At 39.2% G+C, this 56,075-nt stretch carries 46 protein-coding genes, 2 tRNA genes, 2 rRNA genes and 3 pseudogenes; 27 read left to right on the forward strand and 26 right to left on the reverse strand.

Annotated elements, in window-relative coordinates; all coding sequences use genetic code 11:
* Positions 1–5: 5 nt before the first annotated feature.
* The 6 genes from J576_RS16540 to J576_RS16565 form a co-directional block, all read right to left on the reverse strand.
* Positions 6–2,896 (reverse strand): 23S ribosomal RNA (locus tag J576_RS16540).
* Positions 2,897–3,236: 340 nt separating this feature from the next.
* Positions 3,237–3,312, reverse strand: a tRNA-Ala gene (locus tag J576_RS16545).
* A 55-nt stretch (positions 3,313–3,367) separates the two neighbouring features.
* A tRNA-Ile gene (locus J576_RS16550) sits at positions 3,368–3,444 on the reverse strand.
* 59 nt (positions 3,445–3,503) lie between these two features.
* A 16S ribosomal RNA gene (locus J576_RS16555) occupies positions 3,504–5,041 on the reverse strand.
* The 16S and 23S rRNA genes sit together here with 2 tRNA genes alongside, the layout of an rRNA operon.
* A gap of 390 nt (positions 5,042–5,431) precedes the next feature.
* Complete coding sequence (locus J576_RS16560; RefSeq protein ID WP_002051931.1) at positions 5,432–5,989, reverse strand: peptidylprolyl isomerase; 558 nt, start codon at positions 5,987–5,989, stop codon at positions 5,432–5,434.
* A 147-nt stretch (positions 5,990–6,136) separates the two neighbouring features.
* On the reverse strand, positions 6,137–7,207 hold the full coding sequence (locus J576_RS16565; protein WP_002051867.1) for an alpha/beta hydrolase: 1,071 nt from the start codon (positions 7,205–7,207) through the stop codon (positions 6,137–6,139).
* Positions 7,208–7,417: 210 nt separating this feature from the next.
* On the opposite strand from J576_RS16565, the gene J576_RS16570 reads away from it, so the two are divergent.
* Positions 7,418–7,744, forward strand: coding sequence for a hypothetical protein (locus tag J576_RS16570; RefSeq protein WP_002051871.1), 327 nt, complete (start codon positions 7,418–7,420; stop codon positions 7,742–7,744).
* Positions 7,745–7,914: 170 nt separating this feature from the next.
* On the opposite strand, the gene J576_RS16575 is transcribed toward J576_RS16570, so the two are convergent.
* Positions 7,915–8,145 carry a hypothetical protein gene (locus J576_RS16575; RefSeq protein WP_002051903.1) on the reverse strand — a complete coding sequence of 77 codons (231 nt, stop codon included), beginning with the start codon at positions 8,143–8,145 and terminating at the stop codon, positions 7,915–7,917.
* A gap of 391 nt (positions 8,146–8,536) precedes the next feature.
* Complete coding sequence (locus tag J576_RS16580; RefSeq protein ID WP_002051930.1) at positions 8,537–9,403, reverse strand: MBL fold metallo-hydrolase; 867 nt, start codon at positions 9,401–9,403, stop codon at positions 8,537–8,539.
* A 107-nt stretch (positions 9,404–9,510) separates the two neighbouring features.
* Between J576_RS16580 and J576_RS16585 the strand changes: the two are divergent.
* The 6 genes and pseudogenes from J576_RS16585 to J576_RS16610 all read left to right on the forward strand — a co-directional run bounded on the left by J576_RS16585 (position 9,511) and on the right by J576_RS16610 (position 16,041).
* Positions 9,511–10,438 (forward strand): annotated as a pseudogene (locus J576_RS16585) (LysR family transcriptional regulator).
* A 128-nt stretch (positions 10,439–10,566) separates the two neighbouring features.
* Positions 10,567–11,121 (forward strand): nucleotide exchange factor GrpE, encoded by a 555-nt coding sequence (grpE, locus tag J576_RS16590; protein WP_002051954.1) that lies wholly within the window; start codon positions 10,567–10,569, stop codon positions 11,119–11,121.
* A gap of 152 nt (positions 11,122–11,273) precedes the next feature.
* Positions 11,274–13,214, forward strand: coding sequence for a molecular chaperone DnaK (dnaK, locus tag J576_RS16595; protein WP_002051967.1), 1,941 nt, complete (start codon positions 11,274–11,276; stop codon positions 13,212–13,214).
* Between the two features lie 329 nt (positions 13,215–13,543).
* Positions 13,544–14,461 carry a matrixin family metalloprotease gene (locus J576_RS16600; protein WP_025467935.1) on the forward strand — a complete coding sequence of 306 codons (918 nt, stop codon included), beginning with the start codon at positions 13,544–13,546 and terminating at the stop codon, positions 14,459–14,461.
* An 81-nt stretch (positions 14,462–14,542) separates the two neighbouring features.
* Positions 14,543–15,554 (forward strand): annotated as a pseudogene (locus J576_RS16605) (M57 family metalloprotease).
* Positions 15,555–15,654: 100 nt separating this feature from the next.
* Positions 15,655–16,041 (forward strand): hypothetical protein, encoded by a 387-nt coding sequence (locus J576_RS16610; RefSeq protein ID WP_081400989.1) that lies wholly within the window; start codon positions 15,655–15,657, stop codon positions 16,039–16,041.
* A gap of 49 nt (positions 16,042–16,090) precedes the next feature.
* On the opposite strand, the gene J576_RS16615 is transcribed toward J576_RS16610, so the two are convergent.
* The 4 genes from J576_RS16615 to J576_RS16630 form a co-directional block, all read right to left on the reverse strand.
* Positions 16,091–17,389 carry a lytic murein transglycosylase gene (locus J576_RS16615; RefSeq protein ID WP_004711242.1) on the reverse strand — a complete coding sequence of 433 codons (1,299 nt, stop codon included), beginning with the start codon at positions 17,387–17,389 and terminating at the stop codon, positions 16,091–16,093.
* A 687-nt stretch (positions 17,390–18,076) separates the two neighbouring features.
* Positions 18,077–19,198: a 5-(carboxyamino)imidazole ribonucleotide synthase gene (locus tag J576_RS16620; protein ID WP_002051942.1), complete on the reverse strand. Its 1,122-nt coding sequence runs from the start codon at positions 19,196–19,198 to the stop codon at positions 18,077–18,079.
* Positions 19,199–19,207: 9 nt separating this feature from the next.
* Entirely contained in the window at positions 19,208–19,720 is a 513-nt protein-coding gene (gene purE / locus J576_RS16625) for a 5-(carboxyamino)imidazole ribonucleotide mutase (RefSeq protein ID WP_000994663.1), read from the reverse strand.
* Positions 19,721–19,903: 183 nt separating this feature from the next.
* On the reverse strand, positions 19,904–20,266 hold the full coding sequence (locus tag J576_RS16630; protein WP_004711246.1) for a DMT family protein: 363 nt from the start codon (positions 20,264–20,266) through the stop codon (positions 19,904–19,906).
* A 241-nt stretch (positions 20,267–20,507) separates the two neighbouring features.
* On the opposite strand from J576_RS16630, the gene mpl reads away from it, so the two are divergent.
* Positions 20,508–21,881 (forward strand): UDP-N-acetylmuramate:L-alanyl-gamma-D-glutamyl-meso-diaminopimelate ligase, encoded by a 1,374-nt coding sequence (gene mpl / locus J576_RS16635; RefSeq protein WP_002051957.1) that lies wholly within the window; start codon positions 20,508–20,510, stop codon positions 21,879–21,881.
* 70 nt (positions 21,882–21,951) lie between these two features.
* Here the strand turns inward: mpl and J576_RS16640 are convergent.
* Positions 21,952–23,203: pseudogene (locus J576_RS16640) on the reverse strand (low temperature requirement protein A).
* A gap of 136 nt (positions 23,204–23,339) precedes the next feature.
* Here J576_RS16640 and J576_RS16645 point away from each other — a divergent pair.
* Together J576_RS16645 and J576_RS16650 are read left to right on the forward strand one after the other, a co-directional pair.
* Complete coding sequence (locus J576_RS16645; protein WP_002051940.1) at positions 23,340–23,936, forward strand: undecaprenyl-diphosphatase; 597 nt, start codon at positions 23,340–23,342, stop codon at positions 23,934–23,936.
* Positions 23,937–24,253: 317 nt separating this feature from the next.
* The gene (locus J576_RS16650; RefSeq protein ID WP_002051912.1) at positions 24,254–25,207 is read left to right on the forward strand and encodes a TerC family protein; all 954 of its coding nucleotides are present in this window, start codon (positions 24,254–24,256) and stop codon (positions 25,205–25,207) included.
* Between the two features lie 51 nt (positions 25,208–25,258).
* Here J576_RS16650 and J576_RS16655 read toward each other — a convergent pair whose 3' ends face one another.
* Entirely contained in the window at positions 25,259–25,882 is a 624-nt protein-coding gene (locus tag J576_RS16655; RefSeq protein ID WP_004884249.1) for a nucleotidyltransferase family protein, read from the reverse strand.
* A 136-nt stretch (positions 25,883–26,018) separates the two neighbouring features.
* On the opposite strand from J576_RS16655, the gene J576_RS16660 reads away from it, so the two are divergent.
* The 6 genes from J576_RS16660 to J576_RS16690 all read left to right on the forward strand — a co-directional run bounded on the left by J576_RS16660 (position 26,019) and on the right by J576_RS16690 (position 31,461).
* Positions 26,019–26,384 (forward strand): hypothetical protein, encoded by a 366-nt coding sequence (locus tag J576_RS16660; RefSeq protein ID WP_002051864.1) that lies wholly within the window; start codon positions 26,019–26,021, stop codon positions 26,382–26,384.
* Positions 26,385–26,405: 21 nt separating this feature from the next.
* On the forward strand, positions 26,406–27,566 hold the full coding sequence (locus tag J576_RS16665; RefSeq protein ID WP_002051921.1) for a glutathionylspermidine synthase family protein: 1,161 nt from the start codon (positions 26,406–26,408) through the stop codon (positions 27,564–27,566).
* A gap of 291 nt (positions 27,567–27,857) precedes the next feature.
* Positions 27,858–28,913 (forward strand): Rieske 2Fe-2S domain-containing protein, encoded by a 1,056-nt coding sequence (locus tag J576_RS16670; RefSeq protein ID WP_002051914.1) that lies wholly within the window; start codon positions 27,858–27,860, stop codon positions 28,911–28,913.
* 56 nt (positions 28,914–28,969) lie between these two features.
* Complete coding sequence (gene guaD, locus J576_RS16675; RefSeq protein WP_002051896.1) at positions 28,970–30,295, forward strand: guanine deaminase; 1,326 nt, start codon at positions 28,970–28,972, stop codon at positions 30,293–30,295.
* Between the two features lie 214 nt (positions 30,296–30,509).
* Complete coding sequence (hpt, locus tag J576_RS16685) at positions 30,510–31,037, forward strand: hypoxanthine phosphoribosyltransferase (protein ID WP_002051884.1); 528 nt, start codon at positions 30,510–30,512, stop codon at positions 31,035–31,037.
* A 172-nt stretch (positions 31,038–31,209) separates the two neighbouring features.
* Positions 31,210–31,461: a GlsB/YeaQ/YmgE family stress response membrane protein gene (locus tag J576_RS16690; protein ID WP_000269732.1), complete on the forward strand. Its 252-nt coding sequence runs from the start codon at positions 31,210–31,212 to the stop codon at positions 31,459–31,461.
* 46 nt (positions 31,462–31,507) lie between these two features.
* On the opposite strand, the gene J576_RS16695 is transcribed toward J576_RS16690, so the two are convergent.
* Both J576_RS16695 and dmeF read right to left on the reverse strand, forming a co-directional pair.
* A complete protein-coding gene (locus J576_RS16695; RefSeq protein WP_002051929.1) occupies positions 31,508–32,206 on the reverse strand; it encodes a DsbC family protein in 699 nt (232 codons plus the stop codon).
* Between the two features lie 94 nt (positions 32,207–32,300).
* A complete protein-coding gene (dmeF, locus tag J576_RS16700) occupies positions 32,301–33,281 on the reverse strand; it encodes a CDF family Co(II)/Ni(II) efflux transporter DmeF (RefSeq protein WP_002051857.1) in 981 nt (326 codons plus the stop codon).
* Positions 33,282–33,323: 42 nt separating this feature from the next.
* Here dmeF and J576_RS16705 point away from each other — a divergent pair, with 42 nt between their 5' ends.
* A complete protein-coding gene (locus J576_RS16705; RefSeq protein ID WP_002051959.1) occupies positions 33,324–33,587 on the forward strand; it encodes a metal/formaldehyde-sensitive transcriptional repressor in 264 nt (87 codons plus the stop codon).
* A 50-nt stretch (positions 33,588–33,637) separates the two neighbouring features.
* Here the strand turns inward: J576_RS16705 and mnmE are convergent, their stop codons facing one another.
* From mnmE to rpmH, 5 genes are all read right to left on the reverse strand, one after another.
* Entirely contained in the window at positions 33,638–34,993 is a 1,356-nt protein-coding gene (gene mnmE / locus J576_RS16710) for a tRNA uridine-5-carboxymethylaminomethyl(34) synthesis GTPase MnmE (protein ID WP_002051891.1), read from the reverse strand.
* A gap of 91 nt (positions 34,994–35,084) precedes the next feature.
* Entirely contained in the window at positions 35,085–36,845 is a 1,761-nt protein-coding gene (gene yidC, locus J576_RS16715) for a membrane protein insertase YidC (protein WP_002051882.1), read from the reverse strand.
* Between the two features lie 5 nt (positions 36,846–36,850).
* Positions 36,851–37,171, reverse strand: coding sequence for a membrane protein insertion efficiency factor YidD (gene yidD, locus J576_RS16720; RefSeq protein ID WP_002051924.1), 321 nt, complete (start codon positions 37,169–37,171; stop codon positions 36,851–36,853).
* Between the two features lie 10 nt (positions 37,172–37,181).
* On the reverse strand, positions 37,182–37,574 hold the full coding sequence (gene rnpA / locus J576_RS16725) for a ribonuclease P protein component (RefSeq protein WP_002051908.1): 393 nt from the start codon (positions 37,572–37,574) through the stop codon (positions 37,182–37,184).
* 30 nt (positions 37,575–37,604) lie between these two features.
* Positions 37,605–37,739, reverse strand: a complete 135-nt coding sequence (gene rpmH, locus J576_RS16730; protein WP_000831329.1) for a 50S ribosomal protein L34 — start codon at positions 37,737–37,739, stop codon at positions 37,605–37,607.
* 670 nt (positions 37,740–38,409) lie between these two features.
* Here rpmH and dnaA point away from each other — a divergent pair.
* From dnaA to cybC, 5 genes are all read left to right on the forward strand, one after another.
* Positions 38,410–39,807: a chromosomal replication initiator protein DnaA gene (dnaA, locus tag J576_RS16735; protein ID WP_002051932.1), complete on the forward strand. Its 1,398-nt coding sequence runs from the start codon at positions 38,410–38,412 to the stop codon at positions 39,805–39,807.
* 97 nt (positions 39,808–39,904) lie between these two features.
* On the forward strand, positions 39,905–41,053 hold the full coding sequence (gene dnaN / locus J576_RS16740; protein WP_002051938.1) for a DNA polymerase III subunit beta: 1,149 nt from the start codon (positions 39,905–39,907) through the stop codon (positions 41,051–41,053).
* A gap of 14 nt (positions 41,054–41,067) precedes the next feature.
* Positions 41,068–42,150 (forward strand): DNA replication/repair protein RecF, encoded by a 1,083-nt coding sequence (gene recF / locus J576_RS16745; RefSeq protein ID WP_002051877.1) that lies wholly within the window; start codon positions 41,068–41,070, stop codon positions 42,148–42,150.
* A gap of 52 nt (positions 42,151–42,202) precedes the next feature.
* The gene (gyrB, locus tag J576_RS16750) at positions 42,203–44,671 is read left to right on the forward strand and encodes a DNA topoisomerase (ATP-hydrolyzing) subunit B (RefSeq protein WP_002051923.1); all 2,469 of its coding nucleotides are present in this window, start codon (positions 42,203–42,205) and stop codon (positions 44,669–44,671) included.
* A 37-nt stretch (positions 44,672–44,708) separates the two neighbouring features.
* Positions 44,709–45,101: a cytochrome b562 gene (cybC, locus tag J576_RS16755; protein ID WP_002051901.1), complete on the forward strand. Its 393-nt coding sequence runs from the start codon at positions 44,709–44,711 to the stop codon at positions 45,099–45,101.
* Between the two features lie 86 nt (positions 45,102–45,187).
* Here cybC and J576_RS16760 read toward each other — a convergent pair whose 3' ends face one another.
* Positions 45,188–45,745: a VTT domain-containing protein gene (locus tag J576_RS16760; protein WP_002051888.1), complete on the reverse strand. Its 558-nt coding sequence runs from the start codon at positions 45,743–45,745 to the stop codon at positions 45,188–45,190.
* Between the two features lie 266 nt (positions 45,746–46,011).
* Positions 46,012–47,943, reverse strand: a complete 1,932-nt coding sequence (locus J576_RS16765; protein ID WP_002051876.1) for an ATP-binding cassette domain-containing protein — start codon at positions 47,941–47,943, stop codon at positions 46,012–46,014.
* 252 nt (positions 47,944–48,195) lie between these two features.
* Here J576_RS16765 and J576_RS16770 point away from each other — a divergent pair, with 252 nt between their 5' ends.
* The 4 genes from J576_RS16770 (at position 48,196) to erpA (ending at position 52,275) form a co-directional block, all read left to right on the forward strand.
* Positions 48,196–49,200, forward strand: a complete 1,005-nt coding sequence (locus tag J576_RS16770; RefSeq protein WP_002051946.1) for a putative solute-binding protein — start codon at positions 48,196–48,198, stop codon at positions 49,198–49,200.
* Positions 49,201–49,455: 255 nt separating this feature from the next.
* On the forward strand, positions 49,456–50,463 hold the full coding sequence (locus J576_RS16775) for a putative solute-binding protein (protein WP_002051905.1): 1,008 nt from the start codon (positions 49,456–49,458) through the stop codon (positions 50,461–50,463).
* 347 nt (positions 50,464–50,810) lie between these two features.
* Complete coding sequence (locus J576_RS16780; protein ID WP_002051879.1) at positions 50,811–51,815, forward strand: putative solute-binding protein; 1,005 nt, start codon at positions 50,811–50,813, stop codon at positions 51,813–51,815.
* A gap of 124 nt (positions 51,816–51,939) precedes the next feature.
* Complete coding sequence (gene erpA / locus J576_RS16785) at positions 51,940–52,275, forward strand: iron-sulfur cluster insertion protein ErpA (protein WP_000993572.1); 336 nt, start codon at positions 51,940–51,942, stop codon at positions 52,273–52,275.
* A 59-nt stretch (positions 52,276–52,334) separates the two neighbouring features.
* Here the strand turns inward: erpA and J576_RS16790 are convergent, their stop codons facing one another.
* Positions 52,335–53,177 carry an alpha/beta fold hydrolase gene (locus J576_RS16790; protein WP_002051920.1) on the reverse strand — a complete coding sequence of 281 codons (843 nt, stop codon included), beginning with the start codon at positions 53,175–53,177 and terminating at the stop codon, positions 52,335–52,337.
* Between the two features lie 126 nt (positions 53,178–53,303).
* Complete coding sequence (locus tag J576_RS16795; RefSeq protein WP_004711281.1) at positions 53,304–54,431, reverse strand: anhydro-N-acetylmuramic acid kinase; 1,128 nt, start codon at positions 54,429–54,431, stop codon at positions 53,304–53,306.
* Positions 54,432–54,492: 61 nt separating this feature from the next.
* Between J576_RS16795 and tyrS the strand changes: the two genes are divergently transcribed.
* On the forward strand, positions 54,493–55,725 hold the full coding sequence (tyrS, locus tag J576_RS16800) for a tyrosine--tRNA ligase (RefSeq protein ID WP_002051927.1): 1,233 nt from the start codon (positions 54,493–54,495) through the stop codon (positions 55,723–55,725).
* Between the two features lie 115 nt (positions 55,726–55,840).
* Here tyrS and J576_RS20240 read toward each other — a convergent pair.
* On the reverse strand, positions 55,841–56,075 hold a 235-nt coding region (locus J576_RS20240; protein WP_033855698.1), incomplete at its 5' end, for a hypothetical protein.

The following is a 56,075-nucleotide window of genomic DNA, read 5'->3' on the forward strand; positions in this document are numbered from 1 at the left end:
GTTGTATAGTCAAGCCTCACGAGCAATTAGTATTGGTCAGCTTCACATATCACTATGCTTCCACATCCAACCTATCAACGTCCTAGTCTCGAACGGCTCTTTAGAGGAATAAATTCCTAGGGAAATCTTATCTTGAGGTAGGCTTCCCGCTTAGATGCTTTCAGCGGTTATCCCTTCCGAACATAGCTACCCGGCGATGCGACTGGCGTCACAACCGGTACACCAGAGGTTCGTCCACTCTGGTCCTCTCGTACTAGGAGCAGATCCTCTCAAATTTCCAGCGCCCACGGTAGATAGGGACCGAACTGTCTCACGACGTTCTAAACCCAGCTCGCGTACCTCTTTAAATGGCGAACAGCCATACCCTTGGGACCTGCTTCAGCCCCAGGATGAGATGAGCCGACATCGAGGTGCCAAACACCGCCGTCGATATGAACTCTTGGGCGGTATCAGCCTGTTATCCCCAGAGTACCTTTTATCCGTTGAGCGATGGCCCTTCCATACAGAACCACCGGATCACTAAGACCTACTTTCGTACCTGCTCGACTTGTGGGTCTCGCAGTTAAGCGCGCTTTTGCCTTTATACTCTACGCGTGATTTCCGACCACGCTGAGCGCACCTTCGTACTCCTCCGTTACTCTTTAGGAGGAGACCGCCCCAGTCAAACTACCCACCAGACACGGTCCTCGTCCCGGATAACGGGACAGAGTTAGAACCTCAACATTACCAGGGTGGTATTTCAAGGACGGCTCCATTGGAACTAGCGTTCCAACTTCAAAGCCTCCCACCTATCCTACACAAGTAAGGTCAAAGTTCAGTGTCAAGCTGCAGTAAAGGTTCACGGGGTCTTTCCGTCTAGCCGCGGGTACACTGCATCTTCACAGCGATTTCGATTTCACTGAGCCTCTGCTGGAGACAGCGCCGCCATCATTATGCCATTCGTGCAGGTCGGAACTTACCCGACAAGGAATTTCGCTACCTTAGGACCGTTATAGTTACGGCCGCCGTTTACTGGGGCTTCGATCAAGAGCTTCGCTTACGCTAACCCCATCAATTAACCTTCCAGCACCGGGCAGGCATCACACCCTATACGTCCACTTTCGTGTTTGCAGAGTGCTATGTTTTTAATAAACAGTTGCAGCGGCCTGGTTTCTGCGGCTGTCATCAGCTCAGGAAGCAAGTTCCATCACCAACAACAGCGTACCTTCTCCCGAAGTTACGGTACCATTTTGCCTAGTTCCTTCAGCAGAGTTCTCTCAAGCGCCTTGGTCTACTCGACCTGACCACCTGTGTCGGTTTCGGGTACGATTCCTGTGTAACTGAAGCTTAGAGACTTTTCCTGGAAGCATGGTATCAGCCACTTCGCTGTACAAGTACAGCTTGCTATCGGATCTCAGTATAGAGTACCCCGGATTTGCCTAAGATACATACCTACATCCTTCCACCTGGACAACCAACGCCAGGCTGACTTAACCTTCTCCGTCCTCTCATCGCATTACACAGAAGTATTGGAATATTAACCAATTTCCCATCGACTACGCCTTTCGGCCTCGCCTTAGGGGTCGACTCACCCAGCCCCGATTAACGTTGGACTGGAACCCTTGGTCTTTCGGCGAACGGGTTTTTCACCCGTTTTGTCGTTACTCACGTCAGCATTCGCACTTCTGATACCTCCAGCATACTTCTCAATACACCTTCATCGGCTTACAGAACGCTCCCCTACCACTTGACTAATGTCAAATCCGCAGCTTCGGCACATAGTTTTAGCCCCGTTACATCTTCCGCGCAGGCCGACTCGACTAGTGAGCTATTACGCTTTCTTTAAAGGGTGGCTGCTTCTAAGCCAACCTCCTAGCTGTCTATGCCTTCCCACATCGTTTCCCACTTAACTATGATTTTGGGGCCTTAGCTGGCGGTCTGGATTGTTTTCCTCTTGACTACGGACGTTAGCACCCGCAGTCTGTCTCCCGGATAGTACTCATAGGTATTCGGAGTTTGCATCGGTTTGGTAAGTCGGGATGACCCCCTAGCCGAAACAGTGCTCTACCCCCTATGGTATTCGTCCGAGGCGCTACCTAAATAGCTTTCGGGGAGAACCAGCTATCACCAGGCTTGATTAGCCTTTCACCCCTATCCACAAGTCATCCCCTGGCTTTTCAACGACAGTGGGTTCGGTCCTCCAGTTAGTGTTACCCAACCTTCAACCTGCTCATGGATAGATCGCCTGGTTTCGGGTCTATACCCAGCAACTAAACGCCCTATTAAGACTCGATTTCTCTACGGCTCCCCTATACGGTTAACCTCGCTACTGAATATAAGTCGCTGACCCATTATACAAAAGGTACGCAGTCACACCACGAAGGTGCTCCCACTGCTTGTATGCATGCGGTTTCAGGATCTATTTCACTCCCCTCACAGGGGTTCTTTTCGCCTTTCCCTCACGGTACTGGTTCACTATCGGTCAGTCAGGAGTATTTAGCCTTGGAGGATGGTCCCCCCATATTCAGACAAGGTTTCACGTGCCTCGCCCTACTCGTCATCATTATGTGTGCCCTTTCGTGTACGGGAATATCACCCTCTACGTTCGCACTTCCCAGAGCGTTCCACTAAAACACACATAACTTAATGGGCTGATCCCCGTTCGCTCGCCGCTACTGAGGGAATCTCAATTGATTTCTTTTCCTAAGGGTACTGAGATGTTTCACTTCCCCTCGTTCGCCTTGCAACACTATGTATTCATGTTGCAATACCTACCTTAAAGTAGGTGGGTTCCCCCATTCAGACATCTCCGGATCAAAGGATATTTGCCGCCTCCCCGGAGCTTTTCGCAGGCTATCACGTCTTTCATCGCCTCTGACTGCCAAGGCATCCACCACATGCACTTAATTACTTGACTATACAACCCCAAACAGTCGACGTTACCTACAAGTTAGTAACTTCAACATTTCAGTTTAGAGCACTGTGTATTTAAACACTGTACAGCTTCAATCTAAATTCATATACCAAAACGCTTGATTCAGTTAATTTGCTAGTTCTCAATTCATTCAGATTAATTGCTTAATCTAAACTCTTGAGTGAACAATTTATTTCAGACTCAATTTTGCCAATCTGTTAATGAATAAACACGCCTTCGTCAGGTCATGCTTAATACCGTGATACTTAAATCACAGAAGTTAATAAACCAAGACCGAAATCTCTATTTACTAATTTCTGTAATCCGAACTTATCTTAAGTTCTGGTGGAGACTAGGAGAGTCGAACTCCTGACCTCCTGCGTGCAAAGCAGGCGCTCTACCAACTAAGCTAAGTCCCCAGCTTACATCATCAGTCATGTATCTTTTATCTATAACTTTAACCAGTCAAAGTCATGGTGGGTCTGACAAGACTTGAACTTGTGACCCCACGCTTATCAAGCGTGTGCTCTAACCAACTGAGCTACAGACCCTCAGATACATCTATGAAGAACAACTTGTTGTGGATTCTTACCAATCGTCAATCTTTCGTTAAGGAGGTGATCCAGCCGCAGGTTCCCCTACGGCTACCTTGTTACGACTTCACCCCAGTCATCGGCCACACCGTGGTAACCGCCCTCTTTGCAGTTAGGCTAGCTACTTCTGGTGCAACAAACTCCCATGGTGTGACGGGCGGTGTGTACAAGGCCCGGGAACGTATTCACCGCGGCATTCTGATCCGCGATTACTAGCGATTCCGACTTCATGGAGTCGAGTTGCAGACTCCAATCCGGACTACGATCGGCTTTTTGAGATTAGCATCACATCGCTGTGTAGCAACCCTTTGTACCGACCATTGTAGCACGTGTGTAGCCCTGGCCGTAAGGGCCATGATGACTTGACGTCGTCCCCGCCTTCCTCCAGTTTGTCACTGGCAGTATCCTTAAAGTTCCCGACATTACTCGCTGGCAAATAAGGAAAAGGGTTGCGCTCGTTGCGGGACTTAACCCAACATCTCACGACACGAGCTGACGACAGCCATGCAGCACCTGTATGTAAGTTCCCGAAGGCACCAATCCATCTCTGGAAAGTTCTTACTATGTCAAGGCCAGGTAAGGTTCTTCGCGTTGCATCGAATTAAACCACATGCTCCACCGCTTGTGCGGGCCCCCGTCAATTCATTTGAGTTTTAGTCTTGCGACCGTACTCCCCAGGCGGTCTACTTATCGCGTTAGCTGCGCCACTAAAGCCTCAAAGGCCCCAACGGCTAGTAGACATCGTTTACGGCATGGACTACCAGGGTATCTAATCCTGTTTGCTCCCCATGCTTTCGCACCTCAGCGTCAGTGTTAGGCCAGATGGCTGCCTTCGCCATCGGTATTCCTCCAGATCTCTACGCATTTCACCGCTACACCTGGAATTCTACCATCCTCTCCCACACTCTAGCTAACCAGTATCGAATGCAATTCCCAAGTTAAGCTCGGGGATTTCACATTTGACTTAATTAGCCGCCTACGCGCGCTTTACGCCCAGTAAATCCGATTAACGCTTGCACCCTCTGTATTACCGCGGCTGCTGGCACAGAGTTAGCCGGTGCTTATTCTGCGAGTAACGTCCACTATCTCTAGGTATTATCTAAAGTAGCCTCCTCCTCGCTTAAAGTGCTTTACAACCATAAGGCCTTCTTCACACACGCGGCATGGCTGGATCAGGCTTGCGCCCATTGTCCAATATTCCCCACTGCTGCCTCCCGTAGGAGTCTGGGCCGTGTCTCAGTCCCAGTGTGGCGGATCATCCTCTCAGACCCGCTACAGATCGTCGCCTTGGTAGGCCTTTACCCCACCAACTAGCTAATCCGACTTAGGCTCATCTATTAGCGCAAGGTCCGAAGATCCCCTGCTTTCTCCCGTAGGACGTATGCGGTATTAGCATCCCTTTCGAGATGTTGTCCCCCACTAATAGGCAGATTCCTAAGCATTACTCACCCGTCCGCCGCTAGGTCCAGTAGCAAGCTACCTTCCCCCGCTCGACTTGCATGTGTTAAGCCTGCCGCCAGCGTTCAATCTGAGCCATGATCAAACTCTTCAGTTAAAATCATTTTGCACCTTATTTATAGACAAGGTGCCAATTCTGGCTCATCAATTACTGACTTAAATTTCGCTCAAATAAACTTCGAGTAATTTAAACCAATCAATCAATGAAAATTATTTCGATTAATCAATCAGTAAAAATCCACACAAGTTGTTCTTCAATTCTCTTAATGATTTTTCTGCTCCTCGTCAGAGACAGATCCAACACAATACTAAGCTTTTATCTTAACCCTGTAAGCTAAGATATTCTTGTGTATCGCGTCGGGATGAGTGCATTATAGGGAAAAAAAACCGGTACGCAAGCACTTTTATAAATATCCATGCTCGACCGGTTCTTTTTCAGTCAGATAAATTTAAAAAATAATTTAAATTATTGATTTATATATTTAATTTATTTTCCCGTTGTTTTGATCTTTATATCTACAATCTTTATAGGCTGTTTTGGTACGTTTTGATGCATGCCATAGTTTGATGTAGGAACCTGAACAATACGGTCTACTACATCCATTCCTTTTACGACTTTACCAAAAACGGCATATCCCGGATTTCCCGGTGAACGGTTAAGAAATTTATTATCTGCGACGTTTATAAAAAATTGGCTAGTAGCTGAATCTGGATCTGATGTACGAGCCATCGCTAAAGTACCACGTGTATTTGCAATACCATTTCCTGCTTCGTTCTTAATAGGTGCTCGTGTTGTCTTTTCCTGCATATTTGCAGTCATGCCACCCCCTTGTGCCATGAAACCTGGGATCACACGATGAAAGATTGTCTCTTTATAAAAACCAGACTTTATATAGCTTTTAAAGTTATTCACACTAATCGGTGCTTTATCGTCATACAACTCTATTTCGATGTTGCCTAAATTTGTTTGCATCTCAACTAAGCTGTTAGCCCATACTGAGTGACTACTTAGACCTAGACAAAACAACATCAATAACTTTTTCATATTTTCCTACAATAAGCTTTATAAAAAGATAATTATTAAATCTAATCGCCTACAGCGAAGAATTCTAGTGACTATTTATTAAGAATTTTTAAGTCTATTTGTTTATTTAATCCATGTTCCACGTGAAACATGGATTATTGAATTTACTTAACTATTTTTATCCCAAAATTTTCTGAAGTTTTTACTAATTTCGATAGTATGACGTTTGGCTTTTCTAGAAATTGGAGTCAGGTTAATAAAACCATGAGTCTGTTCCGGAAACTCTTCGTAATACATTTTTACGCCATTTTGTCTTAATTTATGACTATATATTTTCGCTTCATCATGTAAGACATCGTGTCCAGCTGTAATCACAAAAGCTGGTGGATTTTTCTTTAGGTTGCCATAGGTGGGTGAAATAATTGGATCATCAAGTTCTACATTATGCTGAGTTGCATAATATTGTGTGACGTAATCAATATCGGTATTTGTTAAAACCAATCCTTCGTTATAGGCATAAAAAGAAGGATGTCTGCTTTTAAAATCTACTGTTGGATAGATAAGTAATTGTGCTTGCGGTGCATAAGCTTTATTTACTGATCTTTGCGCTACAACAGTACTAATATTTCCTCCTGCACTGTCCCCTGCAACCGCAATTCTATTTTTTAATATTTTTAATTGTCTGCGATTTTGATAAACCCATGCTAATGCATCTTCACATGACTGAATTAAATGTTGTGGTGAAACTTCCGGAGCAAGAGGATAGTCGATACTGAGGACCTGTACTTTTGCATATTTTGCTAATAAACGACAAACTTCATCATGAGTATCTAAACCACCTACAACAAAACCACCCCCGTGATAAAACACGATTAATGGCAGTTTCTTATTATTAGCCGGATGATAATGTCTGGCAAAGATTGTGCCGCTTTGTAGTGGAAGACGAATATCTTCTACTAATTCAATATAAGTTGGTTTTTGACGTATGGCCTGCATTTGTGCATCAAACATTCTTCTTGATTGAATCGGATCAGAGCCAATGAAACCCACTCTTCCCTGTTTGATTTGCACAGCCATCATGCATTTCGTAAATGAATCGAGATCTGGGTATTGATAAGAATATCCTAAAATTTTAGCGAGAGACTCTTGGGCTAGTCGGGGTAACCTATCAAGTGCTCGAGCAGCAGGGCCTTGTCCCTTATCTAGCAATGTTTGAATTTTTTGATTAAATGCTGTCATGCCTGTCTCCTTGAATCCCTCTTATCCTTCATATTTTCTACAGAATTCTTTGTTGTTTGACTATATTCGCATACAACTCATGCAATCAAGATACAAAGGTAAAAACCAATCTACGCTAATCTGATTTATAGCAAATGTCATTAACAAATCTGTCGATTAAAACAGGACTTTTTTGCCAATTATTGTTAACAGACAAAAAGAGGGACTGCTATGTCAGCAAAACTAGTTGTTACTATGTTAGCAACCAGTCTTTTAACTGTAGGCTGTGTTGCTTATCCAGATGATCCTTATTATCGTGGTGGCGGATATGGTTACCATGATCATGATCGTCGCTATGATCGTGATGATCAACGTCGATATAATGATTGGGAACGAAAACGTTGGGAAGAGCGTCAACGAGTATATGAACAACAACGTAAAGACATTCGTGAACAAGAAAAAAATCGTCGTGAATGGGAAAAAAGGCACCGTGATTGGGATAAAAAACGGGTAGAAAATCGAGATCATGATCGCCGGGATTATCGTCACGACGATTAAGCTCACTAAGATATAAAAAGCCCCAAAGAGATAAGTCTTCTGGGGCTTTTTTGAGGAATATAAATTCTCTCTAATTTATAGAAAAATGAGTAGCAGCTCATTTCATATATGTATCGGCATCATGAACATATATGTTCTATAAACTCATATCTCTTATTTTTAGCAGTGTATTACTGAGCAGTTGCAGAACCTGAAACTGAACCAGAAGCACCAGCGTCTACTTGACCAGGTTGTGCTTGACCAGAAACACCTGCGTCGATACCAGCACCAGCATGTACGCCAGATGGGCTAGCACTTGTTTGAGCAGAACCAGAAGCGTTTAAACCAGCTTCTGATGCACAACCAACAGCTGTAAGAGCAACACCAGCAAGTACTACAGAGATAAGACCTAATTTTTTCATGATTGCTTTCCTTTCATTACGACAAACGTTTAAATGCAAAGTTCATCTTCGCGCTGCCTATAATTCACAATTTTTTTTTCTGACGTGCGTATCATTGGTTGTCTTTTGTAGTAATAGAAGTACAAATTCTGCAATTTTTTATTAAATTCAATTTTTTTATATGACCAACCTAATTTATAAATTAAACCATAGATAAACATTTGTTTAATTTTATCAATTTTTTCTTTTCATTCTGCTTGGCCGTTATATTTAAAATTTTTCCATTCATAGAAACGCTATATAAGGTACGTAGATTGTTACAGAGCTTTTTGGCCCTTAAAAGTGGTTTTTTATAAAAAAAGCCGCGAATGATCACGGCTCTTTTAAAAGTGAATACGGCTTAAATATTAAATTATGGCCACTGCATTTCACCTTTTACGACCTTAGCCCCTAACTCTAAGCTATCCACGCTTTGAAGTGTTGGATATTGCTTTTGCATGAGTTTGCTCAACTCAGTAGCATTTTTAGTTGCTTTAGCTACTTTTTCATAGCTATTTAAATAATTAATTGAAAAGTTAACAGCATCTAGGCCTTGTGGTGCGCCTTCTACCATATGAGCAGGTACAACAATTTTAGGTTGAAGGGCTTTAATGCTTTCTAAAGATTGAATGACTTCCACACGATCTTTGGTTTTAGGGGTATCGGCCATCCATAAATGAATGCCTGAAGATACCGGAATACCACCCACGACTGCTTTTGCAGAAGGAACCCATAAATAAGTAAGCTCTTTTTTACCTTTAATCTCGATTGATTCATTCTCAAGTTTTAAAGTTTTAGCAGTGTAAGCTTGAGGCACAATAATTTGGCTAGGTGCATTTGCACCCATTTGTGGCCCCCAATATTTAACTTTAAGCGCTTGAGTATCCTGAATATGCTTTACTGTTTCCGGCGTAGCAATGATCTGTACATTCGGGAAATACTGTTTAAATACGTCTAAGCCGAAATAATAGTCCGGGTCACCATAGCTTACAAAAATAGTTTTTAATGTTTTACCGCTATCGAGAATATTTGCGGCAAGGCGCAATGCTTCAGATTTTGAAAATTGTGCATTAACCAATAAAACTTCCTTATCTCCTTCTATTAAGGTTGAAGTCACACCGAAGTGTTCTGGTTTAGCAAGAAAACTCTGAATTTTCAGTTCTTGAGCAAAAGCTGACTGAGCCATGGTTAATGCTGTAGCAGTAGCAAGTGCGGAAGCGGTTAATTTAAATAATTTCATTAGGTATTCTCCTGTTTCATGAAGAATACTTTAAATTGCAATTTATGTAAGATAAACGCACTAATTTAAGATAAACTGTTGCATATATTGTAATAATAGCTAGACATATGGATACTTTAAAAGCGATTCAGGTCTTTGTTTCTATTGCACAACATGGCAATTTGACCAAAGCAGCCGAGCATCTTAATTATTCTCGTGCCATGGTTTCGCGTTATCTTGAACACCTTGAGCATACGTTCTCAACTCGACTTTTCCAAAGAAATACCCGAAAAATATCTCTTACTCCAGCAGGTGAGAAAGCTCTACTCTACTGTGAAAATATTTTACAACAGCAGTTACTCTTACAAGAACTCGCTGCACCTGAGCAGCATAATGGAACAATTCGTTTTACGTGCGGTTTATTTTTGTTTGAACTAGGGGTAGCAGAATGTATTCGACAGTTTAAACGTCAGCATCCACATATTGATTTTGATGTTTACTTAACTGAAAACACCATGGATCTTATTGATGCACAAGTAGACTTGGCGTTACGTATCACTCAAAAGGTGGCCGATGGTTTAATTGCACGACCCGTTTGTCAAATCGAGTCTGTGTTCTGTGCTCATCCTGATTATTTGAAACAGCACAGTCCCCTGCTCCATCCTCGTCAACTTATTCAACATGAATGTATTGCTCATCACAGCCAACATCAATACTGGACACTTTTTGATAATGAACAACAGCCTCAGAACTATCCTTTAAATGTCACTTTTAAAAGTAATGATGTGAATGCGCTTTACGATATGTGCTTACACGCACAGGGAGTCGCAATGTTACCTACTTTATTAGTGGAGAAGGATTTAAAAGAAAAACGTCTAACTCCTTTATTTAAAAACTTTACGGCCCCTGAGTTAAGTTTGTCGGTCGTGTATGCTTCTAGACAGCATTTACCTCGAATTACTCAAGAATTTATAGCTTTTATGATTGAAAAGCTGGATTTTTACTTAAAACCGCAAAATTAAAGCTTTAAATTGCCGTGTACGCTTGAATTTTTAGGCAATGCCCATACTTCATCCCTATTAATGAATTACAGCATATGCATGGCAGTTCAGGTTTTACGCAGTAAATACTGATGCCAAAAAGGACTGTACATGTTTAAAAACCCATTTAAACGGAGATCATCAATGGCTAATGAGCAAAATGAGCAAGCTCAAGACATTCAAAATGAGCAAGCTGAGCAATCTAACGAGCAAACTCAGGCTGAAAGTGTAGAGCAAGCAAACGACGTTACCGTTGAATCTTTACAAGCGCAAATCACCAAACTAGAAGAAAATCTTAAGCTTGAAAAAGCTCGTACTGCTAATGCAGTTTACGAAGCACAAAAAAGCGTAGAGCGTATTCAACGTGAGTCTGAGAAACATAAAGAGACTGTACTTGAAAAATTTGCCAAAGAATTGTTGGACTCTGTCGACAATTTAGAACGTGCAATTCAGGCAGCTGGTGGTGAAGAAACACCTGTACTTGAAGGTGTTAAGTTAACCTTAAAGTCACTGTTAACGACTCTTGAGAAATTTGGTGTTGTAGAAGCTGATACTCAAAATGGTTTCAATGCAGATTTACACCAAGCTGTTGGTATTGATCCAAATGCCAAAGCCAATGAAATCGGCACCGTTTTACAAAAAGGCTATACCTTAAATGGTCGCTTGTTGCGCCCTGCTATGGTTATGGTTGGTCAATAAAATGAGCAAAAGCGAAGCATCGCTTCGCTAAAAGCACAAAATTTGAGAGTTTTTTGATTTTTTTTCATAAAAATGCTTGAAAAAAACCGATTGACTCTCATATCGAATAACAAGCAAAAACATTGCAACAGAATTTTAGAGGAACACACCAAATGGCGAAAATTATTGGTATTGACTTAGGTACTACCAACTCATGTGTTGCTGTACTTGAAGGCGATAAAGTAAAAGTAATCGAAAACGCTGAAGGCGCACGTACAACTCCATCGATCATTGCTTATAAAGATGGCGAGATCTTAATTGGCCAAAGTGCTAAACGTCAGGCAGTAACAAACCCTAAAAATACATTATTCGCGATCAAGCGTTTAATTGGTCGTCGTTATGAAGATCAAGCAGTACAAAAAGACATCGGTCTTGTACCGTATAAAATCATCAAAGCAGATAATGGTGATGCTTGGGTTGAAGTAAACGATAAAAAATTAGCACCTCAACAAATCTCTGCAGAAATCTTGAAAAAGATGAAGAAAACAGCAGAAGATTACTTAGGTGAAACAGTAACTGAAGCGGTAATTACCGTTCCTGCTTACTTTAACGATGCTCAACGTCAAGCAACTAAAGATGCGGGTAAAATCGCTGGTTTAGATGTTAAACGTATCATTAACGAACCAACTGCTGCTGCACTTGCGTTCGGTATGGATAAAAAAGAAGGCGACCGTAAAGTTGCAGTTTACGACTTAGGTGGTGGTACATTCGACGTATCTATCATTGAAATCGCGGATCTTGATGGCGACCAGCAAATTGAAGTGTTATCAACTAATGGTGATACTTTCCTTGGTGGTGAAGACTTTGATAACGCATTAATTGAATACTTGGTTGAAGAATTCAAGAAAGAACAAAGTGTGAACTTGAAAAATGATCCACTTGCGTTACAACGTTTGAAAGAAGCTGCTGAAAAAGCAAAAATCGAGCTTTCTTCATCAAATGCAACTGAAATCAACCTTCCATACATCACTGCTGATGCTTCTGGTCCTAAACACTTAGTGATCAACGTAACACGTGCAAAACTTGAAGGTTTAGTTGCTGATTTAGTTGCTCGTACGATTGAACCTTGTAAGATTGCACTTAAAGATGCTGGTCTTTCGACTTCTGACATCTCTGACGTAATCTTGGTTGGTGGTCAGTCTCGTATGCCGCTTGTACAACAAAAAGTACAAGAATTCTTCGGTAAAGAGCCACGTAAAGACGTGAACCCTGACGAAGCAGTTGCTATCGGTGCTGCAATTCAAGGTGCTGTATTATCTGGTGACAAGAATGACGTATTACTTCTTGACGTAACACCATTAACTTTAGGTATTGAAACAATGGGCGGTGTATTAACACCAATCATTGAGAAAAACACTACGATTCCTGCGAAGAAATCACAAGTGTTCTCTACTGCTGCTGACAACCAACCAGCTGTAGATATTTCAGTTTACCAAGGTGAACGTAAGATGGCTCAACAAAACAAATTGTTGGGTAACTTCCAATTAGGCGATATCCCACCTGCTCCACGTGGTGTGCCGCAAATTGAAGTATCGTTTGACATCAACGCTGACGGTATCTTGAAAGTATCTGCGAAAGATAAGAGCACTGGTAAAGAGCAATCGATTCAGATTAAAGCAAACTCAGGTTTGTCTGATGCTGAAATCGAAGCAATGATTAAAGATGCTGAAGCGAATGCTGAAGAAGACCGTAAGTTTGAAGAACTTGCAAAAGCTCGTAACGAAGCTGATGCATTAATTTCAAGCTCGAACAAAGCTGTTAAAGATCTTGGTGACAAAGTGACTGAAGATGAAAAAACAGCGGTAAGCACAGCAGTTTCTGAACTTGAAGCAGCAACTAAAGAAAATGACGTTGACGCGATTAAAGCGAAAACTGAAGCTTTACAAAACATTTTGATGCCGATCACTCAACGTGCTTATGAACAAGCACAACAAGCTGGTGGTGCTGAAGGTTTTGATCCTAATGCATTCCAAGGCGGTGATGCTGGTCAACAAAAAGCTGATGATGGCGTTGTAGATGCTGAATTTACAGAAGTAAAAGATGACAAAAAATAATTTGTCTCTTTAAAAAGACCGCGCGAAAGCGCGGTTTTTTTATTATTTACAAAAAATAACAATTATTATTTTTATATTTATTTGCTATTTTTTAGTCAAAAAGGTCAATTATAAAAATTAACTATTTATTATTTATAAAAAATTTAAAGAATTAGAATCACTGTTATTAAATCCATTTATTTTTACATTAATGCCAAATAAATAGATTTATTCATTCCGTTTCTTTAGCAAGATCACAAAATGATCGCCTTCTTTGGTCTCCTTTATCACTTTGACGAATCTAAATTACTTACTAACAATAAGAATTTATTTATATTTTTATTTTTGCCATGAAAAAATTTCTATGGTGGGGAATGAGCTTTTACTTAAGTATGAGCTTACACACAGTTGCTTTAGCTCAAAGCCCTTTATCAACTATTTCTTTTAATCAACCTCTAAAATACAAGATTGATTATATAGATCCACGCTTTCATATTACCAAGGAACAGTTTGTTCAAATTGGCAAAGAAGCTGCTGAAATTTGGCAGAAAGAAACTGGAAAAACTTATTTTATTTATGACTCACAAGCAGAGCTTACAATTAATTTAGTATTTGATGATTATCAAACTGCTCAAAATGAAAGAAAAATTAATATAAATAAGTTATTACAGCAGCAGGAAGAATGGCGGGAGAAAAATAAAGCTGTTCTTTTATCTAAACAACAAATAGAGGAGGAAACTACTCTTTTGAATGAAGCCAAAGTCCAGCTTAATAATAGATTTGAACAATATCAAAAGGATGTAACTATCTTTAACCAAGGAAATGTTGGGAAATTTAATCAAGCTGATTTAATTAAACGTCAAGCTGAGCTAACCAGATTATCATTAGATTTAAAAACAAAATTTTCTCATCATAGTAATAAAATAGAAACTCTTAATGCGCAAATTAAGCAAATAAATCAACATCAAAACATGCTTAATCAAGCTATCAAGGAATTTAATTTAAGCACAACTGATCGTCCTGAGACTTTTCATAAAGGCTTATTTAGTCAAAATCAAATTCAGATTTATGGCTTTAATTCATTTGATGATTTGCGTTTAACACTTGCCCATGAATTTGGACATGCATTGGGACTAAAACACACTACTGACCCTAAATCTTTGATGTACCCTCGTTTAAAGGAACAAGATATTCATAACTTCAAATTAACACATTCAGATTTAGATTTACTGAGTTCAACTTATAGTTCAAATGACAAAAATCATTAAAACTAACTGATTAAATAAACTAAATAAAATAAAAACTGTTCAAATTTTACTAACAAATAATTTGGCAAATGGTAAAAAATAATGAGACCAAAGTCTCATTTATTTATCGAAATTGTATATTTTTTGATTGATTTTTCATTTTATCTTCTTATAATACGTTTTTTTTAAAATCTCCCCCCTGACGACTATGCGCTTAACATCTTTGTTATTAGGCTTGGCTTTTGCTTTTTCTAATTTTCAGGCCAATGCTCATCTTGCAACTCCTGCAAACACTCAAGTTCAGCAAAAAAATGCTCAACATTTAACATATAGAATTGCTGAAGTTGATCCTCGTTTTGGTTTAAGTCAAGATCAATTGATTCAGATTACTCAGCAAGCTGCTGATATCTGGAAAGAAGGTACAGGTAAAAATTACTTTACTTATGACCCAAATGCAAAGTTAGAAATTCGTCTTGTATACGATGATAGCCAAAATCGTTCAGCAGAGCGTCAAAAAATTTCTGCTCAGTTTAAGCAAGATCAACAACGTGTAATTGATGAACAGCAGCAAATTAAGCAGTTGAAGCAAAATTTAAGTCAAACTCAATCTGATCTTGAAAACAAAAAACAGATCTTAAATGAGAAGTTGAAAAATTTTGATCAACAAATGATGCAGTTTAACGAAGGTAAATTAGCACCTGAATACACAGCAAAATCTCTTGCGAAGACTCAGAAAGATTTACAGAAGCAAACTGTTTCTTTGAAGAAAGATATTGCCGCTTATAATCAGCAAGCTGCAGATTTAAACAAAAAGGTTAATCACTTTAATCAGATTAACGATCAGTTCAATCAATCTTTAAATCAGTTTAAGCAAAATGCCCAAGCTGATGTATTTAAGAAAGGGATTTATAACGGTAAACAAATCACAATTTATGAGTATAGCTCAATTGATGATTTACGTTTAACGATTGCTCATGAATTAGGCCATGCACTAGGCTTAAAACATAGCGATCAACCGGGTGCCCTAATGTACTCAGTTCGCAAAGACAGCGATAAAAAAAGTAATGTTTTAACTGATGCTGATCGTGATCTATTAAACGCTTTACCTCAATAATTAGTTATGAGACATAACGATGTATCTATTTTATAAATAGATACATCGAAATTCATGTCAAAGTCATGTTATTGTGGTTGTAAGAGCCGTCTAAAATAGAATGGAGATCAAGATGAGTTATTATCATATCCTGATTGAAGTAAATGATCACATTAGTACGATTGAGCAAACTCGAGATATCGAACTATTTGATATTATTGAACTTAAACCTTATCTTCATTCTATTTTATTACCTTACTTCAATGAGCAAGAAATTGAGCTTGAAGATGAAAATATTGGATATAAAGATATTTTACATCTGGAAGTTAAGCAGACATTATTGCCTATCGAGCACCTAATTGAAGAAGAACAAAAGCAGCTACCAAGTGATACTGATGTCACAATTACTGCTTATGAAATCTTTAATGACCGCGATTTAAGCCAAGATGTTACCTCAGTTATTTTTGATATATTGGAAGCAGTAAAGCTAGATCAATCTATAGTTTAGCTGTCCAATAAAAAAGGTCTGCATATGCAGACCTTTTTTATTTAATATTTTATTGCATCATTTTTCGTGCTTGTTCTTGGCGGAATGCACGTAAAATTTGTTGCCCTGCCCGTCCTGTTGGATTTAAACCTAAACGGGTTTGCTCCTGACGTATAGCAACACGGGTTTTATCTCCAATCAGTCCATCAACAGCACCAATATCATAACCACGATTAATCAAAAATTGCTGAATCTCACGACGCTCTGCGCGAGAAGTACCAGGGTCATCTGTTGGCCAAGAAGCAACGAATGGTTTCCCACCTTTTAAACGATCAGATAAATGTGCAATTGCAAGTCCATAACTTTCTGCTGCGTTATAGCTATAAATAGCATCAAAATTTTTAAATACTAAAAAGATTGGACCACTTGCTCCTGCAGGCGCCATTAACCCAGCTGGTGTGCTACCAGATAATGCACCTTGAATTAATGGTGTACCATCAATTCGGGTTACCCCACGTGAACTCCAGCTACTCAATGGCTTTTTAGAGCGACGCCCTTCTCCATCAATTGACATACCTGATGGAATTTTGACTTCAAAGCCCCAAGGCATACCAGTTTGCCATCCAGCTTTATTCAAGAAATTAGCCGTAGATGCCAATGCATCTGCTGTGCTAGATACTAAATCACGACGACCATCACCATCAAAATCAACAGCTAAGCGTTCATAAGTTGATGGCATAAACTGTGTATGTCCAAAAGCGCCAGCCCATGAACCTTTAAGTTGATCTTCGGTTAAATCACCGCGTTGCAAAATACGCATAGTGGCAAAAAATTCTGTCCGGAAATAACTTTGCCGGCGCCCTTCACAACTTAATGTTCCAAGTGCCTGCAATAAAGGATATTTTCCAGAAATATCGCCAAAATTACTTTCAACGCCCCACACTGCCACAATTGTTTCAGGCGGTACGCCATAAACTTGAGAGGCACGATTTAAAACATCACGATATTGCGCTAATTTTTGTTTCCCAAGCTCAACACGTTCTTCATCTACAAGACCAGATAAATAGTCCCAAATTGGTGTCGAAAACTCTGGCTGATAATTTAACTTATCAATTACTGAGTAGTCCGGCGTTAAATTTTGTGTATAACGGTCATACGTGCTACCCGAAACACCCGCAGCAATCGCTTGCGAACGTAAATTTGCCAAACAACTCTGAAAATTATTATTAGGCGTGTAAGTATTGCTATTCGTTACAGGAACTGTTGCATTACTAGATATTGTAGAAGTAGAACCATTAATTATCAGCTCTGCTTGAGCCTGAGTCATTGTCAAAAATATAGACCCAACAATACAAGAAAAACGTCGCATATTATCCTAGTTCAATTTTTAAATTTAAATTTGTCTTTACCATACCATTATGGACTCAAAATTTTCAGAGAGAAATCGTAAATTTGAATTCATAATTCCTTCTTTAAATTCATTTCCAGAGTTTTAAATTCAAATTTTGCATCCAGTTTTAAATTTAAAACTTCCAACATCAGATTAATTATTTTTAAATTCAAAAATCGCACCCATACTTTAAATTCAAAACATCAGTTTAAATTTAAATATTCAAATCACAAACCAATTGTGGATAACTTATAAAACCACACACGAAAACTGCCGAAACCCCTATATTCTATATATCTTTCATCATCTTTATACGCTACAAGCCCCTCACCACTCATGGATACATGTTTTAAATTTAAAAGTTAGATATAGTTTTGAATTCAAAATACCACTCAGATAACATGCATCTTTTTAAATTCAAAACGCACATAAGCTAGAGACCCGATTTAAATTCAAACTTTAGGTATTGGGGATAACTTATTTTAAATTCAAAACCACCAAAAACAAGTTATTCTATTTTTAAATTCAAAATTACAACCTTTATTTAAATTCAAAAGCTCAATAGAAGTTATCCACAGCAAGACAATATTAGATTTTTTAATTTTTTTAAATTTAAAAGATAAAAAAAGCGATCCGAAGATCGCTTTTTTGCAAATTTTAACTGAATTAAATGGTCATATCAGCTGTTAATGCGAGTGGTTCTGGCAAAATTTTCGCTAATTGACGGCATAAATTCGTCAATTCATTACTATCCACAGGCATTAAGGTAATGTGGCCTAACTTACGGCCAGCACGTTCTGATTTGTTATAAAGGTGCAGATGAGCGCCATTTAGTGCTAAAACATCTTCAGTTTTAGGATGCTGACCAATAATATTGATCATGACCGTTGGTCGAACAACGTCTGTTGAACCTAATGGTAAGCCTGCAACAGCTCGAATATGGTTTTCAAACTGTGAACATACAGCACCTTCAATTGACCAGTGACCTGAATTATGAACACGTGGTGCCATCTCATTCGCGCATAGGCCTTGTTCTGTCACAAATAGCTCGAGAGTTAGCACACCTACATAGTTGAGATGATTTAACAAACGTGTAATGTAGTCTTGAGCAACAGGTTGTAGAGCTTCACTATTCGGTGCAGGAACGATTGAGTGCGACAAAATACCGTTGTGATGGTGGTTTTCAGCCAATGGCCAAGTCTTCACTTCACCATTTTGACCACGTACTGCAATAATCGAAACTTCGCGAGAAAACTTCACAAAGCTTTCAGCAACTAAGCTTTTTGCAGGACCAAGCTCTGCCCAAGCTGTATCAATTTGGTCTTCTGAACGAAGTACAAACTGACCTTTGCCGTCATATCCACCAGTTGCTGTCTTGAGCACAATTGGTAAACCAAGCTCAGCAACAGCTTTTTTTAAGCTTTCTAGGCTGTCTACAGCACGATACGGCGCAACAGGAATCGCAAGTTCATCAAATAATGCTTTTTCTGACAAACGATTTTGTGCAGTTGCTAAAGCAATACGGGGAGGGTGCAATGTTTTGGTTTGTGTTAAAACATCTACGTCCGCAACCGGCGTATTTTCAAACTCAAGACTGAAAACATCAGCACTTTCAATAAACTGCTTTAAACCTTGTTCATCTTGGCTAGAAAAAACTTGGCCTAAAACACCTGCTGGACAATCTGTATTTGCTTCAAAAAAAGTACATTGAATATTTAATGGTAACGCTGCTTGCGCCATCATACGGCCCAATTGCCCACCACCAAAAATACCGATAGTTTTATCCATTTCAGCCTCTTAAACCTGTCCCGGAATATTGTTGCTTGCAACTTTATCAGTTTGCGCAGCACGGAAATCTGCAACATTTTTTGCGATTTCAGGACGAGTTAAACCTAAGATTTGAGCAGCCATAATCGCAGCATTAGTCGCACCAGCTGGGCCAATTGCCAAAGTACCGACTGCGATACCTGCTGGCATTTGTACGATTGAAAGTAATGAATCTACACCATTTAAAATTGATGATTTAACTGGTACACCCAACACAGGTAAGTCAGTTTTTGCCGCACACATACCCGGTAAATGCGCAGCGCCACCAGCGCCTGCAATAATCACTTGAATACCGCGATCACGCGCAGTTTCTGCGTATTCAAATAAACGGTCTGGCGTACGGTGAGCAGATACCACTTCCGCTTCAAATGGGACACCAAGCTGTTTAAGCATATTGGCAGTATGTTCAAGCGTTGCCCAATCGGACTGGGAACCCATGATAATTCCGACTAAAGGTTGGGTATCTGTTGCGACCGCGTTCATTGGCATTTCCAAAGCGTAAAAATGGTAAAAACTCGACTTGTACCAAGCCAAGCATGAGAGAAAAAGATGAGGCCAATATTATAGCTGTTTTTTCACTCACCCCAAAGCCCAAGTTTATGAGGAAAAAGCGTGAATCCGATGGATTTAACAACGATCTGTCTGAAAACCCAATTTCAAATAATTTTACTGGCTTCTAAATACAAAATAGACACAACCAAACAAGCATAACATGGCCCAAACATAGTCTAATTTAAACGGCTGCTTAAACAGCAACACCATAAATGGTACAAATACAATGAGGGTAACCACTTCTTGGGTAATTTTCATTTCACCCAAAGTCCAGTTTTGATCACTCAAGATTCGAGTTGCTGGAATCATAAAACTATATTCCAGTAGGGCAATAATCCAACCGAATAAAATCGCTTGCCAGAATGGAGCATGGTGCAAAAACTTAAGATGCCCATACCATGCAAGTGTCATAAAACAGTTCGAAATAATTAATAGCACAAAAGCTAAAACCGTTGGGCTCAAAGGCACATCCTTCATCGTCACGATGATTTAAGTATTAATATGGATCAAAAACATTATAAAAGATAAAACTATAATTCAGCTTAAATCTAAAAAATAAAGCTGTACTTTTATGAGTGCCTCAAACACATAGAACAACAACGAATTTTGACTATCTTTTCCAGTTGAGCCTTGCTATCGTTGCTGGCAAATTTATCAATAATGAAAACACAGTAATTCACATTAATACTGTGTACAAAAGCAGTGGAGAAGGCGAGCAATGCATCTGCATATCTTGGGTATTTGTGGCACTTTTATGGGCTCTTTAGCACTTTTAGCTCGTGATTTAGGACATAAGGTAACAGGTTCCGATTCAAACGTTTACCCGCCAATGTCTACCCAGTTAGAAAATGCAGGTATTGAACTCATGCAAGGCTATGACCGTAGTCATTTACAGCCTCATCCAGATTTGGTCATTGTCGGCAACGCTATGAAACGTGGTATTGATGCCGTCGAATACATGCTCAATGAAGGCCTGCCATATATTTCTGGTCCACAGTTCCTTGCTGACCACGTTTTACAAGGCAAACATGTCCTTGGGGTGGCGGGTACTCATGGAAAAACAACCACAACAACCATGTTGGCTTGGGTACTTGATCAGGCTGGTTTAAACCCAGGCTTTTTAATTGGTGGTGTGCCACTTGGTTTTAGTGAAAGTGCTCGTTTAGGCGGTGGCAAATACTTCTGCGTTGAAGCCGACGAATATGACTCAGCTTTCTTCGATAAACGTTCTAAGTTTGTTCATTATCATCCAAAAACGGCGATTTTAAATAACCTTGAATTTGACCATGCCGATATTTTTGATGACCTAGCAGCAATTCAAAAACAGTTCCATCATCTTGTGCGTACCATTCCAAGTGAAGGCCGTATTATTGCGCCAATTACTGAAACTCATATTGATGAAGTACTTGAAATGGGTTGCTGGACGCCAGTGATTCGTACAAGTTTAGAAGCGAATGAAAAAGCTGCTTTGTCTGCCAAATTAATTTCAATTGATGGCAGCCATTTTAAAGTACTCGAAAATGGTCATGCCATTGGCGAAGTGAAATGGAGCATGACAGGGCAACACAGCGTAGCAAATGCTTTGGCAACCATTGCAGCCGCTCAACATGTGGGTGTTTCGCTTGAAAAGGCTTGTGACGCTTTATCTAACTTTGGCGGTGTGAAACGCCGTATGGAGTTACTCGGTACAGTGAATGGTATTGAGGTTTATGATGACTTCGCTCACCATCCAACAGCAATTGATACGACTTTGGATGGCGCACGTAAACGTTTAGGCGAACGTCGTTTATGGGCCATTATTGAACCGCGTTCAAATACCATGCGCATGGGTAGCCATAAAGATGGCTTGGCACATTCAGCACGCTTAGCAGACGACGTTATCTGGTATCAGCCAGAAGGTTTAGACTGGGATTTGCAACCAGTGATTGAAGCTGCTTCAAACCGCGCTCAAGTCAGCCGTTCACTTGATGAAATTATTAACCGTATTGTTAATGAAGCAGGTGAGGGCGATGCTGTTGTGATTATGTCTAATGGCGGCTTTGGTGGCTTACATCAAAAACTTATAAACGCATTAAAAGCAAAAGCTGCTTAACTTTCTCTCTAGATGATTTAATAAAAAAACGGGTTTCAGTTTGAAACCCGTTTTTTTAGTTTAATGGTTTTTAAACCTGCTTTGGCTCTATATCTTCTATAAATTTATTCGAGATGAATAAACGTAACGTATAAACAATACCCATCGCAAACACGCTATACCCCACGTTATTACAAATAAATGGAATACATAAAATAATGAGTGCAGTAATAGGATAAAACCATTTAGAAATTCCAGCTAAACATTCAAACTCGTATAACATCCATATACAAGTGGTATAAAGCACCACACTCACTGCGACAATTACGCCCATATATAAATCAGAGATATGTGCATGATGGGTCGTGACATCCACGGCGGCGGCAAGCGCAGCACCTACGGCAGCAATACTCACAAAGACAAAATAATGGCCATAACCCCATACAAATGGACGCACACCTTTAAAATGATGATGTTGTTCACTACGATCAAAGTAAGCCCACCACATTGCGAACATGAGCATCAATCCACCAATCATTAAGAAAACGGCTGGAATATTGATAGATTGAGCCGCAAGCGCATCACGTATGGCATTAAAACTCCCTACGATTGATTCGCCTAAAACAATAATAGTGAGGAGAGCATAGCGCTCTACAATATGATGAGGATGCCACGGTGTAGGCGAATGTTTTTCCGCATAGATAGGAACAAATAACTCGAACACAACCAGACATAAAAATAGAGGTATAGAAAGGACATGAGCAAAGTTAGCTACAAGCCAACCAATTTGTACTAAGACTATACCGATCGCATAGCGGTAAGCCGTAACTCGCCGTTCAGGATCATGTTTTGCTGCGCGAAGCCACTGGGTGACTAAAGCCAAGCGCATAATCACATAACCTACAATAATGATGTCAAAGTCCTGACTACGAAATACATCAGGAATACCTGCGGCCATGACCAATGAACCCACAATCTGTACAAAGGTAAGGCACCGATACAATGCGTCATCATTATCGTAAGCTGAAGCGAACCATGAAAAATTCATCCACGCCCACCACAGTGCAAAAAATACCATCAGGTAGCTTGGCAGAGCATGCCAGAGATGATTTTCAATAATCGCATGATGTAACTGCTGACCCGCTGTGGCAATCGCAACCACAAAAATTAAATCGAACAATAGTTCAAGGGGAGTCGCTGCTCTATGCGGCTGTTTTGGATCTCTTGGAGATAAAGGCCTCAAACTTAATTTTTTCTGTTTTTCTTGAGTAGTCATAAAATTAACGTTCTCGAATAAAGTGCCAACACGTTAACACTTTAATATTAACGTCCAGATCACGCATTAAAAATTATTCAGGTCTGATGATTAATCTTTACTCATCAATAAACTATATTTCATTTTTGTGACAATTCTTTATCAAGACAATAGCCTTAATTCTTTATCATAGCCCACGTTTTTTGTTCTCGTTTGGAATATGAATGTCTTTAGAAACACTCAACCTTAGCTTATTCCATGTCATCAATGGTGCTCAGGATGCGAGTCAATTTATCATTCGTCTTGCTATCTTTTTTGCTAATGATCTCCTGTATATTCTTTTATTCATACTTACATTTTTATGGTTTTATGGCGATCAAGATTTAAAAAATAGGGTCATTAAATCTGTCTTTTTAACCTGTGTATCACTTTTAGTGGGTTATATTATTTCTTTGTTTTATCACCATCCAAGACCGTTTGTGATGGGTATAGGCACCACGTTTATTGAACATGCGCCAACAGCGTCTTTTCCAAGTAATCATATGCTAATTTTTAGCACCATCGCGCTATCTTATTTATTTGCTCAGCGCAAAATAATTGGAATGATTCTTTTATTTTTGTCATTTGTGGTGGCATGGTCACGTATTTATTTAGGTGTGCATTTCCCTTTAGATATGTTGGGTGCTTTTATTGTCGCGCTATTGGTCAATACAGCCGGTTATTACTTTTGGAATGCTTACGGTACAGGTTTAACCGCATTCTTTATTCACCTTTACCAGATTATATGTAAACCACTTTTAGATCGTGGTTTGATTAAATAACCCATAGAACTTTTGGTATTCACACTACGACATTAAGTTCAGTTGCGTAATACAAAAAAATCTGCCATTCTATGTGAAATTGGATAGGTTTTATCCAATACAGAATTTAGTTTGACAAGGGGAGTAGCCTCCTCCAAACATAACAGCAATGTTATGTGTCAGATATCGTCAATACACTTTTATTAAAAAGTCGGTATCTGAGCATCGTGAAATTCATGATGTAGGCAAGACCTTGATCATGTTGATACAGATGTTTAATTCATCTGGCAACTGGTCGAGGTTTTTTTATGCCCAATTGCCGGATGTGAGGAGGATTTATGGAAACAATCGGCAATCTATGGCTGTACATAGCATTCTTTGGCATTGTCATTGTCATGCTTTTGATCGATTTCTTGGGCTTTAAGCAAAAACAAGGTCAAGACGTCTCAATTAAGCAAGCTGCTTACTGGAGCGTGGCGTGGGTAAGCGTCGCGGTCTTATTTGGTGGCGGTTTATGGCTTTATCTTCAACAAACGGTTGGGGTGACCTTAGCAAACCAAAAAACCATGGAATACTTTGCAGGTTACTTACTTGAAAAGTCCCTCGCGATTGACAACGTTTTCGTCTGGTTAATGATTTTTGCGGCATTTGCTATTCCAGCGGCACTACAACGTAAAATTTTGCTCTACGGCGTATTAGGCGCAATCGTACTGCGTACTCTCTTTATTTTCATTGGTGCATGGTTCGTTCAAGAGTTCTCTTGGGTGCTTTATATTTTCGGTGCGTTCTTGGTATATACAGGCTTCAAGTTCTTAAAAGGCCAAGAAGAAGAAACCAATATCGAAGACATCAAAGTTTTAAAGTGGCTACGTAAGCACATGCGTATTACGCCGCAGCTTGAAGGTGACAAATTCTTTGTACGTCAAAATGGTCTATTGTGGGCAACGCCGTTATTTCTAGTTTTAATTTTAGTTGAAGCTTCAGACGTAATTTTCGCGGTAGATTCTATTCCTGCTATTTTCGCAGTAACGAGTGATCCATTTATTGTTTTAACGGCGAACTTAATGGCAATTTTAGGTTTACGCGCAATGTTCTTCTTACTTGCTGGCGCTGCTTCTAAACTGCATTACTTGCCATATGGCTTAGGCATTATCTTATTGTTCATTGGTGCAAAAATGTTGTTGCTTGATGTATTCCATATGCCAATCTGGATCTCGTTAAGCTTTATTGTCATAGTGTTAGCAATCACTGCTTACCTTTCTTTACGACACAATAAGCGACACATCTCATAGAATCTTTACTTACATAATATTAAAGGGCTTTCATAGAAAGCCCTTTTTAAATTAGGAATTGACTATTTTTAATTTTGGCCATTGTTGTAACCAATTTTTGCTTTCTACACGATTTTTGAAAGTCTGATAACTAACTAGAGCTGAATTCCAACGTAAATTCAATTCAAATAAATCTGATAAGCCAAAAGGTGCAATTATTTCTAAATTACCGAATGTGTCGAAACGTATTGCTATAGCTGTTGCTGTTTCTGACCATAATGATAATGCTTCCTCAATCGAAGTTAATGGTTGAATTTTTTCACCATTATCTTTACGGTACCATGTATGTACCAAAGCCTGATTAACAACATCCCAATCTTGATTTGGAAATTTGCTTTTTAAATCACTTTGCAACTTTTTTTGATAACTATCATCATATTCATTAGCATTATAATAAATCACATCCATATCACTTGTATTTAAATCATAAGTTTTGCCATGTAAATATGACCAAACAGTGTTTCTCACCGCACCAGCACTTAAATAAACTTTTGGATGCAATTGAGAAATGATAGCTAATATCTTTAATAAACAAGGAGATTTCATCACCAAATCAATAAAATCTTGTTGATAATTATTATATATATTGGTCATATTTTGAAAAATACTAAAGACATCCACCATGTAATAGTACATAGAAGCTCTGTACTTTAAAAGCGCTGATCAATATCATATGCCAACTAAAAATTTATCTTTCCTAATCAGAAACATAATAGATAACAGCAATTCGGTATTTCATGCCGAACATATTTATTAAAATGTGTGGAGTCTCATGCGTTCTAAAAAAATTAATCTTGTCGTGGTCCCTTTATTACTCACGGCATGTAGCCATAAAGATGGTCCTTTAGTACAAGATGTATATAACAACCAATATGACTGTGCTCGCGACTGGAATAATGAAACTTGTAAACAAGAAAATAGCTCAAGTGGACATGGTTCTAGTTATGTTGGTAGCCGCTATTTAGGTCCTTCGTATTATCGAAATAATCGGGAAGTTTCTTTTCACGGGAATACCTTACATCCTTACAGCAACTTGAGTGTAGGTCACCCCATTATTTCAAGTACGGCGAAAAGCGCATCTTCTTCATCCCCAATTCGTGGGGGTTTTGGTCGTAGCGGCTTCTCTTTCGGCGGCTAACTCCTCAGGCATTCACTGAATATGAAAAGAAAAATATTTACTCCACGTCCAGACTGGCAAGTGGAGCATCAAAATATTGGTTTCGATTATTTTAATTTACCTTCTCTCGATGGCTCAATTTACTGGTCTGAAGGGGTTGCTTATGAATTTACGCTTAAGCAGATTGAACAACTTGAAGATGCAGCAAATGAACTGCATCAGATGTGTTTATCGATAGTAGGAGACCTCATTCAACGGGGTAACTATCCTGTTTACTTTCAAATTCCCGAAACCGCTATAAGCCATATTGAACATTCATGGAAACAAAATGCTCCGATGCTGTATGGCCGCTTTGATTTCGCTTACGATGGGCGAAATATCAAAATGCTGGAATATAACGCCGACACACCGACTGGCTTACTTGAAGCTTCTGTCGCGCAGTGGCTGTGGATAGAACAAGTCTCGGGTATTTCAAACCGAGACCAGTTCAATAGCATTCATGAAGATCTGATTAAACGCTGGAAGACAATTTTACCGCGGGGTAGCCATGTGCATTTTGCTGCCTGTCAGGAAGCGGGAAGGGAAGACTGGGGCAATTTAGAGTACTTGATGGATACCGCTTACCAAGCTCATCTACAAGTTTCTGAGCTTTCTATGGAGAACATAGGCTGGAACGGGCAAGATTTTGTTGATCTCCATAATCAGCCCATTCAAAACATATTTAAACTCTATCCATGGGAATGGATCTGGGAAGAAGCATTTTCTCAATATATCCACCCACAAACACAATGGATAGAACCTTGCTGGAAAATGCTACTTTCAAATAAGGCGATTCTGGTTGAGCTTTGGAAGCGTTATCCAAACCATCCATTATTAGTCGAATCCCATACCTATAACCCGCAGCAAAGTTTGTCCGGTAAATGGGTGAAAAAGCCAATTTTGGCAAGGGAAGGTGCCAATATTCGAGTTTTACAAGACGGCCATGACCAAGGCACGGCTTCTGGTAGCTTTTATTTTGATGACTATGACAAATATGGTTATGTCGTACAGAAATGGGTAGACACCCCATTATTTTCAGGACAACTGCCTACACTCGGTTTATGGATGGTCGGACATCAATGTGCAGGCATGTCTATTCGTGAAGATTGTTATGACATTATTGGTAATGACGCCCATTTTGCAGCGCATTATTTTGTCGATTAATAAACACCTAGACAGATATAAAAAAGCACTTTTTAGGTGCTTTTTTATTGTGCCCTCAACGCAATCAATCAGTGCATTCTAAGTACATAGCGAATAATAAACTTTAGGTTTTAAAGTTAAATTAGAACAAAAATTCAAAAATAGTATTAATTAACCTCATGTATTTTAATATTTTTATCTAATTTATTTTCTTAAAAATCAATATTGGCAAGCTCTTTGCATCTCCAAAAAAGAAAAAAGCCTAGATTTTAGGGGCTCGTGAGAGCCCTGATTTTTTTAAGGAGTGATGCCATGAATGCGATTCCAACTTTAACGCCGCTTGCCATGCCGTGTAACAGCAGTTTTGATGCAAAAGATTGGGAAATTTTATCGAGCCATTGGTATCCGGTAGCGCGTATTCAAGATGTCTCTACTGCGCCTCAACGAGTCACACTACTAGACGTCAATATGGCACTCTACCAGACAGAAAGTGGTGAAATTCATCTGGTCCGCGATATTTGTCCCCATCGTGGCGTGCCTTTAACCAAAGGTTGGGTTGATGGTGAGGAGATTGTGTGTCCTTATCACGGTCTACGTTACAACACCGAAGGGAAATGTACCCAAATACCAGCTCAACCTGAGCTAACCAAAATTTCTGATCGTTTTTCTCTAACTAAATTTCCGGTTGTGCAAAGATACGGTCTCATTTGGACCAGTATTCATGGTCGTGATATTACTCAAGCCAATATTCCTGTATTAGATACTTGGGATGATGCAGAGCATCAAGCAATTTTGCCACCTTTTGTGGATATTGGTGGCTCTAGCGGTCGTCAGCTTGAAGGGTTTATCGATGTCGCTCATTTTGCATGGGTGCATCACAACGCCTTTGCGAATCGTGATAATCCCATCGTCCCTAAATATCACACTGAACGTACCAACTACGGCTTAAAAACGGTCTATATCAGCAATGTCAGTAATTATCCGCATGAGCTAAAACATCTCGAACCAGAAGGCTTTTTGTGGAAGCGTACTTTTGAGGTTTATCCGCCATTTTTTGCCGTGCTTACTGTCGATTTCCCAGAAAGTGGAGTCTTAAAAATTTTGAACACCTGTTGTCCTATCTCAAGTAATAAGACCCGTTTATTTGTTCCACTCACACGTAACTTTGACCAAACAGGTGATTTAGAAAAAGTATATGCATTTAATGCGCAAATTTTTGCCGAAGACCAAGACATGGTCGAATCACAAAAACCAGAAGAACTACCGCTCGATCTAATGATGGAAGCACATTTTGAAGCAGATCGTTCATCAACGACTTATCGACGGATTTTGGCTGAATGGGGACTAAGTAAACGTTATACCGTTTAAATCTTGGCTAACTGGGGTACAATCAATCGAAAAAAGTGAAAATATATAGGCTATCCATGTCATTGATCGCAAATACCACCGTTGTGCGTGGTCGTTTTTTAGATATTCAACAAACTGTCTCTGAGCCAACTGATATTCCAAATCAAGTACGTTATTTGGAAGATGGTGTATTGATTAGTGAACATGGAAAGATCAAATGGTTTGGTGCATGGTCAGACGCTCAACAACATCTACCTGCTGGAGTTGAGGTTCAACATTATCCAGAACAATTGATTGTACCTGGCTTTATTGATACGCATATTCACTTCCCGCAAACCGAAATGGTTGGAGCTTACGGCGAACAACTTTTAAGCTGGCTCAACACCTATACGTTCCCAACCGAAATCCAGTTTCAAGACAAAGCATATGCAAGCGAAATTGCCCAGTTCTTTATTCAGGAACTCTTAAAACACGGCACAACCACAGCACTGGTGTTCTGTACTGTTCATCCCGAGTCTGTTGATGCCTTATTTGAAGCCGCAGAGCGCGTTCAGATGCGTTTAATTGCCGGTAAGGTACTCATGGACCGTAATGCCCCTGAAGCGCTGTGTGACACGCCAGAAACAGCTTACAGCGATACTAAAGCACTCATTGAAAAATGGCATGGTAAAGGCCGTGCTCTGTATGCGATTACGCCACGATTTGCACCGACTTCTACACCTGAGCAATTAGAAAGAGCAGGGCAGCTAAAACAAGAATTTCCAGATGTTTATGTCCATACACATTTAAGTGAAAACAAAGATGAAATCGCTTGGGTGAAATCTTTATTTCCGGAACAAGCTGGCTATTTAGATGTTTATCAACACTATGGCCTAACTGGTAAACGTTCTGTGTTTGCGCATTGTGTTCACTTAGAAGATGAAGAATGGCAATGTATGCATGATACACAATCGGCTATCGCATTTTGCCCAACTTCAAACCTGTTCTTAGGTAGTGGTTTATTCCCATTGAAAAAAACTTGGGAAAAGCAAGTCAAAGTAGGTTTGGGGACAGACATTGGTGCAGGTACTTCGTTTAGCTTACTGCAAACTGTTAACGAGGCTTATAAGGTTCAGCAATTACAAGGTGATAAACTTTCAGCTTATGAAGCGCTTTATCATGCAACCTTAGGCGGAGCAAAAGCGCTTGATTTACAAGATCAGTTAGGCAACTTCAACATCGGTAAAGAAGCAGACTTTATAGTACTCAACCTAAAGCCAACAGCATTACAGGAGCTTCGCCAGTCTAAATCCAAATCTGTTGAAGATTCACTGTTTGCATTATTCACTTTAGGTGATGACCGTAATATTGAGGCGACTTATATTTATGGAAACCGTGCTTATCAAAAAGAAACAGCCAAATAAAAAAGGCATTGTTAAGTTTTTGTTATTATTTGGAATATGTGCTCTTGCATTAAAGCATGATCGACATAATCCGCAAAATGATAAAATTTCAGACCCATCAAAGGGTGCATGAAACGTCATTTTGCTTTAAAATTTTACCATTAACTCAGATTTTCGAGGTGTTGCAGGTCAACACCTTTTTTATTTTTTCTTTTATATCTTGTAGGAATCTGCCATGACTGTTGCAATGAGCATCATGATTTCAACCGAAGAAATTCAAGCAAAAGTCAAAGAGCTCGGCGAGCAAATCAATTCTCATTATGCAAATAGTGACAAAGAATTGGTTCTGATTGGTCTACTTCGTGGTTCTGTTATTTTCATGGCAGACTTATGCCGTACCATTACCAAACCGCACGAACTCGATTTCATGACAGTGTCTAGTTACGGCGGCGGTACCACTTCAAGTCGAGACGTTAAAATCTTAAAAGATCTTGACGGTGAAATTCGTGGTAAAGATGTGCTGGTGGTTGAAGATATTATTGACTCTGGCAACACCTTAAGCAAAGTTGTGGAAATGTTGCAAACTCGCGAACCAAATTCGATTCAATTATGCACATTAGTGAGTAAACCATCACGCCGTGAAATTGATCTCGAAGTTAAGTTTTTAGGTTTTGAAGTTGAAGATCGGTTTATTGTAGGCTATGGCTTAGACTACGACCAGAAATATCGTCACTTGCCATTTATTGGTGAGATTGGGTTATAAATTTCATAAAAATGGCACCATAAGGTGCTATTTTTTTATATAACGTTTTAGCTTTGAACAAAAAAGACACAAAAAGTCGCAATCTGCTACAGACAAAACAGTTGGCTCTGTCGCACGATAGAATATGAAGCAAAATCATTAACTTCATCAAAAAAACAACTGGAGAACAAATATGTGGTCACTTATTGTTGCTATTGTGGTTGGTTTCTTCGCAGGCTTAATTGCACGTGCTTTACATCCTGGTGATGATAAAGCAGGTTTTATCGTTACTACTTTAATTGGTATCGCAGGTTCACTTTTAGCCACTTATGGTGGTCGTTTACTTGGTCTTTACGGAGAAAATTCAGCTGCGGGCTTTATCGCTTCCGTAATTGGTGCAGTCATCATTTTGTTTATTTACAACTTGATTGCACGAAAAAGCTAAACTTCAGTTCATTCATAAAAAAAGCACCTAATGGTGCTTTTTTTATTTACAGGCCTAGCTCTTTCCAAACTTCCTGAATTTCTTCAGCAGACCTTGCACCTACTAGTTTAAAACCGTTTGCAAAAATTAGGGTAGGAGTAGCATTAAAACCTAATTTTCTTCCAAGTTCCAAGTTCCGATCAATTGGGTTTGCGCAGCTCGCAACTGTTGGTTTTACACCTTGTTCAATCAATTTCTTCCAAGAGTATGACTGGCTCGGTGCACACCAAACTTGTCTCGAAACGACAATAGACTGAGGTTTTAAAGGGTAAATAAACGTGTAAATTGTTACATCTTTAAGTTTATCGAGTTCAGGTTCAAGTTTTTTACAGTAAGGGCAATTCGGATCAGAAAATACAGCTAAAACATGCTGACCATTACCTTTGACCGTTTTAATGGCATCTTTTAAAGGTAATTGCTTCCAATCAATTGAGTTTTGTCCTAGAACTAAGTCTTTGGTTAAATTTTTCTGGTCCTTTAAGCGGATCATAGAGCCTACCAGCATATGCTGACCATCTTCACCAAGATAAATGATTTGTTGATCGAGATTGGCGCTATATAACCCAGGCATTTCGGTTTTTTGAATATTGCTAATTTTTAAATTAGGATATTGTTTTTTAATATTTTCCCGAACTGTATCTACATTAGCGAAACTTAAACTTGTTGTTAGACTAAATAATACTAATATTCCTAATTTTTTAAACATAAAACCGACTCGAGGACAAGAGAGTAAACATTTTAGTCAGTTCCGTTAATGAAAACAGAACTGATTACCGAGATATAACCAAACTTCTACCCAGTTATGCTAATGTTTCACGTGGAACATAAATAGGTTTTAAAGTATTAATTTCTACCGATATATGCACGATTTCATCATGAACCGATAAAGCATGACGAATCTGGTCTGCATTCAAAGAAATATCGTCAGTTTCGAGCGCTAAAATACAAGAAAATTTACCTTTCGCGACTTTCCAGACATGAATATCTGTAATTTCAACATGTTTTGGAAATTCGGCTATTACTTCCCGAATTTCTTCAACTACCGGATGATCCATTTCAGCATCTAGAAGAGTTTTTCCTGTCTCTTTCATTAAACCAAATGACCACTTTGCAACTAAAATAGCGCCTAAAATCCCTAAAAGTGCATCTAAAAAATCCCATCCAAAATACTTACCGGCACACAGCGCAACAATTGCAAAAACAGAAGTCACAGCGTCTGCAACCACATGTAAAAATGCAGCTTTTTGGTTCAAATCATGGTGATGAGGCCGATGCTCATGGTGATGGTGATGGTGATGGTGATGGTGATGGTGACCATCATCATGAAGTAACCAAGCACAAATCAAGTTAACAATTAAACCTAAAATTGCAATTGGAATAGCTTCGTTATAAAAAATCTCAACTGGATTCAATAAACGTTGAAATGACTGAAAAGCCATAATAATAACGACAACCATAAGCAAAATTGCACTGCTATAGCCGGCTAAAACCTCAATCTTCCACGTCCCAAAACTAAAACGATGGTCTTTTGAATAATGTTGAGCTGCGCGATATGCAAAATAGGCTAAACCGAGCGCCAACATATGTGAGCTCATATGCCATCCGTCAGCCAAAAGTGCCATCGAGTTAAAAAACCACCCTCCAAATATCTCTAAAACCATCATGGAAGCCGTTAAAATGGTTGCAATCAAAATCCGTTTTTGTGCTAAGGGATTTCCTTCATCAAACTGATGTTGATGATGACGTGATACACTATGATCCTGCATAAAATTTAAATCCAATATACTCCCTACCAGTATATTAAATTCTACAAGAGAAAACAGATGAGTCACATTGGTCAGGATAAAAAAATTCTTAATCGTGTAAAACGGTTAAAAGGACAAATCAACAGCATTGAAAATGCGATAGAACAAGCAGAATCTTCATGTATCGATATTTTGCAGCAAGTTGCAGCCATAAAAGGTGCTATAAACGGTTTAATGAGTGAATTAATGGAACAGCACTTACATCATCATGTGCTTAAAGGTGCAGAAATCGATCAAAATGAGCTAGAAGAATTTTTAAAAGTTTTAAAAAGATATGGCTAAAAGAAAGTTCTGGATGACACAACAATACGTATCATCCAGATTATTTAAAATTATTTTCCAATGCAGAACGAACCGAAGATTTTGCCTAATAGATCATCGGCACTAAAGTCTCCAGTAATTTCACCTAAAGCATTTTGAGCAAGACGTAGTGATTCAGCAACGAGTTCACCAGCATTAAATACAACAAGTTGCTCACGTGCCTCTGCCAAATAGAGCTGAGTACGCTTCATTGCGTCTAAATGACGAGTTCTCGCAATAAATGTATCTTCCTCAGGGTGAAAGCCTGCATGCGCTGTAATCGCATCTACGAGGCCTTGTACACCCATCTCTTGTTTTGCTGAAACTGTAATATGACGGAATCCTTGATAATCACCTATTTCGGCAGATTGACCAGTTAAATCACATTTATTGCCGATTAACATGAGACGACGCGGTTCAATATGTTCAGCAAAGTATTCTTGAGCGAGTTGTAATGGGTCATCACCTTGATTTAAATCGTAGACCAATAACAGCAGATCGGCCTGCTCAATTTCTTTGATTGCACGGCGAATACCTTCTTTCTCGACCACATCTCCCGTTTCACGAAGACCTGCTGTATCAGTCAAGGTAATTGGTAAACCATTTAAGCTAATTTTTTCATGCAAAACATCACGAGTCGTACCAGCAATGTCCGTTACAATCGCTCGTTCTACACCAGCAAGCGCATTTAACAAGCTCGATTTACCCGCATTTGGTTTACCCGCAATCACAACCTGTAGACCTTCACGGAGTAATTGCCCTTGTCGTGCAGAAGTTTGAACGGCATGCACCGACTGTTGAACATCTTCCAGTAAAGCTAAAATTTTGCCATCAGCCAAAAAATCAATTTCTTCTTCTGGAAAATCAATCGCAGCTTCTACGTGCAAACGTAAATGAATCAGTTTTTCTAAAACTGTATTAATTTTTGTTGAAAATGCACCTTGCAGAGAACGAACTGCCGAACGAGCCGCAGCTTGAGAGGTGGCATCAATTAAATCGGCAATAGCTTCCGCTTGTACCAAATCCATTTTGCCATTTTCAAAAGCTCGCATGGAGAATTCCCCAGCTTTTGCAGCAATCGCACCCAGCTCGAATAGACGGCCAAGGAGAGCATTTTGAATGACTGGACCGCCGTGCCCCTGTAACTCGACAACATCTTCACCAGTAAACGAATGCGGATTTGGAAAGCATAGGACAATCCCTTCATCCATAATGCTTCCATCAGCATCATAAAACTTACGAAACCCTGCCATACGCGCTTCAGGCAAGTTTTTTTGTGTCAGTTTTTGAGCCATATCATAGGCCTTAGGTCCAGATAAGCGAATCACGCCCACTCCGCCACGCCCTGGTGGCGTTGCAATTGCAGCAATTGTGGTTTGACTTTGCATATTATTCACCTAAAAAACCTAAAATACAGCCAAAGAAAAATCCGCCTAAGATTACCATCTTAAGCGGATTGATTCAGCAAAAGTTCAACGATTAAGATGCTGATTCCGTCTTGTTTAGACGACTTTTCTCAACACTCTTGTTAATAAACCATTGCTGTAAAATGGTAATACTGTTGTTCACAATCCAGTACAACACTAGACCCGCAGGGAAGAACAACATAAATACCGTGAACATAATCGGCATAATGCGGAATACTTTCGCTTGCATTGGATCAGCTGGTTGCGGGTTCAACATTTGCTGAGCAAACATTGTCGCACCCATAATTAACGGCAAGATGAACCAAGGATCCATTGCAGATAAGTCTTGAATCCAGCCTAACCATGGTGCATGACGTAATTCCACACTTTCCATGAGTACCCAGTACAACGCAAGGAAAATTGGCATTTGTAGCAATAACGGCAAACAACCAGACAATGGGTTCACTTGTTCACGTTTATAAAGGGCCATCATTTCTTGCGAGAAGCGCATACGGTCTTCACCGAACTCTTCTTTCATGCGTTGCATTTCTGGTGCAATCACACGCATTTTCGCCATAGAACGATAACTTTTTGAAGATAAAGGCCATAAAATCATCTTCACCATAATGGTAAGTAAGATGATTGACCATCCCCAGTTGCCTACAATGCTATGGAAGAATTGAAGACCTAAGAACAATAACTTCGCAATTGGCCATAACCAACCATAGTCCACAGTCTGGTTCAGACCGACAGCTAAATCTTTTAATTCAGATTGTACTTTAGGACCTGAATAAAGCTTTGCATCTACTTCCATTGAAGTGCCAGCTGGAACATTAATTACTGGCGAAGTAAAGCCAATAATATTCATATGATCAGCAGACTGACGTGATTCAAGCTTAGCAACATAAGGCTGACCATTTGCTTGAGTCAGTTTAAGGTTTCCTGGAATCCAAGCACTTACAAAATAGTGCTGAACAATCGCAACCCACCCACCTTTAGCATCAGCATTTAATTTTTCTTCTGAGAAATTAGCAAACTTAAGCTTGTTATAGTGTGAATCAGGCGTACCCCAAGCTCCCCCTAAGAACGTCCCTAGAGTGAAAATACCTTGAGAAGACTTACCAGGATCCTCAGAGTTATCACGCTTTAACTGTCCAAACATCTGACCTTGCCAGTTTTGTTGGCTACGGTTAATCACTTGATGGCTTACAACAATCGGGTATTGACCTTGGGTAAAGGTGAAAGTTTTAATAATTTCAACACCTTCTGGTGTTTTAAATACCATTGGTACGCTTAAAACTTTTTCAGACTGTCCCTTTTGATCCTGCACACCCTTAACATCAGCCAAAGTATATGATGTTTTTTCAACCGCATATAACGGACGACCACCACGACTACTATCTGGTCCATTCAAACCAATTAAGCCAGACTGAGCAACATATGTACGCTTGGCATCATTTTCAAGCATAACAAAAGGTTGATTACTGTCTTTGCTTTTGTCGTGAGAGAGTAATTCAATACGAACAATATCACCACCTTTTGGATTAATCCAAAGATGATAAAGGTCAGTTTGTACTGAAATAAGCTGTTGATTCACAGGTGCTGTCGCATCTGTGGTTTGTGACTGCGCAATATTTGCTTGTGGCACATCGGAAGCCACTGTTGCAGTTTTAGCATTTGGCAAATCAGCAGATATTTCATGTGAACTTACAGCCGCCGCTTGTTGTTGCGGTGCAGTTGCAGCATTTCCATAATCTTTTTGCCAAGCCAAAATGAGCAAATATGCGGTGACAAACATGGCCCCGAGAATTGCAAACCTGGCCCATTGTTGCATATCTATTACCCCAAATGGTTAGAGAGATTTTGCTTCATTAAACGATCACGAAAGGGTACAGCAACATGATGCGTTTGAGAATCTATTTGATGAAACGAAATAAAACGAATTGCTTTTGGCGGTACCGGATCATATCCGGAGCCTCCCCATGGATGACATCTGCAAATACGTTTAGAAGATAGCCAAACGCCTTTGATTGCACCATGAGTTTGTAATGCTTCTATCGCATATTGGGAACAAGTTGGGATATAACGACAACGGGGTCCAAGAAGCGGACTAATCGCAATTTGATACAGTCGAATGAACCAACGCAAAATACGAACCATTGGTCATCTCTTAATTTTGCGAGGTTGGGACAACTTTAGAATGTTTTTTTGCCAAGCGTTGTAATTTTTGCCAAGCAAAATCTAATTGTTGATATAGCTCAGCGTTCGTAATCGTTTCTATACCAACTTTAGGCATTACAACAACATCTATGTCTAACCCAAATTTCGGCTGATTTAGACGAAAGCTCTCACGAGCAAGACGCTTTATTCGATTTCTTTCATGCGCACGGCGCACTTTTTTCTTAGCAACAACAATACCCAAACGGCTATTAGGCTGTTCGGTGAATTTTGCAAGAAATAAAAAATGGGGTTGATGCACTTTAAAAAGCGCACCATCAAATACACTTTTATAATCTGCAGCACAGCGTACACGACGTTCTGTGCTAAAACTGTAAAGTGCCATCACACCCAAGTCTGGTCAGCGTAACAGTAATTAAACAGTTAAGCTATGACGACCTTTTGCACGACGACGAGCTAATACTTGACGACCAGCTTTAGTTGCCATACGAGCACGGAAACCATGAACGCGTTTACGCTTTAATTCAGATGGTTGGAAAGTACGTTTCATATCGAAACTCCCAAAAATGATCTTTCTATAAAGGTCCGCGATTTTATTGTGCAATGTTTACTCTGTCAATGATAAACAGAGAAAGTTTTGTATTTAAGTCAAATTTTTAGTTCTTCATCCTCTCTTTATATTAAGTCAATTTTTATCATTTAAAAGTTATACACAAAGTAATTGTTTATTTTTATTATGACTTTTAAGATATACACTTCTTATTTACACACTTATCAACAAACCTAGATGTGAAATGAGTTTGGATTTGGTATATTTGAATTTAAATTCATATTTTTTAGTTATCCACAATTGGAAGTGACCCTATTAAATAAATTCAAATTTTAAAATTTAAATTTATTCTTATTAGTGTGGACTTTTTCTGTGGATTTGATGGTTTTAAATTTAAAAAACATATATTTGAACTGTTGATAACTCTGTTTTTATTATCTTTATGGATTGTGGATAAGTTTATGTGATAATTTATCCACAGGATGTGCAAAAAGTTATACACAATTGGTTTTGAATTTAAATTTATTCACAAGAGATTTCTTTTTAGTCAAAATCAACTGAATTCGTCATGACAGATGTGGATAACTTGGGTAGAATGGCGACCCCTTCTCATCAGGAAGGGTTAATCTTTAAATGATTTGAATTTAAAACGCAGACATAGGGGATACACATGCTTTGGACAGACTGCTTAACTCGCTTGCGACAAGAGCTCTCTGATAACGTCTTTGCGATGTGGATTCGCCCTTTAGTAGCTGAAGAAGTAGAGGGTATCCTACGTCTATATGCCCCTAATCCTTATTGGACACGTTATATTCAAGAGAATCATTTAGAGTTAATATCTATATTGGCGGAACAATTGTCTGAGGGACGTGTACGTCAGGTTGAAATCTTGGTCGATTCGCGTCCTGGTAGTATTTTGTCTTCTAATGAACAACCAGCAACAACTACAGCTGCTTTACAAAGTGCACCAGTTTCACAACCTACTAAGGTTAAAAGAGAACCAGAACCTGTTGCTAACCCTGCAGTTAGTTCGAAAACTTCAAAAAAGAAACTATTAAACCCACAATTTACTTTTTCGCTATTTGTTGAAGGCCGTTCTAACCAAATGGCAGCGGAAACTTGTAGAAAAGTATTAACACAATTAGGTGCTTCTCAACATAACCCTTTGTTTTTATATGGTCCAACGGGTCTTGGTAAAACTCACTTAATGCAAGCGGTTGGTAATGCTTTACTGCAAGCTAAGCCAAATGCGAGAGTCATGTATATGACTTCGGAAAGTTTTGTACAAGATTTTGTGAGTTCATTACAAAAAGGAAAGGTTGAAGAGTTTAAGAAAAATTGTCGTTCTTTAGATTTGTTATTAGTGGATGATATTCACCTTTTGGCTGGTAAAGAAGCTAGTCTTGTTGAATTCTTTTATACATTTAACGCCTTACTAGATGAATCTAAACAAATTATTTTAACGTCTGATCGATATCCTAAAGAATTAACAGAACTTGATCCACGATTGGTTTCTCGTTTTTCTTGGGGACTTTCAGTAGGTGTTGAACCACCAGATATTGAAACACGAATCGAAATTCTACTTAAAAAAGCTGAGAATAGTGGCGTTGATTTGCCTAGAAACTGCGCATTATTTATTGCACAACAAGTGGTAGCAAACGTACGTGAACTTGAAGGTGCTCTTAATAAAGTTGTCGCAATTTCACGTTTTAAAGGTGCGCCAATCGACCTTGATGTTGTGCGAGAGTCTTTAAAAGATGTATTGGCAATCCGTGCTCGTACAATCAGTGTGGAAAATATCCAGCGTGTAGTGAGTGAATATTTCCGTATTCCTCTAAAAGAACTGGTAGGTCCAAAACGGACACGAATTTATGCTCGACCACGCCAATTGGCAATGGGGCTTGCCCGTGAGTTGACTGGTGATAGTTTTCCGGAAATTGGAATGGCTTTTGGTGGGCGAGACCATAGTACCGTGATGCATGCTTGTGAAAAAGTGGTCAGTTTGCGGGAAGAAGATCCTATCTTTGACGAAGATTATAAGAATTTACTACGTCTTCTTCAGAGTTAATGAAATCATAAGACGTTGTTGCAAAGTCTCCATAAGTGCAGCATAGTACACAGCTAAAAAATGAAATGTTTGCTCCAAGTTGCTAGAGGAATGAATCGTGCGTTTGAAAATCGCTAAAGAAAGTTTACTCAATGTTTTATCGCATGTTGTCGGTGCGGTAGAACGTCGTCATACCTTGAATATTCTTTCAAACGTCAAAATTCAGACTAATGGTCAAGCACTCACCATTACTGGTTCGGATTTAGAAGTTGAACTGGTGGCGAGCACTGCTTTATCAGAAGGGGCGTGTCTTGAAGCAGGTGAAACGACGGTTCCTGCTCGTAAGTTAATGGACATTTGTAAGTCTTTGCCTACCGCTGCATTGATTGATTTACAAATTACTGAAGATCAAAGATGTATTTTAAAGTCTGGTAATAGCCGTTTTGTATTAGGTACTTTACCAGCAGAAGATTACCCGTTGTTAAATACTGAGAATAGCCAAGGTACGCAAGTACAGGTGACTCAACGTGAACTAAAGCGTTTATTTGAAAAAACTGCTTTTGCAATGGCTGTACAAGATGTACGTTTTTATTTAACTGGTACTTTGTTAGAAATTGATGAAAATCAATTGCGTGCAGTCACAACTGATGGCCACCGTCTTGCCCTTTGTGAAATTTTGGCCTCTTCTAGTTCGTCTCAATTAGTACAAGCAATTGTGCCTCGTAAAGCTGTTGGTGAACTACAACGCTTACTTAGTATTGAAGATGAGCAACTCACTTTGCTTATTGGTCGTGAATTATTAAATGTAACGATTAATACGCCAAGCCGTGATAAAGAACAAGGTGATATTACAGTTCGTTTTACGACAAAATTGATTGATGGGAAATTCCCAGACTACCGCCGTGTGATTCCACGTGGTGGCGATAAACATGTTTTGATTGGTCATGACGTATTTAAACAATCATTACAACGTGTCGCAATTTTAAGTAATGAGAAATTACGTGGTGTGTTCTTAAACTTTAATCAGGATTCTTTACAGCTTCGTGCAAATAACCCTGAACAAGATGAAGCGATTGAGGATTTAGCAATCCAATATCAAAATACCCCATTAGAAATGTCATTTAATGCTCAATATTTACTTGATGTGTTGGGTGTATTAGATGGTGATGATGTAAATATGAGCATGACTGAAGCGAACCAGTCGGTATTAGTGCAAGATCCTGCTCATCCTGACCAGACTTATGTTGTTATGCCGATGCGTGTCTAAACTGGTTTAATTCTATGCATCTTACGCGCTTAAACATAGAACGCGTGCGTAATTTAAAAACGGTTGCACTCCATGGTTTGCAACCGTTTAATGTTTTTTATGGCGCTAACGGTTCGGGTAAAACATCAATTTTGGAAGCGATCCATTTACTTGCAACAGGTCGCTCATTCCGCACACATATCCCAAAAAACTATATTCAATATGAGGCTGACGACGCGATTGTGTTTGCTCAGTCAGCAACTGAAAAAATTGGTATGCAGAAACTCGCTTCTGGCGAGCAGTTGATGAAAGTGAATGGAGATACAGTGGCCACCCAAGGTCAACTCGCCAAATTACTCCCTTTACAACATATTGATCCACAAAGTACAGATATTATTGACCATGGTGCTAAGCCAAGACGTCAGCTTTTAGATTGGCTAATGTTCCACGTGGAACCTGAGTTTTATTTTGCTTGGCAGTATTACTCTCGAGCTTTAAAACAGCGAAATACTTTACTCAAAACAAGACGCAATCTTTCTTTGGTTGACTTAGAGCCGTGGAACAAAATGTTGAGTGATTATGGTGAAATTTTACACTCACAGCGTTTAAGTATCGTAGAACAATGGAACGTATATTTCCAAAATGATTTAAGACAGTTACTGCCTGATTTAGAGATTGAGCTGGAATATAGCCCCGGTTTTCATACAGAGCAGGGGCTCATGCAAGACTTGCTGAATCAGCATCAAAAAGACATTGAAAGACGTTATACAGAGTATGGTCCACATCGGGCAGATTTGCGCTTAAAAACACCTTTTGGACACGCCGATGATGTTTTATCAAGAGGTCAGAAAAAACTCCTGATTATTGCCTTAAAACTGTCACAAATTGCAATGTTGCATGCGAGTAATAAGGAAACTGTGGTATTATTAGATGATCTGACAGCAGAATTAGACTTAACCGCACAACAACGTTTAATTGAACGATTAAGCCAACTTGGTAGCCAGGTTTTTATGACAACTTTAGATCATGCATCGGTAAAAAAACATTTACATGATCTGTCTATTTCATATCAATTATTCAGTGTTGAATCCGGTCAAGTTAGTCTTGCTTCACCATAATTTTTTGATGTTAACCATCTTTGAATAAACCTATATTTGCTAGGGAGAAACCATGAGTTCAGAGTCTCAATCAGCCTCTCAAACAGAACAAACCAATGAAAAGGCTTATGATTCCTCTAGTATTAAAGTATTACGTGGATTAGATGCAGTTCGTAAACGTCCGGGCATGTATATTGGGGATACAGACGACGGTACCGGTTTACACCATATGGTATTCGAGGTTGTCGATAACGCAATCGATGAAGCCTTAGCGGGTCACTGTGATGAAATCATTGTCACGATTCACGAAGATGAATCGGTGAGTGTTTCAGATAATGGCCGTGGTATTCCAACTGATATTCACCCTGAAGAAGGTGTATCCGCAGCAGAAGTTATTCTTACCATTCTGCATGCAGGCGGTAAGTTTGATGATAACAGCTATAAAGTTTCAGGTGGTTTGCACGGTGTAGGTGTATCAGTCGTAAATGCACTGTCTAGTAAATTACATTTAATTATTAATCGTGCTGGCCAAATTCATGAACAAGAATACCATCATGGGGATCCGCAATATCCATTACGTGTGATTGGTGAAACGGATAACACAGGTACGATTGTACGCTTCTGGCCAAGTGCAGAAACTTTTAGTCAAACCATTTTTAACGTTGAAATTTTAGCGCGCCGCTTACGTGAACTTTCTTTCTTAAATGCTGGTGTACGTATCGTTTTACGTGATGAGCGTATTAATCTTGAACATGTTTATGACTATGAAGGTGGTTTATCTGAGTTTGTTAAATACATTAACGAAGGTAAAAATCATCTGAACGAAATTTTCCATTTCACGGCTGATGCAGATAACGGCATTGCTGTAGAAGTTGCATTGCAGTGGAATGATAGTTATCAAGAAAATGTTCGTTGTTTCACAAACAACATTCCACAAAAAGATGGTGGTACACACTTAGCAGGTTTCCGTGCGGCATTAACGCGTGGCTTAAACCAATATCTTGAAAATGAAAACATTCTCAAGAAAGAAAAAGTGAATGTGACTGGTGATGATGCGCGTGAAGGTTTGACTGCTATTATTTCGGTTAAAGTTCCTGATCCAAAATTCTCTTCTCAAACGAAAGAAAAATTGGTATCGAGTGAGGTAAAACCAGCAGTAGAGCAAGCAATGAACAAAGAGTTCTCTGCTTACTTACTAGAAAACCCGCAAGCTGCAAAATCAATTGCTGGTAAGATTATTGACGCTGCTCGTGCACGTGATGCTGCGCGTAAAGCGCGTGAAATGACACGTCGTAAGAGTGCATTAGATATCGCAGGCTTGCCAGGTAAATTGGCTGACTGTCAGGAAAAAGATCCGGCACTTTCTGAATTATATCTTGTCGAGGGTGACTCTGCGGGTGGTAGTGCCAAGCAAGGTCGTAACCGTAAAATGCAAGCTATTTTACCTTTGAAAGGTAAAATCTTGAACGTTGAACGTGCCCGCTTTGACAAAATGATTTCGAGTCAGGAAGTCGGTACATTAATTACAGCACTTGGCTGTGGTATTGGCCGTGAAGAATATAACCCTGACAAGCTTCGTTATCATAAAATTATTATTATGACCGATGCCGACGTCGATGGTTCGCACATCCGTACATTGTTATTAACGTTCTTCTTCCGTCAAATGCCGGAGCTGGTTGAACGTGGTCATATCTATATTGCACAGCCACCTTTGTATAAACTGAAAAAAGGTAAGCAAGAGCAATATATTAAAGATAATGATGCCTTGGAAACTTATTTAATTTCAAATGCAATTGATGAGCTTGCTTTGCATATTAGTGCAGAAGCACCTGCAATTACAGGTGAAGCATTAGCAAAAGTGATCCAAGACTATCAAGTTTCACAAAAGAGCTTACAACGTTTAACGTTGCGTTATCCAGCAAGCTTACTTGATGCATTACTTGAAGTAGATGCCTTTAAAGCTGATCAGAACCATGACCAGGCTTATGTACAGCAATGGGCTGATCAAGTACGCGAAGCAGTACAAAGACTACAGCCAAGTTTGCGCCCTGAAATTACGCTTGAAACCTTCGAGCGTGAAAATGCTCAAGGCGAGAAAACAGCGCATTATTGGCCACGTGTGACGGTATATGTCCATAACTTGCCACATGCTTACTTACTTGATGCTGGTTTATTAAACTCAGCAGAATATGCACGTTTATTGAAGAACTCTAAGAGTTGGTTCAACTTAATTGAAGATGGTGCATATTTACAGAAGGGTGATCGCCGTATTCAAGTGGCTAACTTCCATCAGGTATGGCAGCACATTCTGCAAGATTCGCGTCGCGGTATGATGATCCAGCGCTATAAAGGTCTGGGTGAGATGAATGCTGAACAGCTTTGGGAAACCACAATGGACCCTGAAAACCGTAATATGTTACAGGTGACTATTGATGATGCAATCGAAGCCGATCGTATGTTCTCATGCTTAATGGGTGATGACGTTGAACCACGTCGTGCCTTCATTGAAGAAAATGCATTAAATGCAGATATTGATGCTTAATTGATAGCTAGATTCTAAATCAGTCTAAGGAGAGAAGATGATGAGTCAAAACTTTATAGCAAGTATGCTGATTTCATGTGCAGCTTTAGTGAGTCATTCTGCATTTGCAGCTGACTTGGAAGCTGACATGAAAACTTTAGCAAAGAGCACAAAAGCCTTTGCTGAAGCGAAAGATCTCAATAACGCAAAACAGCAGCTTGTGATTATGCGTCAGGCTGCATTATCTTCAAAAAAATCTTTACCTCATAAGTTAGAAGGTTTACCGCCGGAAAATGTACAGGTAAAACAATATCAAGCGGGTTTAGATCAGTTGATTGCTGAAATTGATCGAGTTACTGTATTGGTTGATAAGGGCCAATTAGACCAAGCAAAATCAGAAGCAATTAATCTGGTTAATATCCGTAATGAAAACCACAAAAAATTTAGATAGATTCATTTTTATCTAAAAAATAAAGGGAATGATTGATTCATTCCCTTTATTTTTTGATCTATTTAAGTGTACTAAACTTAAATAGATTAATTTTCTACTAAATCTGTAACCTGAATGAGCGCGTGGCCAAACAAATATCCTGCTGTTAAGAGAATACAAATCCACAAAATAGCTCCAGCGACATTATAGATTAAAAATTTTCCATAACTCATATTGCTAGAGCCTGCAGCTAATGGTGCAAAAGAACGTGCAAAAGGTATAAAGCGTGCCAGAAGAATAGTTTTCCCACCGTGTTGCAAGAAATAACGGTTGGTTTTATTTAAATATTCTTTCTTAATAAAGCGTGATTTTGCTTCAAAAATACGGTTACCAAAATGACGACCAATAGAGTAGTTCACAATATAGCCTAGGGTGGCAGCTACGGTAAGCAAAGTAATCATATAACCCAGATGCATCATTTCAATTACTGAGCAAAGTGCCCCTACAGTTAGAAGTAAACTATCTCCAGGCAAAAAGAACATAAATACAAAAGCTGTTTCAGAAAAAATAATCAAAAAGAGTATGGCATAGACCCATGCGCCATACTCCTGAATTAAAATAGGTAAAAAATGTTCAAAATTAGTAATAAAATCAATAAAATTCATTCAGTTTGTCTGATCCCGAATTAAATACCTACTCAAGAAGGGTAAAAACGAAGTTACAGAATTTAGTTAAATTATCTGTGTATGGCAACCCTTAAGATGTAGCTTAAGTCTTATATGTTATCAAATTTGAATCTATCTCAAAAATTTAACAGCTGAATGAAATATTATTAGAAGTCATTCAAATTTTTATATAGTAGCGCAAATAAAGCTCTGATTTGAACTAAAAGCCAGTACTGGTCCTTAAAAATACCAGTACTGGCAAGAACTTAGTTTTCGAAAGAGGCTTCCATTTCCTCAAGTTCCATCATGAGTTCTAAAAGTTGCTCTTCATGTTGTTCAAGTTTAGCCTTCAACTCGGTTTGTTCATTCATCAATTTCAGCAAATCGTCTTTACGATTCGCTTCATATAATGAGCTATCTGCTAAAGCTTCTTCAATTTCAGCAAGTCGCGGTTGAAGCTTTTCAATTTGTGATTCAACCTTCTCAATGTTTTTACGAATAGGTCGAGTCTGTTCACGACGGCGTGCGGCTTCTTTACGCTGTGCTTCTTTATCAACTTTAGTTGGAGCAGGAGCAGCAGATGATGAGTTATTTGCTGCTACAGCAGTTTGAGCATTGATTTGCTGCTGACGTGCTTCACGTAACCATTTAGCATAATCCTGCAAATCACCTTCAAATTCGGTACATTTGCCGCCGTGTACTAAAAGAAGTTCATCACACACACTGGCAATAAGTTGACGTTCGTGAGAAACCAGAACGACAGCACCTTCAAAATCTTGTAAAGCCATGCTCAGTGCATGACGCATATCAAGATCTAAATGGTTCGTTGGCTCATCGAGAATTAAAACATTTGGACGCTGCCATACAATCAGTGCTAGAGCCAAACGAGCGCGCTCACCGCCAGAAAAGCTTTCACATGGTGTATCCATGCGTTCACCACTAAACCCAAAACTACCAAGGAACGAGCGTAAGGTGGCTTCACTAATTTGTTTATCTGCCAAACGTGCAAGCTGTAGCATCGGGCTAGCATGGCCATCTAAAGCATCCATTTGGTGCTGTGCGAAGTAGCCAATATTAAGCAACTCCGAAGCTTTACGTTCACCTGCTAGAAGTGGTAAATCACCGACCAAGCTCTTAATCAAAGTTGATTTACCTGCGCCGTTCATACCAAGTAAACCAATACGTGAGTTCGGTGTAATTTGAAGTTTAATTTTTTCAGCAATTTGCTTATCGCCATAACCTATGCTGGCATGGTCTAAAGTCAGCAAAGGTGAACTCATTTTGGTCGGTTCACGGAAACTAAAAGTAAACGGCGTATCGACATGAGCAGGGGCGAGTTGTTGCATACGCTCAAGTTGTTTAATACGGCTTTGTGCTTGACGAGCTTTAGTTGCTTTTGCTTTGAAACGGTCAATAAATTTTTGTAGGTGAGCACGGGTTTCTTGCTGCTTCTCGAAGGCTTGTTGTTGTTGTGCTAAGCGTTCACTTCGAGTTGTTTCAAAAGTGGAGTAATTACCCGTGTAAAGCGTGAGTTCCTGATTCTCAATATGGAGAATATGATCTGTAATTGCATCTAAAAAGTCGCGGTCATGCGAAATGAGGATGAGAGTACCTTCATAGGCTTTAAGCCAATCTTCTAACCACAAAATTGCATCTAAATCTAAGTGGTTGGTTGGTTCGTCTAGTAATAATAAATCGGAACGGCTCATTAATGTACGCGCCAAGTTTAAGCGCATACGCCATCCACCAGAAAAGCTAGCAACGTTTAAACGTAATTGATGTTCTAAAAACCCTAAGCCAGCCATAAGCTGGGCAGCTTTAGATGGTGCTGAATAACCGTGAATTTCATCAAAGCGGCCATGTAGTTTAGCCAAGTCTGAATCTGTGAGTTGATCTGGTTGAGCAAGCTTATTTTGAATATCCCAATATTCTTCATCACCAGAAAGAACAAAATCGAGGGCAGGCATGTCTAGAGCTTTAACTTCTTGAGCCATATGCGCCACAGTCCAGACTGAAGGGCGAGTAAGTGTACCTTCATCTGCGCCTAAGCTGCCCAGTAATGCTGCAAATAATGTTGATTTACCTGCACCATTGACCCCAGTCAGACCAATCTTCCAACCTGGGTGTAATTGCATAGACGCTTTTTGAAAGAGAACACGTCCACCGCGGCGTAAAGAAACTTGGTCAAATTGAATCATCTTGTCTTATCGAGGTGAGTTAGGGATGCTGTATTTTAAAGAGAACTGGCCGTGAAGACAAAACTTTCAGAGTTTTAGTTTATAAATGCTGAGATTGCATGGCTTAACCTATCTCTATTTAAGCTATTCGTCTGAAAATATCTAAATTTTTAACGAGATAGACCACATTCTAAAAAATATGGCTAAAATAAAAACAATTTAAAACTTGGTTGATAAATGAACTCCTAATAAAACTAGACTAAGGAAAGTCAAATGAAAAAAGGATTGGGGATAATTGGTGCAGTATTTTGCTGTGCTATGGGAACAGCACATGCTGGGCAAAATGTATGTGTATTCGATTTATTGGGAAAATCAGGTGAATCCTACAAAATGATGGAAGAGTGGGCATTGGCAGCGAAAAGTTGGCAGGCCGACATTACTTTAATTCCATTTCAAGACGAAGCTTTGGTAGATCGTAGACTGCGTGAGGGCAAATGTGACGCAGCTTATATGACCTCAATGCGAGCGCGAAATTACAATAAATTTGCAGGTTCGATTGATGCTATTGGTGGGGTGACAAGTAATGCAATTGCTCAAAAGGCAATTAGTTACGTTTTAGACCAACGTAATAAACATCGTATGGTAACTGCACAAAATGGAACAAACTACGAGGTGGTGGGGATTGTCCAGATTGGTTTGGCTTACTTGTTTGTAAGAGATAAAAGCCTCAACTCAATTGAAAAAGTACGCGGTACTAAATTTGCTATTTTACAATATGACGCAGCCCAAAAAATTATGGTGGAAAGTGTAGGTGCGCATCCTATCCCATCAGAAATTACAGATTTTGTGAAAAAATTTAATAATGGCCAAGTCGATGCCATTGCCGCTCCTGCTTATGCTTATAAACCATTAGAAATAGGCAAAGGTATTGGAACAAATGGGGCAATGTTTACTTTTCCCGTAGTCAACGTTACAGGGGACTTAATTGCAAGAAGTGATAGGTTTCCAGCCAATTTTGGAATGAAGTCTCGTGACTGGTTCATTAAGCAATTACCGCAAAATTTTACGATGGTGAAACGGTTGGAAGCTGGAGTACCCTCTAAAATTAAAATCAATTTTTCAGTTGAAGATAAACTGAAATATCAAAAAATATTACGAGAAGGTCGCCTTGGCCTTACAAAGCAAGGAGTATATGACGCAACCATGATGAGTGTACTAAAACGTGCACGATGTACCATTGAACGAACAAATTTTGAATGTACGCTCAATGGTGAGTAGTTTGTTTTTTAATCACAAAATCGCTACACATATTTCAAAGCTGAATATGGGTATGAAAATTGTGAATATAAAAAGTAACTTACGGAAAATTAGTAGTTTTTAATTTTGATAAATAATTTAAATAGCACAAACAATGATCCAATGAGATAAAAATATTTGAGTAAAAGCTCTATTTTTTTCTAAAAAACATGATTAATATCTGTGTTTGAAAGGAAACTTCAAACAAAAAATCTGTTCCGTGGAAGGATGAAGAAAATGAAAAAAATCGTACTTGCTATGGCTGCCGCTTCTGTTGTTGGTTTTTCTGCTTCAGCGCAAGCAGCGAGTACCGTGTGTGTATTCGACCTCTTAGGAAAAGCAGGCGACTCATATAAAATGATGGAAGAATGGGCTCTAGCTGCAAAAGGCTGGGGTACTGAAATTAACTTGGTTCCTCGTCAGGACGAGGCTGTTGCAGATAATGATTTCAAAGCTGGTAAATGTGATGCTGTAGCAATGACTGCTATGCGCGCACGCCAATATAACAAATTCGCAGGATCAATCGACTCGCTTGGTGGTGTTCCTAATAACCAAATCGCGCAACGTGCTATTACTTATGTATTAGATGCACGTAATGCTGCCAAAATGACAACTAATCTTGGTGGTAAAAAATACGAAGTTGCTGGTATCTCTCCGCTAGGTTCAGCATTCATTTTCGTACGTGACAAAAACATCAACTCTGTTGAAAAAGCTGCGGGTAAAAAATTCGCCGTGTTAGGCTATGACGATGCACAAAAAATTATGGTGCAGCGTGTAGGTGCTCAGGCGGTTCTTTCTGATATTTCAAACTTTGCTGCTAAATTTAACAATGGTCAGGTAGATATGGTAGGTGCGCCTGCTTATGCATACAAACCATTAGAATTAAACAAAGGTTTGGGTGCAAATGGTGTAATGTGGAACTTCCCAGTATTACATGTAACTGCTGACCTAGTATTACGTGCTGATAAATTCCCTGCTGGCTTTGGCCAAAAGTCTCGTGACTGGTTCGTGAAACAATTACCTAAAAACTTTGCGATGATTAATCGTTTAGAAGCGCAAATTCCAGGTAAATATAAAATGAACCTAAGTGCTGAAGACAAACTTAAGTATCAAAAAATGTTACGTGATGGCCGTATGGACTTAACTAAACGTGGTATTTACGATGCTGGTATGATGTCTGTATTGAAAAAAGCACGTTGTTCTGTAGACAAAGCTAACTTTGAATGTTCAATGCCTGGTGAATAATTCATATTGATCTTAAAAGCCTAGACTTAGTTCTAGGCTTTTTTGCTTTATATAGGCTGTCAATTCAGCCATTGTGGTGAATTGAAAAGTCGATAATCTAATTTGAAGATAAAACTTCATCTGGATATATGAAGGTATAAAAACTGAACAAGGATGTGAGTGATCAAAGAAGTACTATCGATATTTAAATATCTATTTTTCTTTAATTGAGCTCATATAAACAGAATTGCTCGTAAAAATATCTTAATCGCAAATTTTAGATGAAGCATATCTCATGAGAATCATGCCGACCAGCGTGAAATTTCTTGATGCTAAAAACAAAAAATCTACAAGGAAAGGAAAAGAATATGCGATTTTCCAAAACGCTTTTACTTGCGATGGGACTCACAACAATTTCATTTGCAGCCGAAGCCAAACAAACTATTTGTGTTTTTGACTTCGTTGGTAAAAATGGTGACGTCTATGCACTCATGAAAGATTATCAGCTTGCAGCGAAAAACTGGGGAGCTGATATCGAACTCAAAGTAAATCAAAACGAAGCAGTGATTGCTGAAGATTTTAAAGCTGGAAAATGTGATGGCATTAGCGTATCGGGTATGCGTGGGCGTCAATTCAACTCATTTACAGGTTCATTAGATGCTATTGGTGCGATTCCCGATCTCAAACTTGCTGTTAAAGTCATGCAAGGTTTGGCGAGTCCAACCTTTAGTAAATATATGGTGAATGGGCGCTATGAAGTCGTTGGTGTTATTCCGGTAGGGGACGCTTACCTTTTAGTAAACGACCGTAGTATTAATACAGTGGCGAAAGCTGCGGGTAAAAAAATTGCTGTACTAGATTACGATGAAGCGCAAAAAATTATGGTTCAGCAGGTAGGGGCACAGGCTGTGAGTGCTGATGTGACTAACTTTGGAGCTAAATTTAATAATCATCAGGTTGATATTATTGGTGCGCCAGCAGCAGCGTTTAAACCTTTAGAACTACAAAAAGGCTTAGGCACGAAAGGAGCAATCGTTAACTATCCAATCTTACAGGTGACTGGAAATATTATTATTCGTCCAGATAAATTCCCAGCTGGATTTGGTCAGAAATCTAGAGAATGGGTGGCAGGCCAGTTACCACGTGCCTTTACTATCTTAGGAAAAATGAAAGCTGATATTCCGCAAAAATATTGGATGGATGTACCTGCTGCCGATAAACCGGGCTATCAAAAGCTTATGCGTGAATCACGAATTAATCTTACAAAACGCGGTGTTTATGATAAACGGATGATGAAATTATTATGGCAATTCCGTTGTAAGCAAGATGCGAAAAACTTCGAATGTGGCTTACAAGATGAGAATTACAAATAATCTTGATAAAAATACTCAAGATTCGCTTTAAACTTCGAAGACAGACCCTATATTGATTATGCTATACTCAATATAGGGTCTTTTTTATTTTGAAAGGCACAGCAAAATCCGAGGAACAATCATCATGAATGCCCAAGCTCTAGTTTTGACAGATAATGCTGCCAATAAGGTACGCCAACTCCGTGATAGTGAAGGGAATGACGATCTCATGTTACGTGTATATGTAACCGGAGGCGGGTGTTCAGGGTTTTCATACGGCTTCAATTTCGCTGAAAGCGTAAATGAAGATGATGCTGAATTTGTAAATGGCGATGTAAAGATGCTTGTTGACTCACTCAGCTATCAATATTTAGTTGGCTCAGTGGTTGATTACGTTGAAGGCCTTGAAGGTTCACGCTTTATTGTGCAGAACCCAAATGCGACAACAACTTGTGGTTGTGGTTCTTCGTTCTCGATTTAAAAAGAATTTTAAATAAAAAAGCCTCTCTATTTTGAGAGGTTTTTTTATTAGTCAAATCATTATTTTTCACTGATAGATTCTAAAAAGTATTGAACCAGTTCAGGTGCATTCTGATAAGGAATCCAATGAGAAGCGTTCATGAAAATGGCTTTATAACTATTTTTAAAATAACGTGAGTTTAACTCGGCGCTTTTTTCTGTAACAGCAATATCATCTCTACCCCAAATAAATAGAGTCGGCACATCTATTAATTTAAAAGGATTCTGAGGTTTATCCCAGAAAAATCCACGGTACCAATTTAACGCCGTAGTTAGCCTATTTTCTTTTATAAACTCAGTCGCGAATATTTCAATTTGCTGTTCGGTCATGCCTGATGACTTTAGAAACTTACGGCCTAATTTCGGTATCTTTTTAAATAAAAGTTCGGGCACAATCGGTAGCTGAAAAATTGCAAAATAATAAGATTTAAAAAGTTGTCTACTGCTTAAACAAGCTTTTAAAAATGCGGCTTGATGCGGCACAGAAACTAAAGTGAGATGTTGAATATACTGCGGGTACTTCATAGCTACACTAGACGCAATTACAGAACCCCAATCGTGCCCAATTAAATAAACTGGTTGACCAAGCCCCTTAATAAAAACTGCGACATCTTCAGTTAGTTCACTTAAAGCGTAATGAAAGCGGCTTTGTGGTCTAGCATTTAGACTATAACCACGTTGATGAATCGCAAGTGTTCTAAATCCATGCTGATGCAATAGTTCAGAAGTTTGCACCCAACTATGTGCAGTTTCTGGAAAGCCATGCAATAAAACCACGAGAGGGCCATCTATAGGGCCTGAATCAATCACATCGAATGTCCAAGCCCCACGAGTATATTGATGAATACGGTTGGTCAAATCCATAACAACATGCCTTACTTATTTTTGTTGGCGTTTATCATGAGTTTTTATGCACATTTAAATAACAGCATTTCGGGTCAGTAAATGTGCTATAAGGTCGAATCTAGGTAAAAGAACTTATAAAAAATCTTATACCGCCGTGATTGTTCCTAAAATTCTAAAATCAGACGCACCAGTTACTGCTGGTAAATTACCACTTAAACTATTCACAAAACGCATTGCTAACCATGCAAATGCTGTAGCCTCGACCCAGGTAGGGGAGAGTCCTAAAACATCTGTGGTTTGAACTGACCAATTGTGCTTACGTAAACGCCAGCGTAATTGTTCTAACAAATAAGAGTTATAAGCCCCACCACCACATACATATACTTCGCCTGTTTCCATATCAGAACGATAAATCGCTTTTTGAATAGCACGCACAGTAAGTTTTAATAAGGTTGCTTGAATATTTTCTGGTGTATCTTCTAACTCATCGTAAGTTAAATCATTACGCCAATCGATTAACTGATCATCTAGCCAGTCAATATTGAAATCTTCACGTCCCGTACTTTTAGGGGGCTCTTTAGAAAAATATTCATGCGCATGAAGACGGTCGAGTAAAGAGCGAATAGGATGCCCATAAGCAGCCCAATCACCATTTTCATCATATGGATGACCCGTATGGCGATGACACCATGCATCCATCAAAATATTCGCAGGTCCCGTATCAAAACCGAATACACCGTCAGGATTATTGGCAGGTAACATACTTACATTGGCAATGCCGCCTAAATTCAAAATCACACGATGAATGCTTGGATGTTGAAATAATGCTTGATGAAAAGCTGGGACTAATGGAGCACCTTGTCCGCCTGCAGCCATATCTCTACGACGGAAATCTGAAACAACCGGGATTTGAGTGATTTCAGTAATAATGTTTGGGTCGCCAATTTGTAACGTAAAGCCATGCTCTGGACGATGACGAATAGTTTGCCCATGCGAACCGATCGCTTTAATTTGGCTACGGTCTAATTGATGCTTTTCAATTAAGCTATTAATCCCATGACCAATCATTTTGGCTAGAGCAACATCAGCTTTACCCATACGGTCAATTTCATTGTCATCGGGTAAAGTTAATGCCATAAGCTCATCACGTAACTCGGGTTCGAAAGGAACTGTAAGAGTGGCATGAAGCTGTAGTGGCTCAAATGAAGCCGCAACAATATCTACACCATCCATACTAGTGCCAGTCATTACGCCGATATAGATTGCGCTCATATGCAACTTCCCCTGCAAGACGCTGAAAAAATGTTAGTATATCGCACAAATTGAATAACTGATGTGTTTAGGTTTTGTGATGTCAAATTTCTTGCCCGCCGAAGAACAGCTTGCCCTCATCCAACGAGGCACGCACGAAATTATTTCAGAAGAAGATTTACTGAAAAAGCTTAAAGAGAATCGTCCTCTTAAAATTAAAGCTGGTTTTGACCCTACAGCACCAGATTTACATTTAGGACATACGGTTCTTATTAACAAACTAAAAACGTTCCAAGACTTGGGCCATGAAGTTACCTTCTTGATTGGTGACTATACAGCGATGATTGGTGACCCAACGGGTAAAAGTGCAACTCGTCCGCCGTTGTCACGTGAACAAGTTGAAGCCAATGCTAAAACTTATCAAGAACAAGTTTTTAAAATCTTAGACCCGAATAAAACAAAAGTACGTTTTAACTCAGAATGGTTTAACCAAAAGTCTGCTGCTGACCTTATCCAGTTAGCGAGTCAACAAACCGTATCGCGCATGTTAGAGCGTGATGACTTTACTAAGCGTTATAGCAACCATCAGCCAATTGCGATTCATGAGTTCTTATATCCTTTAGTTCAAGGCTATGACTCAATTGCGCTTGAAGCTGACGTTGAGTTAGGTGGTACAGACCAAACCTTTAACTTACTTATGGGTCGTACTTTACAAAGCCGTTATGGCCAAGAATCACAAGTGTGTATCACTGTGCCGATTCTAGAAGGTTTAGATGGCGTAAATAAAATGTCTAAATCTTTAGGTAACTATATTGGTGTTTTTGATGCGCCAGGTGCTATGTACCAAAAAGTATTATCAATGCCTGACTCTTTAATCGAACGTTATTTCGATTTATTAAGTTTTAAATCTCTAGATGAGATCAAAGCTTTATTAGATGAAATCGCGGCTGGTCGTAATCCACAAGAAGTAAAACGTATTCTTGCACTCGAGTTGGTTGAACGCTTCCATGATGCTGAAGCAGCTGCCAATGCTCATAAGAGTGCAGGTAACCGTATTACAGAAGGTGAGGTGCCAGAAGATACACCTGAAGTGACTATTTCACGTGGTGAGTTTGGAGGAGAAATCTTTATTGCTACGATTTTACGTGTAGCAGGATTAAATCCAAATGCAGCAGCTGCAAAAGATGCTGTTGCACGTGGTGCAGTAAAAGTAGACTGGAATGTAGTAGATGCAAGTTTCTCTGTAAAAGAAAACGGGACTTTTATTATTCAGTCTGGGAAAAAAGCAATTGCACGTGTAACTTTCACTGACTAAAAGTTATGTAGTGATAGAAAAGCAGGAGTAATCCTGCTTTTTTTTATTTCAGAACTATAAAACCAATTAAGCGTTCCACGTGGAACCATCTAAGTATTATTAAGAATAAAATAAATTAAAAAATAAGAAGAAATATAAAGTGAGGGTAGAGTATTTGCTCTAATATTTCTTTGGATTCTTTGGATTCTTTGGATTCTTTGGATTCTTTGGATTCTTTGGATTCTTTGGATTCTTTGGATTCTTTGGATTCTTTGGATTCTTTGGATTCTTTGGATTCTTTGGATTCTTTGGATTCTTTGGATTCTTTGGATTCTTTGGATTCTTTGGATTCTTTGGATTCTTTGGATTCA

The organism is Acinetobacter sp. 766875, assembly GCF_000582055.1.
Classification (GTDB): Bacteria; Pseudomonadota; Gammaproteobacteria; order Pseudomonadales; family Moraxellaceae; genus Acinetobacter; species Acinetobacter nosocomialis.

Bases quoted from the DNA above. Each gene is read 5' to 3' on its own strand.
- rpmH (WP_000831329.1), bottom strand. From the start codon at position 37,739: ATGAAACGTACTTTCCAACCATCTGAATTAAAGCGTAAACGCGTTCAT.
- purE (WP_000994663.1), bottom strand. From the start codon at position 19,720: ATGAACGCGGTCGCAACAGATACCCAACCTTTAGTCGGAATTATCATG.
- recF (WP_002051877.1), top strand. From the start codon at position 41,068: ATGCATCTTACGCGCTTAAACATAGAACGCGTGCGTAATTTAAAAACG.
- mnmE (WP_002051891.1), bottom strand. From the start codon at position 34,993: ATGCAAAGTCAAACCACAATTGCTGCAATTGCAACGCCACCAGGGCGT.
- J576_RS16565 (WP_002051867.1), bottom strand. From the start codon at position 7,207: ATGACAGCATTTAATCAAAAAATTCAAACATTGCTAGATAAGGGACAA.
- yidD (WP_002051924.1), bottom strand. From the start codon at position 37,171: ATGGTTCGTATTTTGCGTTGGTTCATTCGACTGTATCAAATTGCGATT.
- J576_RS16795 (WP_004711281.1), bottom strand. From the start codon at position 54,431: ATGAGCGCAATCTATATCGGCGTAATGACTGGCACTAGTATGGATGGT.
- J576_RS16580 (WP_002051930.1), bottom strand. From the start codon at position 9,403: ATGAAATTATTTAAATTAACCGCTTCCGCACTTGCTACTGCTACAGCA.
- J576_RS16575 (WP_002051903.1), bottom strand. From the start codon at position 8,145: ATGAAAAAATTAGGTCTTATCTCTGTAGTACTTGCTGGTGTTGCTCTT.
- rnpA (WP_002051908.1), bottom strand. From the start codon at position 37,574: ATGGCACTTTACAGTTTTAGCACAGAACGTCGTGTACGCTGTGCTGCA.
- J576_RS16655 (WP_004884249.1), bottom strand. From the start codon at position 25,882: ATGTACTATTACATGGTGGATGTCTTTAGTATTTTTCAAAATATGACC.
- grpE (WP_002051954.1), top strand. From the start codon at position 10,567: ATGGCTAATGAGCAAAATGAGCAAGCTCAAGACATTCAAAATGAGCAA.
- mpl (WP_002051957.1), top strand. From the start codon at position 20,508: ATGCATCTGCATATCTTGGGTATTTGTGGCACTTTTATGGGCTCTTTA.
- J576_RS16560 (WP_002051931.1), bottom strand. From the start codon at position 5,989: ATGAAAAAGTTATTGATGTTGTTTTGTCTAGGTCTAAGTAGTCACTCA.
- J576_RS16690 (WP_000269732.1), top strand. From the start codon at position 31,210: ATGTGGTCACTTATTGTTGCTATTGTGGTTGGTTTCTTCGCAGGCTTA.
- J576_RS16775 (WP_002051905.1), top strand. From the start codon at position 49,456: ATGAAAAAAATCGTACTTGCTATGGCTGCCGCTTCTGTTGTTGGTTTT.
- J576_RS16780 (WP_002051879.1), top strand. From the start codon at position 50,811: ATGCGATTTTCCAAAACGCTTTTACTTGCGATGGGACTCACAACAATT.
- J576_RS16615 (WP_004711242.1), bottom strand. From the start codon at position 17,389: ATGCGACGTTTTTCTTGTATTGTTGGGTCTATATTTTTGACAATGACT.
- J576_RS16695 (WP_002051929.1), bottom strand. From the start codon at position 32,206: ATGTTTAAAAAATTAGGAATATTAGTATTATTTAGTCTAACAACAAGT.
- dnaA (WP_002051932.1), top strand. From the start codon at position 38,410: ATGCTTTGGACAGACTGCTTAACTCGCTTGCGACAAGAGCTCTCTGAT.
- J576_RS16770 (WP_002051946.1), top strand. From the start codon at position 48,196: ATGAAAAAAGGATTGGGGATAATTGGTGCAGTATTTTGCTGTGCTATG.
- J576_RS16705 (WP_002051959.1), top strand. From the start codon at position 33,324: ATGAGTCACATTGGTCAGGATAAAAAAATTCTTAATCGTGTAAAACGG.
- yidC (WP_002051882.1), bottom strand. From the start codon at position 36,845: ATGCAACAATGGGCCAGGTTTGCAATTCTCGGGGCCATGTTTGTCACC.
- cybC (WP_002051901.1), top strand. From the start codon at position 44,709: ATGATGAGTCAAAACTTTATAGCAAGTATGCTGATTTCATGTGCAGCT.
- J576_RS16630 (WP_004711246.1), bottom strand. From the start codon at position 20,266: ATGAAGGATGTGCCTTTGAGCCCAACGGTTTTAGCTTTTGTGCTATTA.
- J576_RS16650 (WP_002051912.1), top strand. From the start codon at position 24,254: ATGGAAACAATCGGCAATCTATGGCTGTACATAGCATTCTTTGGCATT.
- J576_RS16765 (WP_002051876.1), bottom strand. From the start codon at position 47,943: ATGATTCAATTTGACCAAGTTTCTTTACGCCGCGGTGGACGTGTTCTC.
- gyrB (WP_002051923.1), top strand. From the start codon at position 42,203: ATGAGTTCAGAGTCTCAATCAGCCTCTCAAACAGAACAAACCAATGAA.
- J576_RS16620 (WP_002051942.1), bottom strand. From the start codon at position 19,198: ATGGATAAAACTATCGGTATTTTTGGTGGTGGGCAATTGGGCCGTATG.
- J576_RS16645 (WP_002051940.1), top strand. From the start codon at position 23,340: ATGTCTTTAGAAACACTCAACCTTAGCTTATTCCATGTCATCAATGGT.
- guaD (WP_002051896.1), top strand. From the start codon at position 28,970: ATGTCATTGATCGCAAATACCACCGTTGTGCGTGGTCGTTTTTTAGAT.
- dnaK (WP_002051967.1), top strand. From the start codon at position 11,274: ATGGCGAAAATTATTGGTATTGACTTAGGTACTACCAACTCATGTGTT.
- J576_RS16665 (WP_002051921.1), top strand. From the start codon at position 26,406: ATGAAAAGAAAAATATTTACTCCACGTCCAGACTGGCAAGTGGAGCAT.
- J576_RS16660 (WP_002051864.1), top strand. From the start codon at position 26,019: ATGCGTTCTAAAAAAATTAATCTTGTCGTGGTCCCTTTATTACTCACG.
- erpA (WP_000993572.1), top strand. From the start codon at position 51,940: ATGAATGCCCAAGCTCTAGTTTTGACAGATAATGCTGCCAATAAGGTA.
- hpt (WP_002051884.1), top strand. From the start codon at position 30,510: ATGACTGTTGCAATGAGCATCATGATTTCAACCGAAGAAATTCAAGCA.
- J576_RS16790 (WP_002051920.1), bottom strand. From the start codon at position 53,177: ATGGATTTGACCAACCGTATTCATCAATATACTCGTGGGGCTTGGACA.
- J576_RS16760 (WP_002051888.1), bottom strand. From the start codon at position 45,745: ATGAATTTTATTGATTTTATTACTAATTTTGAACATTTTTTACCTATT.
- J576_RS16610 (WP_081400989.1), top strand. From the start codon at position 15,655: ATGGAGATCAAGATGAGTTATTATCATATCCTGATTGAAGTAAATGAT.
- J576_RS16670 (WP_002051914.1), top strand. From the start codon at position 27,858: ATGAATGCGATTCCAACTTTAACGCCGCTTGCCATGCCGTGTAACAGC.
- J576_RS16600 (WP_025467935.1), top strand. From the start codon at position 13,544: ATGAAAAAATTTCTATGGTGGGGAATGAGCTTTTACTTAAGTATGAGC.
- tyrS (WP_002051927.1), top strand. From the start codon at position 54,493: ATGTGTTTAGGTTTTGTGATGTCAAATTTCTTGCCCGCCGAAGAACAG.
- J576_RS16570 (WP_002051871.1), top strand. From the start codon at position 7,418: ATGTCAGCAAAACTAGTTGTTACTATGTTAGCAACCAGTCTTTTAACT.